This is a genomic window from Paraburkholderia sediminicola, assembly GCF_902859805.1.
Lineage (GTDB): Bacteria > Pseudomonadota > Gammaproteobacteria > Burkholderiales > Burkholderiaceae > Paraburkholderia > Paraburkholderia sediminicola.
In genome coordinates this window covers 341366-399036 of the sequence record NZ_CADIKC010000003.1, presented here as the reverse complement: position 1 = coordinate 399036, position 57671 = coordinate 341366, and the positions used below count along the sequence as shown (strand labels likewise).

Sequence of the window (57671 nt, the reverse complement as noted above, 5' to 3'; positions counted from 1 at the left end):
GCGGCTCGAACCGCCATACGTGGCCGCCGAGGACGCGTACAGAAACTGGATGTTCTGCGCGAGACAGACGTCGAGCACTTCACGGCTATAGCGGAAGTTGTTGTCCATCATGTAGCGGCCGTCGGTTTCCATCGTGTCCGAGCAGGCGCCTTCGTGGAAAATCGCGCGCACTTTGCCGAAATCGCCACGCTTGAAGCGTTCGACGAATTCGGTCTTGTCCAGATAGTCGTCGATCTCGCAGTCGACGAGATTCTTGAACTTGTCCGCGCGTGTGAGGTTATCGACCGCGATGATGCGTTGTTCGCCGCGCTCGTTGAGCGCCTTCACGAGATTGCTGCCGATAAAACCGGCTGCGCCGGTGACGATGAGGGTCATGATGATCCTGCGGTAATGAGTACAGTTGACGCCTCGCGGGTTCCTCTTTTGCGCCGCTGAAACTGGAGCGCAAAGCAGGGGACCCGGCGGGCTGCATCAATGAAAAAGTTCGTCGTAGGTGACGGTGGCGGTACCGAGTTTGCCGACCACGATGCCGGCTGCGCGATTCGCGAGCCCGACCGCCTCGACGAGCGTAAGACCCGCGCCGAGCATGGCGGCGAGCGTGGCGATCACGGTGTCGCCCGCGCCCGACACATCATACACTTCGCGTGCAACGGCCGATGTATGCAGGATGCCGTCGTCGGCAAAGAGCGTCATGCCCTCCTCCGAACGCGTCAATAGCAGCGCCTTGAACTCGAGAGCGGCACGCAGTTTGGTCACACGCGCGATCAGATCCTCTTCGGACTTCCATTGTCCGACCACCTCGCGCAGCTCGGCGCGATTCGGCGTGATCAGCGTGGCGCCGCGATAGCGCTCCCAGTCGTCGCCCTTCGGATCGACCAACACCGGCTTACCCGCCGCGTGCGCCTTGGCGATCATCTGCGTGACGTGCGTGAGACCGCCCTTCGCGTAATCGGACATCAGGATCACGTCGTGCGACGGCAGCAGGTCGTCGAAACGCGCGAGACCCGCGAGCAACACTTCGTGCGCCGGCGAGTTTTCGAAGTCGACGCGCAGCAATTGCTGCTGACGCGACAGCACGCGCAGCTTGATGGTGGTGAGCAAATCCGGATCGCGCTCCAGATGCGGCGCCACTCCGCTTTCGGCGAGTAGTTGCACGATGCGCTCACCGGGCTCGTCGTGCCCGACCACGCACAGCAAACCCGCTTGCGCGCCGAGCGCCACCGCATTGCGCGCCACGTTCGCCGCGCCGCCGAGACGGTCTTCCTGGCGCTGCACATGCACGACCGGCACCGGCGCTTCCGGCGAAATACGGTTCACATCGCCGAACCAGTAGCGATCGAGCATCACGTCGCCGACCACCAGCACGCGCGCCGCACCGAGGCGTTCGCGCGGCACCACGGTCAGTGCGGACGTGGTTGTGGACTGAGCGGCTTCAGGCATTGCTGGAGACATCGGCCGGAAATTCAGAGGGCTGGGCATAAGGTCGTCCGATCGAGTGATAGTCGATGCCGAGTTCGGTCATCGCGTCCGGCTCGTACAGATTGCGGCCGTCGAAAATCAGCGGTGACTTCAGCACCGACTTCAGGTGCACGAAATCCGGGCTCTTGAATTCCTTCCATTCGGTGACGACCACCAGCGCGTCGGCGCCGGTGAGCGTTTCGTCCTGGGTGCTCGTGAACGTGAGACGCGCGAGCTGGTCCGGTACGTCGTGCAGATCGATGGCGAACACGCGGCGCGCTTCGGCCACCGCGACCGGATCGTACGCGCGAACCTGAGCGCCACGCGCCAGCAATTCAGCGATTACGCGACGGCTCGGCGCTTCGCGCATGTCGTCGGTATTCGGCTTGAATGCCAGACCCCACACGGCGAACGTGCGGCCGCTCAGATCTTCACCGAGCTTGCTCGTGATTTTGTGCACCAGCACGTCTTTCTGCTTGTAGTTCACCTCCTCGACGGCTTCGAGGATGCGCAGATTGTGGCCGGTTTCAGCGGCAGTGCGGATCAGCGCCTGCACATCCTTCGGGAAGCACGAGCCGCCGTAGCCAGCGCCGGCATACAGGAAGTGATAGCCGATGCGCGGGTCCGAGCCGATGCCGCGACGCACCGCTTCGATATCCGCGCCGACCCGGTCCGCCAGATTCGACATCTCGTTCATGAACGAGATGCGCGTCGCGAGCATCGCATTGGCAGCGTATTTCGTGAATTCAGCCGAGCGCACATCCATGTACAGCGTGCGCTCGTGATTGCGGTTGAACGGCGCGTACAGACGCTTCATCAGCTCGCGCGCGCGCAGGCCGGCTTCGTCTTCGTCGCTGCCGAGCACAATGCGATCGGGACGCATGAAGTCGTCAACCGCCGCACCTTCCTTCAGAAACTCGGGGTTCGACACCACCGAGAAGCGGTGCTGCTCGCTATTGGCAAGCCCGCGCTTGGCAAGTTCTTCTTCGACCACCGCGCGCACACGTTGCGCAGTGCCGACCGGCACCGTCGATTTGTCGACGATCACCTTGAAGCCGTTCATCGTGCGACCGATATTGCGCGCCGCTTCGAGCACGTATTGCAGATCGGCCGAGCCGTCTTCGTCGGGCGGCGTGCCGACAGCAATGAACTGCACCTCGCCGTGCGCCACGCTCGCTTCGATATCCGTCGAAAACGTGATGCGGCGCGCCGCACGCGTACGGGCGATGATCTCGAGCAAACCCGGCTCGTGGATCGGCACGCCGCCGTTATTGAGGATCTCGATCTTGCGCGGATCGACGTCGAGACAGAAGACGTCATGGCCGATTTCGGCGAGGCACGCGCCGGTGACGAGGCCAACATAGCCCGTGCCGATAATGGTGATTTTCATACGCTTTCCGGTAGAGGGTTCCGGTGAGGGTTTCTCGTAGTGAACAAGGCCGTCATGATCCCGCCGGCCTGATCCGCCTGACGGGCCGCCGTCGTTGCGGCGCGGCTATGCAATTCCATTCGCTATCAGTTCGACGCCGTGATCGGTTCGACGCGACGCGGCGCATAGGTTTCCCAACCGCTGCAACCCGGGCACTGCCAGTAGAACAGCCGCGCCCTGAAACCACAATTCTGGCACGTATACCGTGGCAGATTTTTGGTGCGCTGACGAATCAGCGTACGCATCAGTTCAAGCTCGCTCTTGCGCGGCTCTTCCGCGACGGCTTCCTGCGCTTCCAGGAGACGCGTCATGCCCGCCAGATTCGGCGATTTCTGCATCTGCGAACGTGCCAGCGCGTGTGCGGCGTCCGGCCCGCGCACTGCCGCAATGTGCTGATAGGTCACGTCGAGCAGATCGTTCGACGGATAGCGATCCACCCACGTGATGAGCAGATCGGCGCCATCTTGCGGACGCCCGAGCGCCTCATAGGCCTTCATCAACTTTTCCGCGACGAGCGGCAGATAGGCGGGATTCTGTTCCTCGACGCGCCGCCATTGGACGATCGCGGCCTCTTGCGAGCCGGCCGTCGCGTCAACGTCGCCGAACAGGATCGTGGCGCGTACGTTCGTTGGGTTCGCCTTCAATGCAAAGCCAAGCTGACGGCGCGCCTCATCTGCGTTTTTCTGCTGAAGCGCTTCCTGCGCGAGCTCGCAATGAAACTGCGCGATTTCCTTGTCGAGCGACTCAGCGCCCATTGTTTCCAGATGGCGCGCGATATCGATCGACTTAACCCAGTCTTTCTCGATCTGGTAGATGGTGAGCAGCGCACGCTGCGCACCCAACGCGTAATTGCCGGTTTCGAGCGAGCGGAAGGTTTCCTCGGCGCGATCGAGCAAGCCGGCCTTCAGAAAGTCCTGACCGAGTTCGAACAGTGCGTGATCGCGTTCGGTGACCGGCAGATCGGTGCGGCTCAGCAGGTTCTGATGCACCCGAATCGCACGGTCTGTCTCACCGCGGCGGCGGAACAGGTTACCCAATGCGAAGTGCAATTCGACCGTTTCGGGGTCGAGTTTGACGACTTCGATAAACGCGTCGATCGCCTGGTCGGGTTGCTCATTGAGCAGGAAATTCAAGCCGCGGAAGTACGAACGCGGCAGATTGGCGCTTTCGGACAGCAGCGTCTTGAGGTCGTAGCGCGCGGCCATCCAGCCGAACGCAAAAGCGACGGGTATGACAAGCAGCCACCAGAAGTCTAGATCCATGCGATTAATGCAAATGTGCGGGAAAGCGGAAGCGGGAAGCCGCGCTTCAGAAGCGCGGCAGAAGACAACTTAGATCAGCGGCGGCATGGGCGGTTGTTCGACCACCACCGGGGCTTCGCGCGCCACACGCAACTCACGCTTCAGCCGGCCGTTCTCCATGCGCAGGCGCACCATGCCCGGCATGGACGACACCAGCCCGGCCAGCAGCCCCACCACAAAGAACGCGAGGCCGATCAGAATCAAAGGCGCCGACCACGCGTAACCCGCGAGGAAATTCAGCGTAGCAGTTTGTGTATTGGAGAGTGCGAGCACCAGCAGGAGCACGAACACCAGCACACGGATCAGCCAGACGATAAATTTCATGAATAGGTCTCTTGACGGCAGTTGCGGGGTGACGCCGGCTTGATGACGCGTCGCGCCACGGTGTTGCCCGCGCCGAAGTGACCCGTATTGTAATGGATGCCCTCGCGGCTGGGCAGGAACTGGCTGATAGAGGGCTTACGCGAGGTTTACCTTGCCGCAAGAGCATGCATGGGCAGGTGCGTTCGATTGGGGAATATGCCACGCCTGAGGGACGCAAAAGCGAACAAAAAAGCGGACGAAAAAAAAGCGCCCGAAGGCGCTTTTTCTGGTCTTTTGCCGTCTGGCTTTGGCCGCTGACGCTACCAATGCCATGCTGCGAACCGCACAGCGAAGCATTTACAGGTCGTCGTCATCCGGCTCGTCGGCCTTCAGCGGCTCGCCCGAACGTCGATCTACCCGTTCGCGCAATTCCTTGCCCGGCTTGAAATGCGGTACGTACTTCTCAGGTACCAGCACCTTCTCGCCCGACTTCGGATTACGCCCGACACGGGAGGGACGACGATTAAGGCCGAAGCTGCCGAAGCCGCGAATTTCAATGCGATGACCGTTGGCAAGCGCCTCCGACATCGCATCAAGCATCGTCTTCACCGCGAAATCCGCATCTTTAAGTACAAGCTGCGGAAATCGTGTAGCCAGCTGGGCGACCAATTCCGATTTGGTCATACTGCAGCAGACCTCGCAAGAAAACGCCGGGTCGCCCCCATGTTGTTATGCTCCCCCTCGCGGGGGACCTGGCGCGATGCGCCAGGTTTGGGGGCGTTCCTCAATTACTGGTTCTGACCGTCGAGCTTGGCCTTCAGCAGCGCGCCAAGGTTCGTCGTGCCGGTAGCAGCCGAGCTCGAATCCGACGAAGCCAGGCCGCGGATCGCTTCCTGTTGCTCAGCCGAGTCCTTGGCCTTGATCGACAGGTTGATACCACGCGACTTGCGATCGATGTTGATGATCATCGCGTTGACCTTGTCGCCGTCCTTCAGCACGTTGCGAGCATCTTCCACGCGGTCTTGCGACAGCTCCGAAGCGCGCAGGTAGCCTTCGACTTCCGCCGACAGCTGAACCACTGCACCCTTCGCATCTACCGTCTTGACTACGCCGTCGACGATCGAACCCTTGTCGTTCATTGCAACGAAGTTGCTGAACGGATCGCCTTCGAGCTGCTTGATACCCAGCGAAATGCGTTCCTTCTCGACGTCGATGCCGAGAACGATCGCTTCCACTTCGTCGCCCTTCTTGTACTTGCGAACTGCTTCTTCGCCCGTTTCGCTCCACGACAGGTCCGACAGGTGAACCAGACCGTCGATGCCGCCAGGCAGACCGATGAAGACGCCGAAGTCGGTGATCGACTTGATTGCGCCTTGCAGCTTGTCGCCCTTCTTGAAGTTGCGGCTGAAGTCGTCCCACGGGTTCGGCTTGCATTGCTTCATGCCGAGGCTGATACGGCGGCGGTCTTCGTCGATTTCGAGAACCATGACTTCGACTTCGTCGCCCAGCTGAACAACCTTCGACGGTGCAACGTTCTTGTTCGTCCAGTCCATTTCCGACACGTGAACCAGGCCTTCGATGCCCGATTCGACTTCGACGAATGCGCCGTAGTCGGTGATGTTGGTGACCTTACCGAACAGGCGCGTGCCCGACGGGTAACGGCGGGAAATGCCTTCCCACGGATCGTCGCCCAGTTGCTTGATACCCAGCGAAACGCGGTTCTTCTCTTGATCGAACTTGAGGATCTTCGCGGTGACTTCCTGGCCAACCGACAGAACTTCGCTCGGGTGACGCACACGACGCCATGCGATGTCGGTGATGTGCAGCAGGCCGTCGATACCGCCGAGGTCCACGAACGCGCCGTAATCGGTGATGTTCTTCACCACGCCTTCCACGATCGCGCCTTCCTTCAGCGTTTCGAGCAGCTTTGCGCGCTCTTCGCCTTGGGTCGCTTCGATCACAGCACGGCGCGACAGCACGACGTTGTTACGCTTGCGGTCGAGCTTGATGACGCGGAATTCCAGCGTCTTGCCTTCGTACGGGGTCGTGTCCTTGACCGGACGCGTGTCAACCAGCGAACCCGGCAGGAACGCGCGGATGCCGTTGACCATGACTGTCATGCCGCCCTTGACCTTGCCCGTGATCGTGCCGGTCACGAGTTCGTTGTTGTCGAGAGCCTTTTCCAGCGACAGCCACGAAGCCAGGCGCTTCGCCTTGTCGCGCGACAGGATCGTGTCGCCATAGCCGTTTTCCAGCGCGTCGATCGCGACGGAAACGAAGTCGCCCGCCTGCACTTCTACCTCGCCCGCGTCGTTCAGGAACTCTTCGAGCGGGATGTAGGCTTCGGACTTGAGACCAGCGTTGACGACCACGAAGTTGTGGTCAACACGCACGACTTCGGCGGAGATCACTTCGCCGGCGCGCATGTCTTGCTTGGTCAGCGACTCTTCGAACAGAGCCGCAAAAGATTCGGTATTCGGGTTGGAAGTTTGCAGGTCGGACATAAAAATCAAAATTTGCATGGTGCTCGCGGTGCCCGGCTGGCCGGGACGGTCAGCAACTTCGGCAAGAATGCGAATGCCACGCGGGGTTAAGGGGTTAATACACGCTCCACGACACTCGCGGAGCACCTACTGACAACGCTACTTCTCACTACTTTTCTACTGCGCCCACTGCTCAGATGCCACTCGGACATCAGGCATGCGGGACCCATGCTTCATACCACTGCACCACCTGTTCGACCGCCTGGTCGACCGACAATGCGGAGGTATCAAGCAGCTTTGCATCCGCTGCGGGCTTGAGCGGCGCGGCCGTGCGCTGACTGTCACGCTCGTCGCGCTCACGCAAATCCCGGAGCAAGTCATCTATATTAGCAGAAAATCCTTTTTGGATCAATTGCTTATGCCGGCGGGCCGCACGGGCCTCGACGCTGGCGGTCATGAACACCTTCAGCACGGCGTCCTGGAAGATCACCGTGCCCATGTCGCGGCCGTCGGCGACCAGCCCCGGTTCCTTACGGAAAGCCCGCTGACGGGCCACCAGCGCGGTTCGCACGGGCGCGTGAACGGCAATCGCCGAGGCCCGGCTGCCGACTTCTTCGGCACGAATGTCGGCGGATACGTCGGCGCCGTCGAGTTGCGCCAGCCCCTCGCGAAAGGTGATGTGCAGGTCGTCGATCAGCTTTACCAGCGCCTCGACGTCATCCGCTGCGATGTTGTAGCGCATGCTGGCCAGCGCGGCGAGGCGGTACAGCGCGCCGCTATCCAGCAAGTGGAAGCCGAGATTCGCGGCAACCAGCGCGGCCACGGTGCCTTTGCCCGAGGCGCTGGGGCCGTCGATCGTAATGACGGGCGTTTGGTGAAAGGGACGGATCGGTTTCATCGAAAAAGTCGCACGTCAGTCGATTCAGGAGCGAATCAGGGTTGAGCGAGCGCGGTGAAGCGCTCGAAATAGTCAGGGAACGTCTTGCCGACGCACTTCGGGTCGTTGATCCGGACCGGCACGCCGCCCAGGCTCACGAGCGAGAAGCACATCGCCATGCGGTGATCGTCGTAGGTGTCGATCGCGGCATTCGGAATCAGCTTTTCAGGCGGCGTGACGACGAGGAAATCCTCGCCTTCCTGCACCTTCGCGCCCACCTTGCGCAGTTCGGTGGCCATCGCGGCGATCCGGTCGGTTTCCTTCACACGCCAGCTCGCGATGTTGCGCAGCGTGGTCGTGCCGTCCGCGAACAGCGCGGCGACGGCGATCGTCATCGCGGCGTCCGGAATCAGGTTGAAGTCCATGTCGATCGGATCGAGCTTGCCGTTGTCGTTGCCGACCCCGTGCACTTCGATCCAGTCGTCGCCCATCTGCAGGTTCGCGCCCATCTTGATGAGCGCATCGGCGAAACCGACGTCGCCCTGGATGCTCGCGCGACCCACGCCTTCCACCCGCAACGGGCCACCGCCGAGCGCGCCGGCCGCAAGGAAATACGACGCCGACGACGCGTCGCCTTCCACCATGATCGTGCCCGGCGACTGATAACGCTGCCCCGCCGGCACGATGAACCGGTGCCACTCATGGCGCTCGACCTTGATGCCGAAGCGTTCCATCAGCTTGATCGTGATCTCGATGTACGGCTTCGAGATCAGCTCACCGTCCACCTGCACAGTCGTCACGCCGCTTTCCGTGCGCAACAGCGGCAACGTCATCAGCAGTGAAGTCAGGAACTGGCTCGACACGTCGCCGCGCACGCGGATCGGCGCATCGGCCGTGATTTGCGCCGGACGAATCCGCAGCGGCGGATAACCTTCGTTCTCTTCGTAGTCGATCTTCGCACCGATCTGCCGCAAACCGTCGACCAGGTCGCCGATCGGCCGTTCGTGCATACGCGGCACGCCGTGGATGCGATAGTCGCCGCCATTCACAGCAAGCGCCGCGGTCAGCGGGCGCACCGCCGTGCCCGCATTGCCGAGAAACAGATCGGCCGTGCGCGCCGTGAACGCGCCACGCGTGCCGCTCACGACGCAGGTGTCGCCTTCGCGCTTAAGACGCACGCCGAGCTTTTCGAGCGCGTCGAGCATCACGCGCGTGTCGTCGGAATCGAGCAGGTTCGTGATCGTCGTTTCGCCTTCGGCGAGCGCCGCGAGCAGCAGCACACGATTCGAAATGCTTTTCGAGCCGGGCAAACGAACCGTGCCGGACGCACGAGAAAATGGTCCGAGATCGAGGAATTCCATGATTGAGTCCAGTTCCGGTTATTTCGAGGCGTCGCCGAGAGCGGCTCCCGCACTGCGCTGTTCCTGCCATTCGCTGCGCGCGACGCGCGAGCGCGCGAACACGGCTTCGAGCGCGGCGCCGTCGCCGGCTTCGATCGCCGCGCGCAAGCGCGCGAGCACCGCCGTGTAGGCATCCAGTTCGTCGAGCAGCGCGGTGCGATTCGCCACGCACACATCGCGCCACATTTCCGGACTCGACGCGGCGATACGCGTGAAGTCACGGAAGCCGCCGGCGGCGAATGAAAATTTCAGCGCGGCGTCGGGCGAATTGAGAATCTGCTCGACCAGCGCGAAAGACAACACGTGCGGCAAATGGCTGACCGATGCGAGCACGCGGTCATGCTGCTCGGGCGTCATTTCCCGCACACAGGCGCCGGTTGCACGCCACATCGCAGCAACGCGCTCGACCGCCTCCGGTGCGTTCTCCGGCAGCGGACACAACACGACATTGCGATTCACGTACAGATCGGGCAACGCCGCATCCGGGCCGCTCGCTTCACGGCCGGCAATCGGATGTCCCGGCACGAACTGGCCGATGCGTACGCCGAGTGCCGCGCGCGCGGAAGCCACCACGTCGGACTTGGTGCTGCCGGCATCGGTGACGATCGTGCCTGCGTCGAGAAACGGCGCAATGCGTTCGAGCAGCGGCTGAGTCTGCGCGACAGGTGCGGCAAGCAGCACGAAATCGGCACCGGACAACGCCGCACGCAACGCCGCGTCGTCACCCAACGCCGCGGTTTCATCGACCACACCCAACTCAAGCGCGCGCGCCGTCGACGCGGACGAACGCCCGACACCAACCACGGTTCGCGCGCCTGCCGCCTCGCCGCGTTCACGCAGCGCGCGCGCGAGCGATCCGCCGATCAGGCCGACACCGAAAATCACCAGCTTATTAAAAGAAAACGCGGCCACGTCGGTCACTAAAAAGCGCACCTTCATAAGGTGAAGCGCGCGGGTCAAGGTCAATCGCTTACGCGGGGGCGAGCGTCTTTTCGAGCGCCGCGAGGAACGCTTCGTTTTCTTCCGGCAGGCCGATCGTGATGCGCAGCCATTGCGGCAATCCGTAGTTACCGACCGGACGAACGATCACGCCCTGTTTCAGCAACGCGAGATTGACGCGGTTGCCGGCTGCGTCGTCATTGCCGACGCGCACCAGCACGAAGTTGCCGTCCGACGGCACATACTCGAGGCCGAGTTTGTCGAAGGCTTCGGTCAAAAGACGATAGCCTTGCGCATTCAGAGCCGCGCTCTTTTCCAGAAACGCCTTGTCGTTCAGCGCTGCGATCGCCGCGGCTTGTGCCAGCGTGTTCACGTTGAACGGCTGACGCAGACGGTTCAGCAGATCAGTCAATTCAGGCTGCGCGATCGCGAAGCCGACGCGCAGGCCGGCGAGGCCAAACGCCTTCGAGAACGTGCGCGAGACCAGCAGATTCGGATAACGGCGCACCCACGCGATCGAGTCGTAGCGCTTTTCTTCCGGCAGATATTCCGTGTACGCCTCATCGAGCACGACGACCACGTTGCGCGGCACCTTGTCGAGAAACGCTTCGAGCTTCGCGCCTTCGATGAACGTGCCGGTCGGGTTGTTCGGATTCGCGACGAACATCAGTCGGGTGTCGTCCGTAATCGCGGCGAGCATCGCGTCGAGGTCGTGGCCGTACCTGACGGCCGGAACGACGATCGCATTCGCGCCCACGCCTTGCGTGGCAAGCGCGTAGACGGCGAACGAGTATTGCGCGTAGACGATCGACTGACCCTTCTCGACGAACGCATGCGCAGCAATTTCGAGAATGTCGTTACTGCCGTTGCCGAGCGTGACCCACTCGGCCGGCACGCCGTAGCGCTCGCTCAGCGCGGCCTTCAGTTCGAATGCATTCGCGTCCGGATAGCGACCGAGTTCGCTGGCCGCCTGGGCCATGGCGCGTTGCGCCGATTCCGGCATGCCCAGCGGATTTTCGTTCGACGCGAGCTTCACGATGGTCGCTTCGTCGAGGCCAAACTCGCGGGCTACTTCCGAAATCGGCTTGCCGGCGATGTAAGGCGCGATCGCGCGCACATAGGAAGGACCGAAGGACGTTGTCATGAAAATCTCCGAACGACTAATTAGTAGTAAGTGGACCTGCGACAGGCGCGCCCGGACCGCGTGCGCGCGCCTGGGCCGACATCAACGAGCACGCGGATACGAGCCGAGTATCTTCAGGAACGCGGCCTTCTGACCGAGTTCGGTGAGTGCGGCGGCAACCGCCGGCTCGTCGCGATGGCCTTCGACGTCGATGTAGAAGTAGTACTCCCACGTGCCGACGCGCGCCGGACGGGACTCGAAACGGGTCATGGACACGCTGTGGCGCGCCAACGGCTCCAGCAACTTGAACACGGCGCCGGGCTCGTTCGCCACCGAAACGATCAACGACGTCTGATCGTGCCCGCTGACGCCAGTGCGCTCCTTGCCGATCATCACGAAACGCGTGCGGTTGTGCGGATCATCCTGGATCAGGGCATACGCGACTTGCAGACCGTAGTGGGTCGCCGCGCGATCGCCTGCGATGGCTGCAACCGTCGGATCTTCCGCCGCCATGCGCGCGGCTTCGGCATTGCTCGACACCGCCTGGCGCTCGAGATGCGGCGCGTTGGTTGCGAGCCAGCGCTGGCACTGGGCGAGCGCCTGCGCGTGCGCGCACACTCGCGTCACGCCAGTGAGGCTGCCGTTCAGCGTCAACAGATTGTGGTGAATAGGCAGCGCCAGTTCGCCGCCGATCGTGAGCTGCGTTTGCAACAACAGATCAAGCGTGCGCGACACCGCGCCTTCGGTCGAATTCTCGACCGGCACGACGCCGAATTCGGCGGCGCCAGCTTCGACCGAGCGAAATACTTCGTCGATCGACGGGCACGGCAGACCTTCGATCGACTGACCGAAGTACTCGTGCATCGCCTGTTCGCTATACGTACCAACCGGGCCAAGATACGCGGCCCTGATGCTCTTTTCGAGCGCGCGGCTCGCGGCCATGATCTCGCGCCAGATCGCGCTGATATGCTCGCTGGCCAGCGGGCCGTCGCTCATATCCTGCAGGCGCGCGATCACCTGCTGTTCGCGCTCAGGGCGGAACACCGGTGCGTTGAAATGCTTCTTCACTTCGCCCACTTCGAGCGCCACTGCGGCACGCTGATTGAGAAGCGCGATCAGCTGCGCGTCGAGCGCGTCGATGCGTTCGCGAAGAGGTTTGAGTCGGGTATTGAGTTCGTCGTCCATGCGTGAAAACGGCCCTGCCGGTAGCTGCTGCACAAATGCGTGCTGGAAAGGATGCGCGTGCCTGAATGTCTAAGACGATCAGGCGCTGCGCTGTTCGAATTCCTTCATGTATTCGACAAGCGCTTTGACGCCTTCGAGCGGGACAGCGTTATAAATCGACGCCCGCATGCCGCCGACGGACTTGTGGCCCTTTAGCTGCACCATTCCCCGCGCTTTCGCGCCGGCCAGGAAATCTTCGTTGCGCGACTCGTCGGCGAGGAAAAACGGTACGTTCATCCGCGAGCGCGAGCCACGCTCGACCTTGTTCAGATAAAAGCTGCTCGAATCGATCGTGTCGTACAACAGCTTCGATTTCTCGAGGTTACGCGCTTCCATCGCGGTAAGGCCGCCCTGCTTCTTCAACCACTTGAACACCAGCCCCGCGATGTAGATCGCGTACGTGGGCGGCGTGTTGTACATCGAATTGTTCTCGGCGACGGTTTTCCATTCGAACGCCGACGGGCAGATCGCCTGCGCGCGATCCAGCATGTCTTCGCGGACGATCACGACAGTCACGCCCGCCATGCCGATGTTCTTCTGCGCGCCGCCAAATAGCACGCCGTATTTGGCGATGTCCATTGGGCGCGACAGGATGTGCGACGAAGCGTCCGCCACCAGCGGAATATCGCCGAGGTCGGGAATCTCGAACGTCTCGACGCCGTGAATGGTTTCGTTGGTGCACAGATGCACGTACGCCGGATCGTCCGACAGTTGCCATTCCGAGCGAGCCGGCGCGCGCGTGAAGCCGTCTGCCGTCTGACCGCTGGCTGCCAGATGGACCGTGCCGTACTTTTGCGCTTCTTTCAGCGACTTTTGCGACCACGAACCGGTCACAACGAAATCCGCGCGCGGTTTCGCGCCCATCAGATTCATCGGCACGATCGCGTTTTCGCCCAAACCGCCGCCTTGCAGGAACAGGATGCGGTGGCTGGCGGGCACCGCGAGCAAGTCCCGCAGATCGACGAGCGCTTCCTCGTGGATCGACATGAATTCTTTGCCGCGATGGCTCATTTCCATCACGCTCATGCCACTGCCCTGCCAATCGAGCATCTCGTCGGCTGCCTGACGCAGCACTTCTTCGGGCATGGCAGCGGGGCCGGCGGAGAAATTAAAGACGCGCATCGTGAGATCCTGGAAGCTGGCGCGAAAAACGAACAGATCGCGCAAAAATCGGCGAAGTTGGCAGCCGCGAAGGCAGCCATTGCAAAGTTTGCGACGCGAAACTCGACAGCGCGAGTTGAGCGACACGCGTTTGGAAATACACGCTTAGCAACACGCGTTTGGCAACATTTCCGCGCCCAAAAAAGAAAATGGCCGTCTGCGCGTGTGCGCAAACGGCCATTATCGCATTGTCACCGCCAACCCGCCAAACCCGGCACGCCATATAGCTTACCGAGCGGCGGCTAGCGCGATGTCAGCGCAGCCTTTCGACCTTTTGGCTCAACTCGCTGGCTTATTCAGCCAGCTTATTTACCCAATTTACTTAGCCGGCTTGACCGAAGCGACTTCCTTGTCAGCCTGGTCACGCGTTGCCTTGATCGATTGCGGCATGTACTTTTGCATCAAGCCATTCACGACGTCGCGACCAACCTGGTCCTGGACCTGGATGAACTTGCGGCCGGTCGGGCTCTTGTAGAACGTGGTCAGATCCTTGATTTCCGACGTGCTGTAATACTTCGCGTAAGCGTCGTACTGAGCTTGCATTGCGTCCTGGCGGAAGCTGTCCGTTGCGAACACTTGCCCTGCGCCGTCAACCAGCTTCGGCACTGCGTTCTTTTGCAGCGTCGGGACGGAAGCCTGCTTCTGCTTGTCCGTCATCGTCTTGTTTTCGCTCAGGGCGTCCGACAGGATAGCCGGAACCAGCTGCTTGGCTTGCATCTGGGCGCTGTTGCCGATCGCGCCGACGAGCTTCTGTGCGTCGATTGCGTCCAGCAAGTCCTTGATTGCAGCCTGCTTGGCCGGATCAACCGGTGCAGCGGCAGCAGCCGGAGCCGCCGGGGCCGGGCTCTGAAGCGCTTGAGCCATAGCGAAGGTCGGCACGAGAGCAGCCAGCAACATCAGTTGTTTGAATCGTTTTTGCATCATTACTCCCTAAGAGAAATTAACTTGAACTGCAAGCTGCGCGGGATGCGTATCGGCCCGACACGCCATTGTTCCCTGCGCAGCTTTCAACCAATAACTGAGACTGAAAGCTACCGACGCAAATCAGGCCGCACCACCGTCTTCACCGCCGTTGTCGCCTTCGGCAGGACCTTCGGTGTCGCCTTCCACATCGATATCCGCTTCCGCCTCAGCAACCTGTTGCAGACCTGAAAGCTTGGTCCCTTCGTCAAGGCTGATGAGTGTAACACCTTGGGTTGCGCGCCCCATTTCGCGGATTTCCGATACGCGCGTACGAATCAGCACGCCCGTATTGGTGATCAGCATGATCTGCGCTTCCTGATCCACCAGCGTGGCGGCGACGACCTTGCCGTTACGCTCCGACGTCTGGATCGCGATCATTCCCTTCGTGCCGCGCCCGTGACGCGTGTACTCGATGATCGGCGTGCGCTTGCCGTAGCCGTTTTCGGTTGCTGTCAGCACCGACTGCTGCTCGTCGCCGGCCACCAGCAACGCAATCACGCTCTGACCGTCTTCGAGTTGCATGCCGCGTACGCCACGTGCCTCGCGGCCCATCGGACGCACGTCGTTCTCGTCGAAGCGAACTGCCTTGCCGGAATCCGAGAACAGCATCACATCATGCTGACCGTCTGTGATCGCGGCGCCGATCAGATAGTCGCCGTCATCCAGACCGACCGCAATAATACCCTTGCGCAACACGCGACCAAAGGCTTCTAGCGGCGTCTTTTTTACGGTTCCTAACGCGGTGCCCATAAAGACGAATTTGTCAGCCGAAAATTCCTTGACCGGCAAGACAACCGTAATCTTCTCGCCGTCCTGCAGCGGGAAAATATTGACGATCGGGCGGCCGCGCGAGTTCCGCGAACCTTGCGGCACTTCGTAGACCTTCACGCTGTAGACGCGACCACGATTCGAGAAGCACAGAATGTGATCGTGCGTGTTCGCGATGAACAGCGTGTCGATCCAGTCGTCTTCCTTCATCGCCGTGGCCTGTTTGCCTCGGCCACCCCGCTTCTGCGCACTGTATTCGGACAGCGGCTGCGATTTCACATAGCCCGCGTGCGACATGGTCACGACCATCTCTTGCGGCGTGATCAGGTCTTCGGTGTTCAGCTCGGTTGCGTTCAGCTCGATCTTCGAGCGGCGCGCGTCGCCGAATTCGGCTTTGATCGACGTCAGTTCGTCGACGATGATCGCCGTAATGCGTTCCGGGCGAGCCAGAATGTCCAGCAGGTCGGCGATTTGCGCCATCACTTCGCGATACTCGCCGATGATCTTGTCCTGCTCCAGACCCGTCAGGCGTTGCAGACGCATCTGCAAGATTTCCTGAGCCTGGGTGTCGGACAAGCGGTAGAGGCCGTCGGACTGCATACCAAACGACGGATTCAAACCGTCAGGGCGATAAGCCTCACGACCACCGGCCGACGCGTTTTCCGTCTCGGCGCGCGACAACATTTCGCGCACCAGCGACGAATCCCACGGACGAGCCATCAATTCCTGCTTGGCGATCGGCGGTGTCGGCGCGGCCTTGATGATCGAGATGAACTCGTCAATGTTGGCAAGCGCAACAGCCAGACCTTCGAGCACGTGGCCGCGTTCGCGAGCCTTGCGCAGTTCGTATACAGTGCGCCGCGTCAGCACTTCCCGGCGATGCGACAGGAAGCACGCCAGCATTTCCTTCAGGTTCAGCAGCTTCGGCTGGCCGTCGACCAGCGCGACCATGTTCATGCCGAAGGTGTCCTGAAGCTGGGTCGCCTTGTACAGATTGTTGAGAACCACTTCAGGCACTTCGCCGCGCTTCAGCTCGATCACGACGCGCATGCCGCTCTTGTCGGATTCGTCGCGGATGTCGGAGATGCCTTCGAGCTTCTTCTCGTTGACCAGCTCGGCGATGCGCTCCAGAAGTGAGCGCTTGTTCACCTGATACGGCAGCTCGTCGACGATGATCGACATGCGCTGACCGCGGTCGATTTCCTCGAAGTGCGTGAGCGCGCGCATCACGACGCGGCCGCGGCCGGTGCGGTAACCATCGCGCACCCCTGCCACGCCGTAGATGATGCCGGCGGTTGGGAAGTCAGGCGCCGGGATGATCTCGATCAGTTCGTCGATCGTGGCTTCCGGGTTTTTCAGCAGATGCTGACATGCGTCGACAACCTCATTGAGGTTATGCGGCGGGATATTGGTCGCCATGCCGACCGCAATACCGGACGAGCCATTGATCAGCAGATTGGGAATACGCGCCGGCAGGATGGCCGGTTCGTTTTCGCTGCCGTCGTAGTTCGGTGTGAAATCGACGGTTTCCTTGTCGATATCGGCCAGCAGCTCGTGGCCGATCTTCGCCATGCGGATTTCGGTGTAGCGCATTGCCGCGGCGTTGTCGCCGTCGACCGAACCGAAGTTGCCCTGACCATCCACCAGCATGTAGCGCAGCGAGAAATTCTGCGCCATCCGAACGATGGTGTCGTAAACAGCCGTGTCGCCGTGCGGGTGATATTTACCGATGACGTCGCCGACAATACGAGCCGACTTCTTGTACGCCCGGTTCCAGTCGTTGTTCAGTTCGTGCATCGCGTACAGCACGCGCCGGTGCACCGGCTTCAGGCCATCGCGAACATCGGGAAGCGCACGCCCCACGATCACGCTCATCGCGTAATCGAGATACGAACGGCGCATTTCCTCCTCTAGGGAGATTGGCAGAGTCTCTTTGGCGAATTGATCCATTATCCGTATCTTTTACGTGCCAAGGCGACGGCGTGAAGCTGACCTCACCTCGCCGCGCCTTCGCGTAAGCATTGCAGGCGCAACGCATCACGCGATTCTAACATGCCGCGCATCCGCCCCCGGCTGGGGTACGTATACCTATTAGCAGACGAGCGGGAACGGCGCCTGAACGCCGCATGACGAAGTGGGGGCAGGCTCGATTTGTGCGTAGGGCAATTCGCCGCTCAGCCATGACTGGCGGCCCCTCCAGCGGATTGCTTCTGTTGCGCATGCACCACAATTGGAGGGTGATTTGATCGGGGGCAGATTTTTTTATCGTTGGAAGGGAACGATATGGCAAAATGCCAACGCACAAAGAGTTAGACACTGCTCGAAGTCTACACAGCACGTTTTTTGTTCTACACCGATGTTATACTTCGAGCAATGTATGACTTGTCTTCGTCAACAGGCTCGCAGTAAACCTGCGGTAATCTCAATTTCGAGAGGAGAAATATGAATAAACTTTCAAAGCTCGCGTTCATTGCAGCTACCGCAGTTATGGCTGCATCCGCCATGGCGCAATCGGTGCCGGCGTCGCGACAAGCTACGAACGACAACTGGGTGAATGGTACCGGCGAATACGTGTGGATGAACGGCACGAACGAGCTTTGCTGGCGCGATGCATTCTGGACGCCGGCAACGGCCAACGCTAAGTGCGATGGCGCCCTGGTTGCCCAGGCTCCGACCCCGCCGGCTCCGGTCGCACCTGCACCGGCTATTACGAGCCAAAAGATTACGTATCAAGCTGACGCTCTGTTCGACTTCGACAAGGCTATCCTGAAGCCGGCTGGCAAGGAAAAGCTGGACGATCTGGCATCGAAGATCGGCGCGCTGAACCTGGAAGTCGTCGTCGCAACGGGTTACACGGACCGTATCGGTTCGGACAAGTACAACGACCGTCTGTCGCTGCGCCGTGCTCAAGCTGTCAAGGCATACCTGGTCAGCAAGGGCATCGAATCCAACCGTATCTATACGGAAGGCAAGGGCAAGCGCAACCCGGTCACGACCGGTTGCAACCAGAAGAACCACAAGCAACTCATCGCCTGCCTCGCACCGGATCGTCGCGTGGAAGTCGAAGTTGTCGGTACTTCGAAGCAGTAAGCTCCAAGTTACCGCAGTATCAAAGCCCCGCTTCGGCGGGGCTTTTTTTATGCCGCAGTTGCGGGCGCGCGCTCGCCTTCTCCTCCGAGCGCACGCCTGATCTACCGGAACAGCACGCGCCAGCCACCGCGCGGCATTTTGCCGCCCCGTCGCCCGGCCTATATACTCAGGGTTTATCCTCGAGCGCCCGCTCAACGCTCTCATCGAGGCAGCTTCCGCTATGACCAACGCCGATCCCCACGAACTGCAGAAATTTAGCGACCTCGCGCATCGTTGGTGGGACCCGAATGCCGAATTCAAACCGCTGCATGAACTCAACCCGATTCGCCTGAGCTGGATCGACGCCCACGCGCATCTCGCCGGCAAAACCGTGTTGGATATCGGCTGCGGCGGCGGCATTCTGTCGGAGTCGATGGCGGGATTGGGAGCGCATGTGAAGGGAATCGACCTGTCGAGCCAGGCGCTCGGCGTGGCGGATCTTCACAGCCTTGAAAGTGGTGTAACCGTCAGTTACGAAGAAATCGCCGCCGAAGCACTCGCCGCCCGCGAACCGGGCACTTACGACGTCGTTACCTGCATGGAAATGCTCGAACACGTGCCCCAACCGGCCGCCATTGTCGAAGCATGCAAAACGCTCGTGAAACCGGGCGGCTGGGTGTTTTTCTCCACGCTGAACCGCAATGTGAAGTCGTATCTGTTTGCAGTGATCGGCGCCGAATACATCGCGCGGATGCTGCCTAAAGGTACGCACGACTACGCGCGCTTCATTCGCCCGTCGGAATTGGCAAGCTTTGTACGCGCCTCCGATCTGCGTACGGCCGACATCAAAGGTATCGTTTATAACCCGCTTAGCAAGCATTTCACGCTGTCCGCCGACACGAGCGTGAACTACATGCTCGCCTGCCGTCGCGACGTCTGATCCGCCCCGACCTGCCTGGACTCAATCCAATCAATGAGCGATCCCACGCCCCTGCCCCAACGCGAAGATAACGACGACGCGCTCGGTCTTTGCCAGGCTGTTCTGTTCGACCTCGACGGAACGCTGGCCGACACCGCCCCCGATCTGGCGGCCGCCGTCAACAAGATGCGCCACGATCGCAGCCTCGAGATGGTGCCGCTCGAAAACCTGCGGCCGCTCGCGTCGGCTGGCGCACGCGGGCTGATCGGCGGGGCTTTCGGAATCGGCCCTGAAGATCACGAGTTCGCGTCGATGCGTGAGGAGTTTCTCGCCAACTACGAAGCGGACTTGTGCATCGAGACCACGCTGTTTCCCGGCATCCCCGAATTGCTCGACGATCTCGACGCACGGGGCGTGCGCTGGGGCATCGTGACGAACAAGGTGGCCAGGCTCACCGAGCCGCTGATCGCGCAACTCGGCCTCGAAGAGCGCGCCGGCTGCGTGGTGAGCGGCGACACGACTCCGCATTCGAAGCCGCACCCCGCGCCGCTGTTGCACGCCGCGCGTGAGCTGGATGTGGTGCCGGAGCGCATCGTCTACGTCGGCGACGACCTGCGCGACGTGCAGGCGGGTTTCGCGGCCGGCATGAAGACCATCGCGGCCGCCTACGGTTACTGCGGCAACGACATTCCGCCGACGCAATGGCACGCGCAGCATGTCGTGCACTCGCCCGCGGAATTGCAGAAGCTCCTGCGCGACATCGGCTGAACCACGGCGCGGATGAACGCAAATAGCGAACACCGCAGACACGCCACACGCAATGCATAGCGGCGTCTTGCCGCTATGCATCGACAACCCACCGGCACGGCCAGGCAACAAGCCAATCAGCCAGGACGTGGCCGTCAAACTATTGTAAAATCTCCGTCTGGCTCAGACATTTTGGGCAACGAACCGCGGGGGCGACCTGGTTTCGACAGGGGTTGCGAAGCGGCTAGGGCATACCGAGGACCCGTCACCTCGTTAATCAATGGGAAAAACGTAACTGCAAACGACGAAACGTTCGCACTGGCAGCCTAAGGGCCGCCGTCCTCTGCCTAGTTCACTGACGGGCTAGAGTCGCAAGACCGGTAGCAATACCGACAGAGGTCATATACGTCAGTTAAGTCTTGGCGGCGTCACGACGCCAAGGTCGAAAATCTAGTGAATCGCCGTCACGCAGCGTGTTCGTCCGCGTCGTGGTGGTTAAATCAAATGACAGAACTAAGTATGTAGAACTAGTCGTAGAGTGCTTCTGGACGCGGGTTCGATTCCCGCCGCCTCCACCAGAACATTGTTTCAGGCTGCACCATCAAGACTCACTCAAAACCCGTAAGCGGCCTGCTGCTTGCGGGTTTTTTGTTGGCTACCTATAAAAACAGAAGGCCCGCTCATCGAGCGGGCCTTTTTGCTGGCGGGGATGGCGGGTGTCGAAGAAAGCCGCGTGAGGCCAAGGGAATAAACGCATTCGTCCAATCGTTTATTCCCCACGCGCGACCGCACACCGCGTTCCGCGCGAGACCAACACCAAAATCAGGAGCCGACATCATGCGCAAGACTCTCTTATGCCTCTCCACGCTGACTCTCCTCGCACTGCAACAAACTGCTTTTGCTGAAGCCCCGAAAATCGTCGACGGCCGCTTCGTTACCGCGGACGGTATGACGCTCTATACCTTCGACAAAGACACCACGCCCGGCATGAGCGCCTGTACCGGCGGCTGTATGAGCAACTGGCCGGCGGCCATGGCGAGCGCGTCGGACAAGCCCTCAGGCGACTGGACCGTGATTCCGTCCGCCGATGGCAAACAGCAATGGGCGTATAAAGGCCATCCGCTGTATCGCTACGCGGCCGACAAGCAAGCGGGCGACATGAAGGGGGACGGCTTCAAGGACATGTGGCACACGGCAAAGCCATAAGCGCTCGTCGCTGAACGAGGGGCCAGAACCGAGAGACTCTATAAAATCACTAAAACGAAAAACGCCGGCAACATGCCGGCGTTTTGAACACACTCAAAAAGCGGAACACGAAAGCGCTTATTCGTCTTTAGGACACTGCAAATTACACCCGTTCGGATCGCCGTTGTCGCCACGCTTGCGCATGGCTGATTTTTTGTTGGACTGGTATTTGTCCGAGGGCGCGGACGCCGCAAACGGCATCTGCGGATGCTCGGCAAGACGGAACTGATCTTGCAGGATACCGCCCGGCACACCCGGCGAATTCTGGGCGAAAGCAACCGAAGCGGTGGCGAGAAGCACCCCGGCCGTCGCTGCCGCAGCACATGCGTGAAGAAGAACTTTCATATCGGTTCAGCGCGGCGTAGCGCGCGGTTAAGGCGTAAGCGGAAGGATAGAGATTATCCCAAACAAACGCCCCTCGCAGCGGCGATGGCGCCAATTTGTTTACAGTCGCTTACGACGCATCAGGACCAAGCCCCGCATCGAGATCGAGAAGCTTGCCGCAGTCGCGTGGATCGTAGCCTTCGAGCTGTTCAACGCTATGCCGAAACGCCGCGCCGCGCAGCAAACCGATCACCGTTGCGAGCGGCGCGCGCTCCAGCCGGGCGCGGTCGCAGGCGAAGTAATAGTCTTCATCGACGATCGGAATGAAGTCGAGCCCGAAGTGATGCGCCGCCGGCTCGACGCCGAAACCCACATCCGCCATGCCGCTTGCCACGAATGCCGCGATCGCCGAGTGCGTGAGTTCCGCCGATGCATAACCATTGACCCGATCCGGATCGACCCCGACTTTTCGTAGCGCGAGATCGAGCAGCATGCGCGTACCGGAACCAGGCTGACGATTGACGAAGCGAATGTCGTCGCGCGCAAGATCACTCAGGCCGCCGATTCCCTTTGGATTCCCCTTGCCGAGAAAGAGCCCCTGCTTGCGCTTCGTCAGATGCACGAGCACGTGACGCTGCGGATCGAGCCAACGTCGATAGGTATCCGCACAGGCCGCGCGAAACTCGCCTAGCGGCAAGTGAAAGCCGGCCAGATCACATTCGCCACGAGCGAGCGCGCTGACCGCGTCTGCGCTGTCGCGGTATTTGATATCGACCGGCAAGTCGTTCGCGACCAATGCCGTCACCAGCGCCGCCACGGCGTAACCGTGCGACGCGTAGATCCGGACGTCGTCGGCGGCCGGCGCGAGCCAGCGGTTCAATTCGCTGGCGACTTCGCTCGCGAGCGCCTGCATGTTGCCGTCGAGCCGCTCACCGCACAGACGCTGCGCGCGCAGTACGGCCTGACCGAGTTCGGACAACACCGAGCCGCGCCCACGTTCCTTCGCGATCAACGGGCCACCCAAACGCTCCTCGATGCTGCGCAACAAACCCCACGCGTGACGGTAGGACAAACCCTTAAGCGTCGCCGCCTGCGCGATGCTGCCGGACTCGTCCACCAACGCGAGCAGCGGCACGACGTCCGACAGGCTTGCCTCACGGCCATCCGGGCCCTTCACAACCAGCTGCGCCTGGCACTCGATCCTGATCATATATGCTCAACTCTTTCCTATTGCACGAGGCGTATCACCCGCCTATTGTTCGGCTATCCCATATCGAATATACGAAGCATAAGTGCACGCATTATGAATAACAAGTGCATATATGACTTTGGAGGAGCCCCCACTTGGACGATTCCATCGCCGTCGCGCCGGAGCAGTTGGTGCAGCGTCACGCGCAACCGGGCAGGTCGCTGCTAGCGGTACTGCACGCCATTCAGGACGAACTCGGCTACGTGCCGCCCGACACGGTTGCGCCTCTCGCGCGTGCCATGAACCTGTCGCGCGCGGAAGTGCATGGCGTCATAACCTACTACCACCATTTCCGCACGCAGCCCGCGGCGCCCGTCACGGTGCAACTGTGCCGCGCGGAAGCATGCCGCAGCATGGGCACCGAAGCGCTCGCGCAGCATATCGAGGCGCACACCGGTTGCCGTTTTGATGCGGAGCATCGGCATGGTGAGACGGTCGAACTGGAATCGGTGTACTGCCTCGGCCAATGCGCACTGTCGCCGGCGATGATGGTCAACGGCACGCTGCACGCGAAAGTGACACCGCAAAAATTCGACGCGCTCTTCGCCGCCGCCAGCAAATGCGTGGAGGTCACAGCATGACGCGCATATACGTACCCTGCGATTCGTCGGCACTCGCACTCGGCGCCGATGCACTGGCTCAGGCGATCGAATCGGAAGCCGCACGCCGCGGCATTGCAATCGAACTGGTTCGCAACGGTTCGCGCGGTTTGTTGTGGCTTGAACCGCTCGTCGAAGTGGCGACGGCTGAAGGCCGCATCGGCTATGCGAACGTCGAAGAAAGCGACGTGGCCGCGCTGTTCGACGCCGGCTTCATCGAAGGTGGCGAGCATGCCCGCCGTGTCGGTGTGGTCGACGACATCCCGTATCTGAAGAAGCAGCAACGCCTGACCTTCGCGCGCATCGGTATTACCGATCCGCTTTCCGTCGACGATTACGTCGCCCACGGCGGCCTCGAAGGTCTCAGGCAAGCCCTGCAAACCGACGGCGACGCCGCCTGCGAAGCGCTGATTGAATCCGGCCTGCGCGGCCGCGGCGGCGCAGCCTTCCCCGCCGGCATCAAATGGCGCACGGTGCGCGGTGCCAAAGCGGCGCAGAAGTACATCGTCTGCAATGCGGACGAAGGCGACTCCGGTACCTTCTCCGACCGCCTCGTGATGGAAAGCGACCCGTACGTGCTGATCGAAGGGATGATCATCGCGGGCGTCGTGACGGGTGCGACAGTCGGCTATATCTACGTACGCAGCGAATATCCGCACTCGATCGCGACGCTCGAAGCCGCGATCGCCAAAGCGCGCGCCGCCGGTTGGCTCGGCGACAGCGTGCTCGGCTCGGCGGCGCATCGCTTCGAACTGTTCGTGGCGAAAGGCGCAGGCGCTTATGTCTGCGGTGAGGAAACCGCGCTGCTGGAATCGCTCGAAGGCAAACGCGGCATCGTGCGCGCGAAGCCGCCGGTGCCGGCGCTAGTCGGCCTTTACGGCCAGCCGACGGTGATCAACAACGTGATCACGCTCGCAACGGTGCCGATCATCTTCGCGCGCGGCGCTGCTTTCTACAAAGACTTCGGCATGGGCCGCTCGCGCGGCACGCTGCCCTTCCAGCTCGCCGGCAATGTGAAGCAAGGCGGTCTGGTCGAGCTCGCATTCGGCGTCACGCTGCGCGAATTGCTCTATGACTATGGCGGCGGCACGGCAAGCGGACGCCCGGCGCGCGCCGTGCAGGTCGGCGGCCCGCTCGGCACTTATCTGCCGGAAAGCCAGTGGGACATCCCCATGGACTACGAAGCGTACGCGGCCGTCGGCGCAGTGGTCGGCCACGGCGGCATCGTCGTGCATGACGACACGTCGAATCTCGCCGAACTCGCGCAGTACGCGATGCACTTCTGCGCGCTGGAATCGTGCGGCAAATGCACGCCGTGCCGGATCGGCTCGACGCGCGGCGTCGAAGTGATCGGACGGATCCGCAATGGCGATACGTCCACGCGGCAAGTGCAGTTGTTGCGCGATCTGTGCGACACGATGGTATCCGGTTCGCTCTGCGCGATGGGCGGCATGACGCCGTTCCCGGTGTTGTCCGCGCTCGACCATTTCCCCGAAGACTTCGGTCTCGACAACGTACACGACCTCGCGCCCAAAGCGGCTGCGGCCTGACCCAGGAGCTTCACATGTCCGATGTGCTCAACTCCCCTGCCGGCGCCCCGAAGGAAGTCCCCGTTGGGGGCGGCTGCGGCTCCGGTAATTGCGCGTGCAAATCGCAGGCACAAGCGCAACGTGCGCCCCGTTCGTTCTTTGACGACACCGACTACGGCACACCCGCGCGTCATGCCGACGTCGACGTCACGCTGGAAATCGACGGCCAGGCCGTGACGGTTCCGGCCGGCACGTCCGTGATGCGCGCCGCCGTCGAAGCCGGCGTCAACGTACCCAAGCTCTGCGCGACCGATTCGCTCGAACCGTTCGGCTCGTGCCGTTTGTGCCTCGTCGAGATCGAAGGCAAACGCGGCTATCCCGCTTCGTGCACGACGCCTGTCGAAGCCGGCATGAAGGTCCGCACGCAAACCGATCGTCTGCAATCGCTGCGCCGTAACGTGATGGAGTTGTATATCTCCGATCACCCGCTCGACTGCCTGACCTGCCCCGCCAACGGCGACTGCGAATTGCAGGACATGGCAGGTGTCACCGGCCTGCGCGAAGTGCGCTACGGCTTCGATGGCGCGAACCATCTGAAGGACAAGAAGGACGAATCGAATCCGTACTTCACGTACGATCCGTCGAAGTGCATCGTCTGCAATCGCTGCGTACGCGCGTGCGAAGAAACGCAGGGCACGTTCGCACTGACCATCGCCGGGCGCGGTTTCGAATCGCGCGTCGCCGCGAGCGAAAACAAGCCGTTCATGGAATCGGAATGCGTGTCGTGCGGCGCATGCGTCGCTGCATGCCCCACTGCGACCTTGCAGGAGAAAACCGTCATCATGCTCGGCCAGTCCGAACATTCGGTGGTCACCACGTGCGCGTATTGCGGCGTCGGCTGCTCGTTCAAGGCCGAGATGAAGGGCAACCAGGTCGTGCGGATGGTGCCGCACAAGAACGGCCAGGCCAACGAAGGCCACGCGTGTGTGAAGGGCCGCTTCGCCTGGGGCTACGCGACGCACAAGGACCGCATCACCAAGCCGATGATCCGCGCGAAGATCACGGATCCGTGGCGTGAAGTCAGCTGGGAAGAAGCGCTCACGTACGCGGCGTCGGAATTCCGCCGCATTCAGGCGAAGCACGGCCGCGATTCGATCGGCGGCATTACGTCGTCGCGCTGCACGAACGAAGAAACGTATCTCGTACAGAAACTCGTGCGCGCCGCGTTCGGCAACAACAACGTCGACACCTGCGCGCGCGTCTGCCATTCGCCGACTGGCTATGGCCTGAAGACCACGCTGGGCGAATCGGCTGGCACGCAGACCTTCGCCTCGGTCGACAAGGCCGACGTCATCATGGTGATCGGCGCCAATCCGACCGACGGCCACCCGGTGTTCGGCTCGCGCATGAAGCGCCGTATCCGCGAAGGCGCGAAGCTGATCGTGGTCGATCCGCGCCGCATCGATATCGTCGACACGCCGCACGTCAAGGCTTCACATCATTTGCAATTGCGTCCGGGCACCAACGTCGCCGTGGTCAATGCACTCGCGCATGTGATCGTGACCGAAGGCTTGCTGAACGAAGCCTTCATCGCCGAGCGCTGCGAAACGCGCGCGTTCGAGCAATGGCGTGCGTTCGTCGCCCTGCCAGAGAATGCGCCGGAAGCGACCGAAGAACTCACGGGCGTGCCCGCCGCATCCATCCGCGAAGCCGCCCGCATCTATGCCACCGGCGGCAATGCCGCGATCTATTACGGCCTCGGCGTCACCGAACACGCGCAAGGTTCGACGATGGTGATGGGCATCGCAAATCTGGCGATGGCGACTGGCAACATCGGCCGCGAAGGCGTCGGCGTGAACCCGCTGCGCGGGCAGAACAACGTGCAGGGTTCGTGCGACATGGGCTCGTTCCCGCACGAACTGCCGGGCTATCGCCACATCAGCGATTCGATCACGCGTGCATTGTTCGAGGAAGCATGGAACGTCACGCTGCAGCCCGAACCAGGCCTGCGCATTCCGAACATGTTCGACGCCGCCGTGCACGGCACCTTCAAGGGCCTGTACTGCCAGGGCGAGGACATCGTGCAATCCGATCCGAACACGCATCACGTGTCGGCGGCGCTGTCGTCGATGGAATGCATCGTCGTACAGGACATTTTCCTCAACGAAACCGCTAAGTACGCGCATGTCCTGCTGCCGGGTTCCTCGTTCCTCGAGAAGGACGGCACCTTCACCAACGCGGAACGCCGCATCTCGCGCGTGCGCAAGGTGATGCCGCCGGTGCCGGGTTACGCCGACTGGGAAGTTACGGTGATGCTCGCGCGCGCACTCGGTTATGAAATGGACTACGCGCATCCGTCGCAGATCATGGACGAGATCGCACGTCTCACGCCGACCTTCCATGGCGTGTCGTACAGGAAGCTCGACGAGCTCGGCAGCATCCAGTGGCCATGCAACGAGGACGCGCCCGACGGTACGCCGACCATGCACATCGACACCTTCGTGCGCGGTAAGGGCAAGTTCGTGATCACGAAGTTCATCGCCACGCCGGAAAAGGTCACGCGCAAGTTCCCGCTGCTGCTCACCACAGGCCGCATTCTGTCGCAGTACAACGTCGGCGCGCAGACACGCCGTACCGAGAATTCGCGCTGGCACGACGAAGACCGTCTCGAGATCCATCCGCACGACGCAGAAGAACGCGGCATCAGGAATGACGATTGGGTCGGCATCGAATCGCGCGCGGGACAAACCGTATTGCGCGCGAAGGTGACCGAGCGGATGCAACCGGGCGTCGTCTACACGACGTTCCACTTCCCCGAATCGGGCGCGAACGTGATCACCACCGATAGCTCGGACTGGGCCACCAACTGTCCCGAGTACAAGGTGACGGCGGTGCAGGTGATGCCGGTCGAACAGCCGTCGCAATGGCAGCAGGACTACTCGCGCTTCAACACGGAGCAGCTCGATCTGCTGAAGCAGCGCGAGTTGGCCAACGCAACGTCGGGTAAGTGAGGCAAGCCATGGACAGTCAGAATCTGATCGACATGGCGAACCGGATCGGCGATTTTTTCGATTCGATGCCGGACCGTGAGGAAGCACTCGCCGGCATCGCCGATCATATCCGCCGCTTCTGGGAGCCGCGCATGCGGCGCGCTTTGCTGGCGGCGCTCGATGAGCCGGATGCGAGCGGCGTCGAGATGTCGGGCATCGTCAGGGAAGCGCTCGTCAAGCATCGCGACAGCCTGACGCCGGCTGCTGCGGCTGCGGTTTAAGCGAAGACAGGCGGCGCTACCTCACAGCGCCGCCTGCTCCGGTATCACCCCACCCACGGCGAACCACGCTTCGCAGTGCCGCAGCAAGCCGTGCAGGTCGGACCCCGTGCGTCCACGCGCGCTGATGTAACCGTCCGGCCGCACCAGATAGAACGACGGCCGTGTGCGCCCATACGATTCGGACAGCGCCGGGCCGCCCTCGCCGCTCGTATCCGTCACGCGCCAGATGCGAACCGCACCCGGCAGCAATCTCTCGACCTCCGCAGCCAGCCGCTCCAGTTCCGGGTCCGGCGGCGATGCGTGCTTCGCGGCCGGATCGAGCGGCGTGTCGTCGACGGCCAGCGGCGGGACGAGCAGGAACAACGAGAAAAACGCCGGATCGTGCAGATCGAAAATGCAACCGACACCCGGCGCGCGGCCAAGCGGCCCATCCACTACGTGCACTAGCGCATCCGGCGCGCGCTCGCCGGCACGCGGGCCGCCGTCGAGCAGGCGTTCGAGCGTCAACGGGCTGCGCCGATACTGGACCGACAACTCGCTGATGGTCATACGCGCCGCATCGCGCAGCGGACCGAGCGCGGCCAGCACCGGCATCACGCGCTCGCGCAGCAGCTTCAGCGGTCCATGATCGGCCTCGGCCATATGCGTGATGAAGCCCGTTTGCCGCAGCACGTCGCGCTCGATCGGATGCCGTTCGTTGTGATACGTGTCGAGCAGACGGTCAGGCGCCGCCCCTTTCAGAACGCGCGCGATCTTCCAGCCCAGATTGAACGCTTCCTGAATGCCCGTGTTCATCCCTTGCGCGCCGGCCGGGCTGTGTACGTGGGCCGCGTCCCCGGCAAGGAAGATGCGGCCGACGCGCAGCCGCTCCACCATTCTGCTGTTCAGATGGAAATACGACGACCATGCCAGCTCCGACACGTCGACGCGTTCCCGCACGCGCCGGGCGACCAGCGTCTTGCATTCCGCGAGCGAAGGCGGCGAGACGTGGTTGAGCGGCGGCTCGCCGAGAACCGCGGGCGTGGCCGGCGGCGGGACCGGAGTCGGTTCGACCGGATGGTCCGCAATCAGACGATGACGGCCATGCCCCATCGGGAACAGTGCGACGAGACCCTCGCCCGACGCGAAGATATGGAATTCGTCCTCGGGCCAATCGGTTTCGGCATGCACATCGGCCAGCAGGAACGTCTGCTCGAAGGTGCTGCCCGCAAAGCTCAAGCCGAGCCGGTGGCGGATCGTGCTATGCGCGCCGTCAGCCGCGATCACGTACGACGGGCGCAGCGTCTCGGTATGGCCGTCCGCACGACGCAACGTCACCTGAATGCTGGCGGAACCCTGCACGAACATCATCAGCTCAACGCCGCGTTCGACCGTCACGCCGAGCGTCGCGAGATGCTCCGTCAGCAAACGTTCGGTTACGGATTGATCGAGAAACAGCAGATAGGGATAGCGCGTGCGCAGCGGATCGAAATCGAGTCGCGCGAGACGCATGCCATTGGAAAAAAGATTGGCGATGCGTGCGCGATGACCGAGGTCGAGAAACGGCTCGATCAGGCGGTGCTGTTCAAACAGTTCGAGCGTGCGCGCCTGAATGCCGATGGCCCGTGAATACGGGTTCGGTTGCAGCGCTTTGTCGATCAGACGCACGGGGATGTGGGCACGCGCCAGACTCATTGCCGCGGCGAGCCCGGTCGGACCCGCCCCAACGATCAGCACCGGCGACGCATCGTGTGCGGCAGCGTCCATGCGGGACTCCGGAGGCAACAGATCGTTCTAGTGTACGCCGCCCATAATCCGCTCAACGGTGCGCTGCATCAATCGTGGGGATGATCCATTGCGCATCGATGCTCGGTGGTGCCGAGATCGACTTGCAGCGTGGCGTGCTGCATCGAAAAACGTTCGCGCAGTGTGACGACGATGGCGTCGATCGATTCGTCGCCGGGATGGCCTGCCGGCATCACCAGATGCGCGCTGAGCGCATTGCCGGTGGTCGACAGCGCCCAGACGTGCAGGTCGTGCACGTCGGTGACGCCAGGCTGTCCGCCGAGATAGTCGCGGATATCCTGCAGATTGACGCCGGGCGGCACGGCGTCGAGCGCCATGCGCACCGAATCGCGCAGCAGGCCCCACGTGCCGACCACCACCACCGCGACCACGAAGAGGCTCATCACCGGGTCGAGCCACGTCCAGTTGGTATAGAGAATGACGAGGCCGCTGATCGCGACCGCCGCCGAGATGGCGGCGTCCGCGGCCATATGCAGGAACGCGCCGCGAATGTTCAGATCTTCCTTCTGGCCGCGCATGAAGAGCCACGCCGAGAAGCCGTTGACGACCACGCCGACCGTCGCGACGACGAACACCACGAGTCCTGCGACGGGTGCCGGATTCATCAGGCGTCCGATTGCCTCGGCGACGATCACGCCGCACGCGAACAGCAGCAACGCCGCATTGGCGAGCGACGCCAGGATCGACGAACTGCCGTAGCCGAAGGTGTAGCGCGCTGACGGACGACGCGCGGCGAGCCAGGTTGCGCCCCAGGCGAGCAACAGGCCGAGCACGTCGGAGAGATTGTGGCCGGCGTCGGCGAGCAGCGCGGTGGAATGCGCGATTACACCGTAGACGGCTTGAACCAGCACGATTGCTACGTTCAGCCCAACGGCGAGTGCGAAGGCGCGGCCGTGGCCTGGGGCGGGTGCGTGGGCGTGGCTGTGGCCGGCGTGGCTGCCGTGGCTGCCGTGGTTGTGGGCGCTGTGGTTGTGGCCGGCGTGGCTGCCGTGGTTGTGGTCTGCATGGCTGCCGTGGTTGTGGTCGGCGTGGCTGCTATGGCCGTCGGCGCCGTGGCTGTGGTCCGCGCCGTGGCCGTGGTCCGCGCCGTGATCATGCGCGCCCGGCTCGCGAATACCGTGCGTGCTTGCCTCACGCTCATGCGCCTCGTGCCCGTGCGAGCCGCTCTCACGCGCATCGCCTGCCTCCGGACGACCCGCTCCGTGCCGAAGCTCGCCTCGATCGCGGGCATCACCGCCCTTCTCGTCGCCTTGCGCATCTTCGCCATCGATGCCATCGAATTCCCCCTCGAGCCACACGGGCGCGTGGTCGTCCTCGCGCTCTTCGGCGGCCCGGTGCGGGGTGGTGATTTTCTTCATGACGGGTCCAAAGAAAATTCGCCGGCCGGCTCGGCGACGTGCTCGAGCATGCCGGCCAGCATCGCGCTGATGTGGCGGTCGGCGGCAAGATAGAACACCTGCTTGCCCTGCCGCTCCGCGCGCACGATCCGAGCCGCACGCAGCAGCCGCAAATGGTGACTCACCAGCGACGGCGACAGACCCAGCCCCTCCGCGATCGCACCGACCGCGCGCCGTTCGTCAACGCATGCAAGCACGATGCGCAAACGCGTCGGATCACCAAGCAGACGAAACAGGTCGGCCAGCGGCACGATCGTCTCCACCGGACGGTCTTCGAAACTGACAGGCGAGATAGCGGAAGCCATGGCAAGCGGCATCATTGACATACATATGAACAGGCATTCATATGTTATAGATATCGGGACAACAGGTCAAATTGGAGGCCAGCCCGGCGAGTGTGGGAAAATGCGGCCTCTGCCTCACCCGAATGCCATCCCTCCGTCATGCAACAAGTATTTGACCGCGCTTTCGCGGCGCATCGTGACGGCCGCCTCGACGACGCCGAACGCGGCTACCGCGCGACGCTCGAGGGCAACCCCGTGCACGTCGATGCGTTGCACCTGCTGGGCGTCCTGCGCCACCAGCAGGGCCAGCACGCAGAAGCCGCCGAGCTGGTACGGCGCGCGGTGAACCTGCGCCCGGAAGACGCCGCGCTGCAACTGAATCTCGGCAATGCGCTGAAAGCGCTCGGCCAGATCGACGACGCCATCGAACAGTTCCGCAATGCGCTGACGCTTGCGCCCTCTTTTCCGATGGCGCACTACAACCTCGGCAATGCGTACGCGTCGGTGGGCCGCCACGAAGACGCCGCCGACGCTTTCGAGAAGTCGCTGCGCCTGCAACCGAACGACCCGTCTTCGCATAACAATCTCGGCAATGCATTGCACGCGCTCGGCCGGCATACGGAGGCGATCGCGTCGTTCCAGCGCGCGCTCGAACTTCGCCCCGGGCATGCGGGTGCGCTCAACAACATGGGCATGTCGTTGAACGCGCTTGACCGCGCAGAAGAGGCGATCCCGCGCTTTCAGGCGGCACTGGCCGCCGAACCGCGTTTCGTCGCCGCACACTTCAATCTCGCCAATACGCTCGACGCCACTGGCCGCCACGCAGAAGCGGTCGCCTCTTTCCAGACGGCGCTCGCCTTGCAGCCGAATCTGCCGCCCACCATCTTCGGGCTCGGCAACGCGCTCGCGGCGCTGGGACGCCATGCACAAGCGCTGCCGTATCTCGAGCGCGCGGTCGGCCTCGATCCGCAGTTCGCGCTCGCATGGCTGAGTCTCGGCACCGCACACCAGGCACTGGGCGCGCATGCCGCGGCAGTGCGGGCGTTCGATCAGGCGCTGCGCTTGCGACCCGATCTCGCCTCCGCACACATGAACCGCGCGCTTGCCTGGCTCGCGTTGCGCGATTTCGCACGTGGGCTGCCGGAGTATGAATGGCGGCTGCAAACTACCGCGCAGCCGGTCATTCAGACATTGCCGCGCTGGCACGGCGAGCCGATTGAACAACGTACGCTTCTCGTTCATGCCGAGCAGGGTTTCGGCGATACGCTGCAATTCGTCCGGTTCGTGCCACTGGCCGCGCAGCGTGCCGCACGCGTTGTGCTCGAAGTGCAACCGCAACTGCTGCCACTGCTTGCACCCGCCGCGCAAGCGTGGCGCGTGACGCTGATCGCCCAGGGCACACCGCGCCCAGCAGCGGATCTGCAATGTCCGCTGCTGAGCTTGCCGCTCGCGCTCGGCACAACCTACGACACGATTCCCGAGCGCACGCCCTACCTCAGCGCGCCGCCGCCTTACGGCCGCAAATGGCGCGGCTCGCTCGGCGGTCACGCGAAGCGCAAGATCGGCATCGCGTGGTCAGGACGCATCCAGCAGAATGAAACCCGTTCGATGCCGCTCGCCGCGCTCGCTCCGCTGTTCGCGCTCGAAGGGATCGACTGGATCGTGTTGCAACCTGAACTGAGCGCCGAAGAACACGCGGCGCTCGACGCGCATCCGCGCGCGGCGTCGATTCATCGCTTCGACAAGCGGATCGGCGATTTTGCGGATACCGCAGCGATCATCGAACGGCTCGACGCGGTCGTGTCGATCGATACGTCGATCGCCCACCTCGCCGGCGCACTGAAAAAGCCGCTATGGATCATGCTGCCGTTCGCCGCGGATTGGCGCTGGTTTGTCGGCGAGACGCGCAGTCCGTGGTATCCGGGCGCAACGTTGCTGCGTCAGCCGCAACCCGGCGCGTGGAGCGACGTGGTGGAGACAGTGGCGAACGAATTGCGCCGCGGCTGACCGGGCCGGATTCAGCGAAACCGGTTGCCGACGCAAAGCTCAAGAAAAAACCCCGCGCTCTCACGAGCGCGGGGTTTTTGTTTGTCCGGCTGAACAGTAACGCTTAAGCCGCTCGATACTGGTTGCGCGACTCCGGCGTGCGATACAGCATCAGCGTCGCGATCAGCCCGCAAATCGCCGCCACACCCAGGAACAGGCCAGGCGCGGCCTTGTTGCCGGTGGTGTGAATCAGCAACGTGGAGATGGCCGGCGTGAAGCCACCGATCGTCGTAGCCAGGCTGTAAGCCAGCGAGAAACCTGCGGTCCGCACTTCGACCGGCATCACTTCGGTCAGCGCCACTACCATCGCCCCGTTGTAGCTGCCGTACAGGAACGACAACCACAGCTCGACCGCCAGAAGGCGAGCGAACGACGGGTCGGCGACCAGCCATTGCAGCGCCGGGTACGCAGTGACGATCGTCAGGATCGTGAAGGCGATCAGCACCGGACGGCGGCCGACGCGATCCGACAACGCACCCGCGAGCGGCAGCCAGATCAGGTTCGACAAGCCGATACAGACGGTCACGACAAGCGTATCGATCGACGACAGTTTCAGCACTTCCTTGCCGAAGGTCGGCGTATAGGCCGTGATCATGTAGAACGACACGGTGGTCATGATGACCATGCCCATACCGCCCAGCACGATGCCCCAGTTCGCGGCCATCGTCTTCATGATCTCGCCCATGCTCGGACGATGCTTGCGCGCTTTGAATTCCTCGGTTTCCTGCAACGAACGACGGATCAGGAACAGGAACGGCACGATCAGGCAGCCGATCAGGAACGGCACGCGCCAGCCCCAGGCGGTCATCTGGTCAGCCGGCAGCACCTTGTTGAGCACCACGCCGATCAGCGCGGCGAACACCACGGCAACCTGCTGGCTGCCCGACTGCCACGCGCAATAAAAGCCCTTGTTGCCCTTGGTGGCGATCTCCGACAGATAGACCGACACCCCGCCCAGTTCAACCCCGGCGGAGAAGCCTTGCAGCAACCGGCCGCCCAGCACTAGCACGGGCGCGAGCACGCCGATGGTGGCGTAGCCTGGTATCGACGCGACCGTGAGGGTGCCGAGCGCCATCAGGCCGAGGGTAAGGATCAGGCCTTTGCGCCGGCCGTGATGGTCGATGTAAGCGCCCAGCACGATTGCGCCAAGCGGCCGCATCAGGAAGCCCGCGCCGAATACCGACAGCGACAGCATCAGCGAGGCGAATTCGTTGCCGCTCGGGAAATAGGTCTTGGCAATCGCGGATGCGTAATAGCCGTAGACCATGAAGTCGTACATCTCAAGAAAGTTGCCGCTGACCACACGGAAAACTGTCTTGACTTTGGATTCTTCGGATGAAGACGTGGCGTGTGACGCAGTAGACATGACATTCTCTGATAAGCCTGTCGCCACGCAGACCGGCGGCGCTCAGGCAGTTGAAACGATCCACTGCGTTCGGCAAGCGGATGCCGCGGGCAACTCAATTATTAGAACGCGCCGGGGGCGCTGCATTTTCATGCTGAACACATTTGCGCGGTATCAGGGTAAACGTTGTGAAATACCGGGAACCCGCAACACGTAATGTTACCGTTCCTGGCGCTGTCGCGTATTCCATACAGTTTCATTACAGACAACACCTGCCCACCCTTGCGGTAGACTTTTCGCAGACAGCCCATTCCCGTTGACCACCATCCCGATGCAAACCTCCCACGCACTTTCGTTGCGCCCTGCGACCCTCGCGGATGCGGCGCTGATCGCTTCGATTCATAGCGCCAGCTGGCAGGCGACCTATCGCGGCCTGCTGCCGGACGCGTTCCTCGACGGCGAGGTGACGCGGGAGCGCGCGGCCTATTGGGAAGCGCGCCTGCGCGCGCCGGGGGGCGAGCGTCGCATCGTGCTGATCGCCGAGCTCGCGGACGAGCCGATCGGTTTTGTCTGCGTCGAACGGCAGCCGGAGTCCGCGTGGGGTGTCCTGCTCGACAACCTGCATGCGCTGCCAGGGCACCAGGGCATCGGCGTCGGCAAGCTGTTGATGCGTGCCGCCGAAGATTGGGCGCGCGCGCAAGGCGAAACGCAGTTGTATCTCTACGTGCTCGAAGGCAACACGCCGGCGATCGGCTTTTATGAGCGGCAAGGCTGGCAGTTCGTCGGCGCCGAACCGGATCACATGGGCGGCGTGGATATTACCGCGTTGCGCTACGTGTACCGGCTGGATCGATGAGCCACGTGCGCCTGGTTTGATCGTCGTCCAATGCGAGGCGCAAAAAAACAAAACCCCACGCTCCGAAAAACGCGGGGTTGATCAGCAGTCTGAGCCCGGCCCTTCATGGCCGGTTTTTCTACGCTCTTACGCCTACTTCTGCGTTGGCAATCCGAACTCGGTCTGGCGCTGCAACTGCATCACTTCGCCTTGCACCTGACGCAACTGCGCCTGTGCCTTTTCCTTTTCCGCGTGCAGCGCCGCCGCCTCGCCTTGCGCCTGCCGCTGGTAGTCGTTGACCTTGGCCTGCTGCGTGCGCGCGACGTCGAGATCGGCCTGCAAGCGCTTCGCGCGCTCTTCCGATAACGCGATGATGTCCTCGATGTAAGCCTTCTGCGCCTGCAACTGGGTACGGCGAATCTCGACGTCCGCGAGTTGCGCCGTTTGCTGGACGAATCCTGCATAGACCGCTTCGGCACGGCCTACGTCTTCCGACTTGATTACGCGCCAGAAATGCTTGTTCTGAAAAAGCGCGACGTAATACGTCATTTCCTGCGGATAGAAAAACAGACTTGCGCCGTAGCTGCCGTTGTACGTGGTGCGCAGTTCGCTCAGCTTCGCATCGTGAATCATCTGCATCAGTTCGGCGACATTGCCTTGCGGATCGCTGACGGTAGCCGGCGTGGCGGATGCCGCACTACGCAGCGCAGCCGCAACCGGTTGCGGCGTGAGCGTGTTGATGGCCGGCCGCGTGCCGACCATGGGCGCGGTTTCGTCGCTTTGCGCTGCCAGTACGAAACCACCATGCTGCAACAGCGCACACGAGCCTGCGAGCAACATGGCGCGCCGTACAATTAAGGGGTACTTCATACGTGCATGCTCCATGCAAATCCAAAACAGCCTTGGATTATCGCGCGGATTAGTCGTCAAGCGAAGCATTCAAGCGTCTCGCTGACGGACTTTAAATCGAGATAAATCGATAACGAATGATTTGGCCGGATAGACGTATCCGTCGCGAAATAAAAGATTTCAGATAGGACAAAAACGCGACAACTTGACTCGCGCATGACTCATGCAGACGTTTCCCAATCTGCATGACGTTCGCGCGAATCCAACATCATGCAGAGGGGAAATATGGAGATACGTAGCGTAATAACGCGCCGCCGATGAACGGCGCACAAACCGCCGCTGCCCTGACACCGGAGCGAAGATGAACGGAAAGCCGCAGTAGGACAACAACCTCACGGGACACCGCCGCCAAACATGGCAGCGGCTCGTGACAATCGTGCTTGAAAGACCGGACTCGAAACTCGAAAACACGCCTCGAAGGCGTGCCCTTAAAACCGTGTTTCGCGCGCAACCCGCAGGAAGGTATCGAGCAAGGGCGTGCAATCGAGCAGTTCCGGACCGCCCGCGCGATGAAACTCCGGGTGCCACTGCACGCCCATCACAAACGGCGCGCGCCGATAGCGCACCGCTTCGATGATGCCATCCGACGCCGAGACCGCCTCGATATTCAGATCGCGGCCGATAGTCTTGACCGCCTGATGGTGAATCGAATTGACGATCGCCTCGCGCCGGCCGGGAAACATATTGGCCAGCGTCGATCCGTCCGGAAAATGAATGCTGTGCCGATGCTGATCGTAGTTCTCATTGACGTGGGCGCCGGCAGTCGGCACGTCGGTGGCGATGTCCTGATACAAGGTGCCGCCGAACGCCACGTTGATCAACTGGCAACCGCGGCACACGCCGAGCACCGGCTTGCCCGACTCGATGAACTCATGCAGCAGTTCCAGCTCGTACATGTCGCGCACACGGTCGCCCGGCCACTCGGGACTCGTCGCCTGTTCCGCGTACGATTGCGGCGAGACATCCGCGCCGCCTTGCAGAAGCAGACCGTCAAGATGCTTCGCGTAGTCGCGCAAACGGATATTGCTCGGGTGCAGCATGCCCTGATGGCCGACCGTCGGAATCATGAACACCAGCACGTCGCGCGACATTACCCAGTGCGCAATCGATTCCTCAAGGTATTGCAGCGTCTTGCCCCGCAGTCCCTTTGCGCCCGGTTCCGGGTGGAAGATACGCGCCGACACGCCGATGCGCAGCGTGCGCTGCGTGATCCGTTGGCCCGCGCGATCGAACAGCTGACGCGCGCGCGCCGCGATGATGCGGCCGAACACCGTCCACGCCGAATCGCTTTGCTTGAGATAGCGCGGCGGCGACGGCGGCAACGCATTCGGCGGCGGCGGGTTCGTTGCGGTGAAGTCAGGTGCGGCGCCGAAACCCGGCGGCGGCGAGCCGGCCCGACGGGCGCCAGCGGCTGCTTCTTCCGTCTTTTCCTCGTTTGCGGTGAGGGCGGCTTCGTCAGCCGGTGCGCTCAACTCACCGGCGAGCGGCTCGCTACTCCCGAGCGTGCCGGGACGTGTCGCGGGAGTCTTGTAGGCCTGTCCCGCCTTGCGTGCCGCGCGCTCGTGAACCTCGGCTTCCTGCTGTGCGGTCGATGCAGCCGCTGAGCTGCGTGCTTCAGCCGCGTCGCGTTGGCGCGCCGTTTGCGCATCGGTGGGGGTGACCGTGGATGCGCTGTCAGGGTCGTCGGTCGACGACCTCGCCGCGGCTTCCTCGGCAGCGGGCGATGCAGCCGACGGCGTGACGACGTCCTTGATCGGCGACTGGATGGAATCTTCGTGGGACAGCGGTAACGTGGTCGCCGGCTCAGGCGGCAAGACGTCGGGTTTCGACGCGCCGGGGGCTGCGCCAGACGGTGTTGACGACGTTGGAGGCGTTGGCGCCGCCGGAGGCGACGATGGGCTGCCGGGCTGGCCGGCGTTTTCAGGTTTGTTTTCGCTCATGACAGTCAGACAGGCGCCTTCCACGCGAACGAATGAATATGCCCTGATTATCCGCTAGCGCGGCAAGCCCGGCAAACCCGCACACAATTGCTCACATTGTTGCGGCGTTGTTGCGACATCGTTGCGGCGTTGTTGCGGCGTTGTTGCGGTCCAGGAGGCAGATTGTCTAACTTAAGGATCCGGCTGTTCTTCGAACGTTTCGCGCAGGGCGATCTGCATCGCCGCGTGGATTTTCACGCACCAGCGCCACACCAGCGCCAGCAGTAACGCAGCGCACACCAGCACTACGGTCAGGAGCCCCGTCGGCGGCAGGATGCTGCTGGATAGCGCCGCGACCAGCAAAAACACGCCGACCATCGAGACCACCGGCACCAGGTCGGAGATGGCGTAACGAATCGCACTGGTAAAGCGCCCCGCCGTCGCCGGCTGAACGCTCACCTCGGCGAGCAACAAAGCAAGCGACTTGGTCTTGCGATAAACCGCGACCAGGAAAGGCATCGACAGCACCAGCGCGATGCTCCACAGCACGACGCGCTGCATCGGCTCGGAGCTCATCCAGTGTCCGAGCCAGGTGCTGGTGTATGGCGCGCTATACGACACGATCAGGAAAATCGCCGCGACCAGCGCAAGATTGACGGCGATCTGCAAAATGATCCGCCGCGTCATGCTGAACAGAGTCGGCTCGCCGGTTCCCGTATTCAAACTGCGTAACCACTGCCCGTACATGCCGAACACGTTGACGAGCGTGCGTGGCATCGCCTGCCCGAGACGCTGCGTCAGCGGATCGGCGGCACGAATCAGGTAGGGCGTGAAAAGCGTGGTCAAAGCGGAGACGGCCACCGCGATCGGATATAGAAACGCGCTCGTCACCTTCAAGGTCAGGCCGAGCGACGCGATGATGAACGAGAACTCGCCGATCTGCGAAACCGTCATGCCAACCCGCATCGCCGTGCGCCCATCCTTGCCCGCGAGGAACGTGCCGAGCCCACACGACACGATCTTGCCGATGATCACCGCAACCGTAATCACCGCGATCGGCCAGGCATAGTCGACCAGCACGGCCGGGTTCAGCATTAGACCGATCGTCACGAAGAAGATCGCGGAGAAAGCATCGCGCAGCGGCGCGATCAGGTGCTCGATCCGATGCAGATGGCGCGACTCGGCCATGATCGCGCCGATCAGGAACGCGCCGAGCGCAATGCTGTAATCGAGCTTCACCACTAGCAGACAGAAGCCAAAGCAGAAGCCAAGCACCGACACGAGCAGCATCTCGTCGCTCTTGGCGCGCGCCACGTAGTTCAACGCGCGCGGCACGAGCAGAATGCCCACCACCAACGAGACCGTCATGAAGAGCAGCAGCTTGCCGAGCGTCACGACGGCGACACCCGCGCTCAACTGCCCCGTCTGCGCAATGCCCGAAAGCAGCACCAGCATCGCGATGGCGAGAATATCCTCGACGATCAGAATCCCGAACACCAGTTGCGCGAAGCTCTCGCGCTTCAAGCCCAACTCGGAGAGCGCCTTGACGATGATGGTCGTCGACGAGATCGCCAGAATCGCGCCAAGGAACAGCGAGTCCATCGAACTCCAGCCGAACGCGCTGCCGATCTCATAGCCGATCCACAGCATCAGCACGATTTCGGAGAGCGCCGCGACGATCGCCGTCGCGCCGACCTTGAACAGCTTGCGCAAGCTGAATTCGAGTCCGAGCGAAAACATCAGGAACACCACGCCGAGTTCACCGAGCGTCTGGATGGTCTGCTCGTCGTGAATCAGCTGGAACGGCGGCGTGTACGGCCCGATGATCACGCCCGCGGCGATGTAGCCCAGCACCACCGGCTGCTTCAGGCGATGGAACAGCACGGTGACGACGCCGGCGAGCGCCATCACGACCGCCAGATCCTGAATGAAGCCGATGCCGTGATGCATGGATATGTCCCTTACAAAAAGTAATGTCTCAAAAACGCAGTGTAACGCACTCGTGCGACGCACCAAATCGCGCAAACGTCGAAAGGGCGCGGGATTGGGCGGATCGCCAACCTCGCGGCGGAGCCGTTGACCCGAAACTTTTTTGACACGCTGGACACCTGTGAAATATCACAATAATATTTGCTGCATATTTTCTTTGGAGTCGAGTGATGCAGGTGTCCTTCAATGTTGTAGATCGTTCCGGCGACAGTCGCGCCGATATCGCCGAAGTGAATCGTCTGACGATCGCCGGTTGGGCCGGGCGCGATCAGGCGGCGATCGAGCATCACATCGCCGAACTGGCGGAACTCGGCGTCAAGCGGCCGTCCACCACGCCCTGCTTCTACCGCCTCGGCGCCGAACTGCTGACGCAGGCCGAACTGATCGACGTGGTCGGCGTGAAATCCAGCGGTGAAGCCGAGTGCGTGCTGGTGCGCACAAAGGCAGGGCTGCTTGTCACCATCGGCTCCGACCATACTGACCGCGAAGTCGAGGCCTACGGCGTCACGGTCTCCAAACAGGTTTGCCCGAAACCGGTTGCACGCGACGCATGGCGTTTCGACGATGTCGCCGGTCACTGGGATCAACTCGAACTGCGCGCCTTCGCGGTGACAAAGAACGGCGAGCGGCGCGTCTATCAGCAAGGCAGCGTCGCCTCACTGCTGCCCGCCGCCGATCTGCTGGAACGCGCGCCCGTGGCAGAAGGCGCCGCGATGTTCTGCGGCACGCTGGCGGTCCAAGGCGGCATCGTCGGGATGGCCGACGGCGACGCGCTCGAACTCGAACTGCACGACCCCATCCTGAACCGCACGCTGCGCCACGCCTATCGCGTGCACGCGTTACCTATCGTCGAATGAGGCATTCATGAATCCCCCTTCGCTATCCGCCAACGCCGACGCGTCTTCCGACGCGTGGCTCGAAGCCGCCGCCCTGCGCAAGATCACCTGGCGCATCATGCCGTTCCTGTTTCTCGTCTACGTGTTGTCCTACCTGGACCGCGTCAACATCGGTTATGCGAAGCTGCAGTTCACCGGCGACCTCGGACTTTCGAACGCGGCGTACGGACTCGGTGCGGGGATCTTTTTCTTCGGCTATTTCGTGTTCGAAGTGCCGAGCAATCTGCTGCTGAAGAAGTTCGGCGCACGCGCCACCATCGCCCGCATCACGATGCTGTGGGGGCTGCTGTCGTGCCTGATGATGTTCGTACGCTCGGAAACGATGTTCTACGTGCTGCGCTTTTTTCTCGGCGTCGCCGAGGCCGGACTGGTGCCGGGCGTGGTGCTGTATCTGACCTTCTGGTTTCCGTCCGACCGGCGCGCGCGGATGGTCGCCGTGTTCATGGCGGCGATTCCGGTGGCTGGGATTATCGGCGCACCGTTGTCGGGCTTTCTGATGTCGGCGCTGCATGAAGCGCACGGCTTGCGCGGCTGGCAGTGGATGTTCCTGATCGAAGGCATTCCGTCGATCCTCGCCGGCTTCTGGGCGCTCGCCGTGTTGCGCAACACGCCGGCCGAAGCCGCCTGGCTCACCGACGACGAAAAGCGCGTGATCCTCGCCCGCCTCTCGCGCGAAAATACGGCCGCTGCGGCAGCCGGCGCCGAGCACAGCTTGAAGGTCGCCTTGCGCTCGAGCCGCTTCTGGCTGCTGACGCTGATCTACTTCTGCCTCGTCACCGGCAATGCAGGTTTCTCGTTCTGGCTGCCGCAGATCGTCAAGGATCTCGGCGTGACCAACCTCGTCACCAACGGCTTCGTCACCGCAATTCCGTATCTCGCGGCAGGCATCGGCATGATCCTGATCGGCCGCTCATCGGATATCACGGGTGAACGGCGCTGGCACTACGCCGTGTGCTGCTTCATCGGCGCGGCGGGCCTGCTCGGCAGTGCTTCGGTGACCAATTCGATTCCGCTCGCCGTCACCGGTTTGTCGATCGCCTATATCGGTATTCTGGCGGGCTTCGGCATCTTCTGGTCGATGTCCACCACGTTCCTGCAAGGCACGGCAGCCGTGGCCGGCATCGCCGTGATCAACTCGATTGCGAATCTGGCCGGCTATGTGAGCCCGTACGTGCTCGGCATCGTCAAGGATGCGACGCATAGCGTGACCTTCGGTCTGGTGCTGATCGCCGGGGCGTTGATCGTCGGCGGGCTGGTCACGTTGATGATGCCGCGCGTCAAGGTGCAGCACGCCGCGGCGGTGACGCCGAGGAGCGCCTGACACGCCAGGATTTCCGTGATTGCTGTGACGTGTGAGAACCAGGCACGCGTCATACGCGAACGGCGCCGGAGAGCAACCACCCACCCGGCGCCGTCCGCGCAAAACCTTGCTCTACAATGCGGACGACACCGCCCGCACCTTCTTCACATGACGCTTTTGCAGACTGCCCGCCGTTCCAGTGCCCCCCGCGAAACCGCCTCGGCGAGTCTCGCCGAGCAAGCCTATGCCTTCGTCAAGCGCGAGATCATCACGATGCGTTTGCGACCGAGCGAGGTGCTCAACGAAGCGGAATTGATGGTGCTGACGGGCATCGGCAGAACGCCGGTGCATCAGGCGCTGCACCGGCTGGTGCACGAGGGCATGCTCACCATCATGCCGAGAAAGGGCATCATGGTCCGCCCGGTTTCGCTCGACGACGTGCTGGCGATCATCGACGTACGGCTCGTCAACGAAAGCTACTGCGTCGAGCTGGCCGCGCGCCATGCGCAGCAACACGATTTCGACGCGATGCAGGCCTTGCTGGACCACTCGTCGGTGTGCGTCGCCGCGCACGATATCGAGGGCATGATGGATATCGACCGCGAATTTCATCTGGCAATTTCGGCGGCGTCGCGCAACCCGGTGCTGGCCGACATCCTGCGTGGGCTGCACGAACGCTCGCTGCGCTTCTGGTTCATTTCGCTGTCCGAGCCGCATCATCTCGAAGACGTCCACGAAGAACATCTGGAGCTGTTTCGCCTGCTGCGCGAACGCGATGCTGAAGGCGCCCGCCAATCGGTGCAAAAGCATATCGAAGCATTCCGCGCGACACTATTCAACCGGATTTGACTAACCCCGAACGCGGACCCGGCTGCGCAGTCAGCGGGAACCCGCTACACAGTGATCTCAAGCTAACCGCGCATCTAACCGGATTCTTCCCGACATCATGGCCACCGAATTCACGCCCTTCCCGCCGCTAGCCCAGCTTGCCGCCGACCTCGCCGCCGGCCGCACCACGAGTCGCGCGCTCGTTGAAACCGCGCTCGAACGGATCGCCGATCCGGCCGGCCAGGGCGCGGTCGCTTTCATGCATGTCGACGCCGACAGCGCCCGCGCCGCCGCCGATGCGCACGACCGCCTGCGCGCCGCCGGCACCGTCCTCTCGCCGCTCGCCGGAATTCCGGTGTCGGTCAAAGATCTGTTCGATATCGAAGGCCAGCCGACCCGCGCCGGTTCCGTGGTGCTGGCCGACGCGCCCGCCGCCAAAGCGGACGCGGTAGCGGTCGCGCGCCTGAAACGGGCGGGCGCGGTGATCGTCGGACGTACCAATATGAGTGAGTTCGCGTTTTCCGGACTCGGCCTGAACCCGCACTACGGCCATCCGCTGTCGCCGTATCAGCGCGGCGTGAAGGGTGACGAGCGGATTTCGGGCGGCTCGTCGTCGGGTGCGGCCGCGTCGGTCGCGGACGGTATGGCCGCCGTCGCGCTCGGCACCGATACCGGCGGTTCTATCCGCATTCCGGCTGCGCTGTGCGGCCTGACGGGCTTCAAACCGACCGCTGATCGCATTCCGAAGCAAGGCGGCATACCGCTTTCTTCCACGCTGGATTCGTTCGGTCCGATCGGCGTCTCGGTGGCGTGCTGCGCGCTGGTCGACCGCATGCTGGCCGGGCTCGAACCGCGCATTCCGGCGGCCCGGCCGCTCGAAGGCGTGCGCCTTGGCGTATTGACCAATTTCGTGACCGACGGTGTCGAACCGGCGGTCGCCGCTGCGATCGATACCGCCCTCAAGCATCTGGAAGCGGCCGGCGCGATCGTCACGGAAGTGCGCTTTGCACCGCTCGACCGTTTGCCCGAGATCAACCGCTTCGGCTTCTCGCCGATCGAAGCGTATGCATGGCACCGTCCGCTGCTGGAAAAGCACCGCGATCAATATGATCCGCGCGTGCTGGTGCGCATCCTGAAAGGCCAGCCGGCCAGCGCCGTCGACTATCTGGACCTGCTCGCGGAGCGCCAGGCCATGCTCGACGAAGCCGCGCGCACGCTGTGGCAGCGTTTCGACGCGGTCGTCGCACCGACCGTGCCGGTCGTGCCGCCGCGAGTAGCCGACCTGATCGACGACGACGATGCATTCGGCCGCACCAACGCGCTGATCCTGCGCAATCCGAGCGTGTTCAACTTCCTCGACACCTGCGCGCTGTCGCTGCCTTGCCATCTGCGCGGCGACGCGCCCGTCGGCCTGATGCTGGCGGGCGCACCGCACACGGACGACGCCTTGCTGGCCATCGGCCGCGGCGCCGAGGCGGTACTCAACGCGATCAGGTGATTGGGGCGCTGAACGGGACACGGAGCAGACACAGACCGGGGATTGGGCCTTAAAAGCGTGATAAGCGCCAGGGCGGGGGTTCGCGCTAGAATCGCGGGCACTCGCCCTCTCCGTTTCCAGACAGCCACACGACCCATGAATAACGACAATGCGATGCTGCGCCGCGAGCGCTCCCTGCTGGTTCTGCTTGGCCTGATCTGCGTCGGCCTCGTCGCCGGCGCGCTGTATCTGCAATACGGCTTGCACGAAGACCCGTGCCCGCTGTGCATCATCCAGCGCTATTTCTTCCTCCTGATCGCAATTTTTGCGTTCCTCGGCGCGCGCTTTAACAGCTGGCGTGGCGTGCGGCTGCTGGAAGTGCTGGCGGCTCTGTCGGCTCTCGGCGGCATCGTGACCGCCGCGCGGCACGTGTATGTGCAGGCCAATCCGGGCTTCAGCTGCGGCTTCGACGCGCTGCAGCCGGTGGTCGACAGCTTGCCGCCCGCGCAATGGCTGCCGGGCGTCTTCAAGGTGGCAGGCCTCTGCGAAACGGCCTATCCGCCGATTCTCGGCCTGTCGCTGCCCACCTGGTCGCTGGTGGCTTTCGTCGTGGCCTTCGTGCCGCTGGCGCTGAGCCTGATCAAGAATCGCCGCCGGATCGCCTGAACCGGCTGTTCCGGCCGCTCCGATCGGGATGGCCGGCCTCACATCGGCCTCACATCGGCCTCACATCGGCCTCACATCGGCCTTTGCCCCGCCTCCCAGGGCGGTTCGAAGGCCGGCGTTTTCACATCCGCTCCGGCCCCGTAAATTCGGCCAGCCCCTCTTTCCAGCCGCCCGCGAGTCAGCGCCCAGCCTCCGTCACTCCCCGCGCTGCCACACCCTGCCTGGTTTCCCCTGATCCGCCACGCTTTAAGCAACTTCCCGCCGCGGCGCGAATCGTATTAATTACATGACCGCTTCCGAATAAGCTTCATGCGAGTTGGGAAATCTTTTCGGGACAAGGTAATGCTATCTTCGGAACTGGATGGCGATCTACGTGCGCGAGGCCGGCTTTGGCGCGACCCCATGCGTAACGCGCGCCCGGTCCGCACTGTCTTTCGGATTCGCCATGACAACGCAAACCATCCGCTTTTATCACCAGGGGTCCGTCCGTGAGGTCGCGGGCGTCCCGGCGTCGCGCACCGTGCTTCAGCACCTGCGCGAGGATTTGCATTGCACGGGCACCAAGGAAGGCTGTGCGGAAGGCGACTGCGGCGCCTGCACGGTGGTCATCGGCGAACTGGATTCACACGGCGAGTTCGCGCTGAAAGCGGTCAACGCCTGTATTCAGTTCCTGCCGACGCTGGATGGCAAAGCCCTCTTCACCGTCGAAGACCTGCGCGCCGCCGACGGCGCCCTGCACCCCGTCCAACAGGCCATGGTCGATTGCCGCGGCTCGCAGTGTGGTTTCTGCACCCCCGGCTTCGTGATGTCGATGTGGGCGCTGTATGAAAATCAGCCGGCCGCTGCCGGCCTGCCCACCCGCGATGAGATCAACGCCGCGCTGTCCGGCAATCTGTGCCGCTGCACCGGCTACCGGCCGATTGTCGATGCGTCGCAGAAGATGTTCGACTACCAGCAATACCCACGCGTGACGCTGAACCGCAAGGCTGTCGCCGACACGCTGCGCGAGATCCAACGCCGCGACACCTTCGGATACAGCGCGCCGGATACGCGCGGCGCCGCCTTCGGCTCGCCCACGTTCCACGCACCGGTTTCGCTCGATGCGTTCGCCAAACTGCGCGCCGAGCATCCACAAGCTCGCCTGCTGGCCGGCAGCACCGACGTCGGCCTCTGGGTCACCAAGCAGTTCCGCGATCTCGGCAACATCCTGTACATCGGCAACGTCGCCGAATTGAAGACGATCGAGCGCGACGCGCAGACGCTGACGATCGGCGCCGCCGTCACGCTTGAAGATGCCTATGCGGCGCTCGCCGCCGACTACCCCGAACTGGCCGAACTGTGGACGCGTTTTGCATCGCTGCCGATCCGCAATGCCGGCACGCTCGGCGGCAACGTCGCGAACGGCTCACCGATCGGCGACTCGATGCCTGCGCTGCTCGCGCTCGACGCCGAAGTCGTGCTGCGCCACGGCGCCAAAACCCGCGCGCTGAAGCTCGACGCCTTCTACCTCGGCTATCAGAAAACCGCACTCGCGGCAGGCGAATTCGTCGCGGCGCTGCGCGTGCCGCGACCGGCGCGTGATCTGCGCTTCCGCACGTACAAAGTGTCAAAGCGTTACGATCAGGACATCTCCGCGGTGTGCGCCGCATTCGCGCTGCACATCGGCGAAAACGGCACGATCAGGGACGCCCGCATCGCGTTCGGCGGCATGGCCGCGACGCCCAAACGCGCCGCGCAAACCGAGGCCGTGCTGAATGGCGCAACATGGACCGAAAGCACCGCGCGGCAAGCGATGAACGCACTCGTCGCCGATTACCAGCCGCTCACCGACATGCGCGCCTCGAGCGCCTATCGACTGAAGGTGGCGCGCAATGTCTTGTGGCGCTTCCACCTCGAAACGCGCGATGACGCGCCGCTCGCCCTCTTCGACGTGAATGCGTTCGCGTACGAAGCCGGCGCGCCCGACGCGGCCGTTGCGAAGGAGTCGTCGTGATGAACCGGACCGATGCTTTCGTCGAACATGCTGCGCACCCGGCTGACAAGCACGCCGCCGTTCAGGAGAGCGAGACGGCGATCGGCATCTCCTTGCCGCACGAATCGGCGGCGCTGCATGTGAGCGGCGAGGCCACCTACACCGACGACGTCCCCGAATTGCAAGGCACGCTGCACGCGGCGCTCGGGCTGTCGCGGCATGCGCACGCGCGAATCGTGTCGCTCGATCTGGACGCTGTCAGAAAAGCGCCTGGTGTGATCGCGGTGCTGACCGCCGAAGACATCCCCGGCGAGAACAACTGCGGCCCCGTGCTGCACGACGATCCGATTCTCGCTGTAGACGAAGTGCTGTATCTCGGCCAACCGGTGTTCGCGGTGATCGCCGAAAGTCATGACCTCGCGCGGCGCGCCGCCGCGCTGGCGAAAAGCGATGAGGTCGTGCGATATGAACCGCTCGACGTCGTCCTCACGCCGGCCGAAGCGAAAGCCAACAAGCAATTCGTCCTGCCGCCGCTGCATCTGAGGCGCGGCGAACCCGATGCGAAAATCGCCGCCGCGCCGCATAAGATCCGCGGCACGTTCGAAGTCGGCGGCCAGGAACAGTTTTATCTCGAAGGCCAGATCGCCTACGCCGTGCCGAAGGAAATGGACGGCATGCTCGTCTACAGTTCGACGCAGCATCCGAGCGAAATGCAGCAGGTCGTCGCGCATATGCTCGGCTGGCCGGCACACAACGTCGTGTGCGAATGCCGGCGGATGGGCGGCGGCTTCGGCGGCAAGGAATCGCAATCGGCCGTGTTCGCGTGCGTGGCATCGTTGGCGGCGAAGCTGCTGCGGCGGCCGGTCAAACTGCGCGCCGACCGCGACGACGATTTCATGATCACCGGCAAGCGGCACGACGCGGTCTACGAGTACGAAGCGGGCTTTGACGATAGCGGTCGCATCCTCGGCGCACGCGTCGAAATTGCCTTGAGAGCCGGCTATTCCGCTGACTTGTCCGGTGCGGTCGCGACCCGTGCCGTCTGTCACTTCGACAACGCGTACTACCTGTCCGACGTCGACATCGTCGCGCTGTGCTGCAAGACAAATACGCAATCGAACACCGCATTCCGCGGCTTCGGCGGCCCGCAAGGCGCACTGGTGATGGAGGTGATGCTCGACAGCATCGCGCGTCAATTGCACTGCGACCCGCTCGACGTGCGGCTCGCCAATTACTACGGCATCGGCGAACGCGACACGACGCCGTACGGACAGCGCGTCGACGACAACATCATCGCGCCGCTAACCGATGAGTTGCTTGCAACCAGCGACTACCGCGCGCGCCGCGAAGCGATCGCCGCGTTCAATGCAAAAAGCCCGGTGCTCAAACGCGGCCTCGCGTTCTCGCCGGTGAAGTTCGGCATCTCGTTCAACGTGCCGTTTCTGAATCAGGCCGGCGCGCTGGTGCACGTGTACAAAGACGGGTCGGTACTCGTCAATCACGGCGGCACCGAAATGGGCCAGGGGCTGAATACGAAGGTCGCGCAAGTCGTCGCGAACCAACTCGGCCTGCCGCTTTCGCGCGTGCGCGTGACGGCGACCGATACGTCGAAGATCGCCAACACCTCGGCGACCGCCGCCTCCACCGGCAGCGACCTGAACGGCAAAGCCGCCGAAGCCGCTGCGCGGACCATTCGCGACAGGCTCGCCGCACTCGCGGCGAAGCAACTCGGCGGCAGCGCGGATGCAGTGGAATTTGCCGGCGGTGAAGTATCGGTGAACGGCGGTGCGATGCCATTCGAACAACTGGTCGCCGCGGCGTATCTGGCGCGCGTGCAATTGTGGTCGGACGGGTTCTACACGACACCGAAAGTGCATTGGGACGCGAAAACGCTGACCGGTCACCCGTTTTATTACTTTGCGTACGGTGCGGCCGTATCGGAAGTAGTGATCGACACGCTGACCGGCGAATGGAAACTGGTGCGCGCGGACGTGTTGCACGACGCCGGCCAATCGATCAATCCGGCGATCGATCTCGGCCAGGTGGAAGGCGGCTTCATTCAGGGCATGGGCTGGCTCACTACCGAGGAATTGTGGTGGAACCGCGATGGCCGCCTGATGACGCACGCGCCGTCGACGTACAAGATTCCGGCCGTCAGCGATACGCCCGCGGCGTTCAATGTGCGGCTTTATCAGAATCAGAACGTCGAGCCGACCGTGTTCCATTCGAAAGCAGTAGGCGAGCCGCCACTGCTGCTGCCGTTCTCGGTGTTCCTTGCAATTCGTGACGCGGTTGCGGCCGCGGTGCCAGGTGCGGAAAACGCACCGCAGCTTCGCGCGCCGGCGACGCCCGAAGCGATTCTCGACGCGCTGGACGCATTGCAATCACCCGTGACGACGACAGAACCCGCGACAGGACAACCGGTTGAACAAGCAACGGCAACAGCAGCGACAGCGGTAGCCACAACCACAACCACAACCGCCACCACACCGGTCTAGCAATTTGATGAACCGTTGAACGACGTCAAGCAATTTAAAGCCTGGGGCCGACGCGACACGAACGCGTCCCGCCACACTCAACCGGCCGCACGGACACCCCGCGCGGCCACGTATGGAGAACCGCCGGATGCAAGCCTGGCTACCTGACCTGCAACAACTGCTCGCGCACGGCGACGCCGCCGTGCTGGTGACGGTCGCACGCGTCGAAGGTTCGGCGCCCCGCGAAGCCGGCACCAAGATGATCGTCACGCGCGATTCGGCCAAGCACACGATCGGCGGCGGACACCTCGAATGGAAGGCCATCGAGACCGCGCGCCAGGTGCTGCGCGACGGCATGCGCTCGCCGCATATGCGCCGCCTCGAACGTTTCGCGCTGGGCCCCAGTCTCGGCCAGTGCTGCGGCGGCGCCGTGATTCTCGCCTTCGAGCGCCTCGACATCGGCGACCTCGGCTGGATCACGTCGCTTGCAAAACGCGTGGCCGCGGGTCTTTCAACGGTGCGTAGCGTATCATTCGGCCCCGCACCGGATGCGGTGATGCTGTCCGACCCCGAACCGGGTGTGGATGCCTCCGATTGCCTGCTGTGGGACGGCGCAGGTTTCGACGACAGCGGCGCGCTACTCACCGAAACCATCGCGCCAGGCGACTTCCAGGTCGTGCTGTTCGGCGCCGGTCACGTGGGCGCGGCGCTGGTTCGCGTGCTGGCCACGCTGCCTTGCACCGTGCGCTGGGTCGACGAGCGCGATGCGCAGTTTCCACCCGTGGAAACGCTGCATGCGCCGAACGTGAAGATCGATCCGAACGATGCACCCGACGAAGCCATCGACCAGGCCGCGCCACACACGTACTTCATCGTGATGACGCACAACCATGCGCTCGATCTCGAGTTGGCCGAGCGCATTCTGCGGCGTGGCGATTTCGCGTTCTTCGGCATGATCGGCTCGCACAGCAAGCGCAAGCAGTTCGAACATCGGCTGGCCGCGCGTGGCATCGATCCTTCGCAGATTGCGCGGATGAAGTGCCCGCTCGGCGTTGACGGGATCGTCGACAAGTCGCCGGAGATCATCGCGATCTCCGCGGCGGCTCAGGTGTTGCAGGCAGTGGAGGCGAATGCGGGTGCGCACGCGGCGCAGACGGTCTGATTTGCCGCACAATCGACCTGCCGCCCAAAGCGATTGCATCCTGTCCTGCATCCCGCATCCGGCGCGAACCGACTCCAAACTAAATGCTGACCGACCATGAATACAACAACCGCTACCTCCACGGCACTCATTGAGAAAGCCGCTCGCGCCCCGAAGGCCGAGTTGCACATTCATATTGAAGGCTCGCTCGAACCCGAACTGATCTTCGCACTCGCCGAGCGCAACGGCGTGAAGCTCGCGTACGAGTCGATCGAAGCGCTGCGCGCCGCGTATGCGTTCACCGATCTGCAATCGTTCCTCGACATCTATTACGCCGGCGCGAGCGTGCTGCTGCACGAGCAGGATTTCTACGACATGACGACGGCGTATGTCGAACGCTGCCTCGCCGACAACGTGATTCACAGCGAAATCTTCTTCGATCCGCAGACGCACACGGAACGTGGCGTGCCGATCGCAACCGTTGTCGCCGGCATTGATCGCGCGTTGGCCGATGCGGAAAAGCGCGGCATGTCGAGCAAGCTGATTCTGTGTTTCCTGCGCCACTTGTCAGAAGAAGACGCGCTCGCCACGTTCGAAGAAGCGCTGCCGCTGTTCGAGCAATACAAGCATCGGCTGATCGGCGTGGGGCTCGATTCGTCGGAGCGTGGCCATCCGCCGTCGAAGTTCGAACGCGTCTTCGGTAAGGCACGCGCGCTCGGTTTGAAGCTGGTCGCCCATGCGGGCGAAGAAGGTCCGCCGTCGTATATCTACGAAGCGCTCGATCTGCTGAAAGTGGATCGCGTCGACCACGGCGTGCGCAGCATCGAAGACCCGGCGCTCGTCACGCGTCTGGCCGATACACGCGTCGCGTTGACCGTGTGCCCGCTGTCGAACCTCAAGCTCTGCGTGTTCGACGACATGACCAAGCACACGCTGAAGGACCTGCTCGATCGCGGCGTCGCCGTCACGGTGAATTCCGACGATCCGGCTTATTTCGGCGGTTACGTGAACGCCAACTATTTCGCCACCATCGACGCGTTGAAGCTCAACGATGCCGAGGTCTACACGATCATCCGCAACAGCTTCGAAGCGTCGTTCGTCACGCCCGAGCAACGCAGCGAACTGATCGCGAAGCTCGACGCGCACTGGCACCCAGGCGGCCCGCACTGACGGGCCAATGAATGGCAGCCGGCGGCGGCACGGGTTTGCTTCAGACCCGGAATCAAGCCGCCGTCTGCGCTGTCTAGCTCCTCACAAATACGGAGACGGTTTTTCCATGACTCAATCGGCACAAGCGACCCAATCAGCATTCCGCGCACAACTGCTGACCTTCAACGGCGACCCTGCGCAATCGCCCAACGCGGCGGTCTTCAACGAGGACGGTTTGCTGATCGTCGAAGACGGCCATGTTGTCGCAGCGGGCGCGTATGCAGCGCTTGCGGCGCAACTCGCGCCTGGCACCCATGTGCAGGAAATGCGTGACAAGCTGATCGTGCCGGGTTTCATCGATACGCACATCCACTATCCGCAGACCGACATGATCGCGTCGCCGGCGCCGGGTCTTCTGCCGTGGCTCGACACGTACACGTTCCCGACCGAGCGCCGTTTCACCGATCCGGCGTATGCGCGCGACACGGCGAGCTTCTTCGTCGAAGAACTGCTGGCTTGCGGCACGACCACCGCGCTCGTGTATTGCACGGTCCACAAGGAATCGGCCGACGCTCTCTTCACCGAAAGCGAAGCGCGCAATCTGCGCATGGTGGCCGGCAAGGTGCTGATGGACCGCAACTGCCCCGAGTTTCTGCGCGACACCGCGCAATCGGGCTACGACGACAGCGCCGAGCTGATCGGCCGCTGGCACAACCGTGGCCGCCAGATGTACGCGCTCACGCCGCGTTTCGCGCCGACTTCGACCGAAGCGCAACTCGAAGCGTGCGGCGTGCTGGCGGGCAAGCATCCGGACATCTTCATCCAGAGCCACGTCGCCGAGAACACCGACGAATGTAAATGGGTCGCCGATCTGTTCCCGGGCCACCGCAGCTATCTGGACATCTACGATCACTACGGCCTGCTGCGCCGCCGCGCGGTGTACGGCCATTGCATCTACCTCGACGAGGAAGACCGCAAGCGTATGGCGCAAACCGGCACGGTCGCCTCGCATTGCCCGACCTCGAATCTGTTCCTCGGCAGCGGCCTGTTCGACTTCGACAAGGCCGACGAAGCCGGCATGCCGATCGCGCTGGCAACCGACGTCGGCGGCGGCACCTCGTTCTCGATGCTGCAAACCATGAACGAAGCGCACAAGGTTGCACGTCTGACGGGCCATCATCTGACGGCCACGCGCATGTTCTATCTCGCCACCGCAGGCGCCGCTGAAGCGCTCGATCTGGCCGACAAGGTCGGCACGTTGAAGCCGAAGTCGGAAGCCGACTTCGTCGTGCTCGATCCGCAAGCTACGCCGCTGCTCGCGCGCCGTACCGCACGCACCGAATCGCTCGAAGAACTGCTGTTCGCGTTCGCGCTGCTCGGCGACGACCGCGCGATCTACGAAACGTATGCCGCGGGCAAGCGCGTGCATCGTCGCGACGACGTGCGTCAGCATGCGCCGCACGCGGCAAAGATCGCAGCCTGATCCGATTCGTGAGCAAACGCCTGAATTGATTCAGGCGGTTGAATGAAAAACGGCGCTTCCTCGAGGAAGCGCCGTTTTCATTTGCCCGAGCCGTGCAACCCGATCAACGGTCAACGATCCATGGTCAAACGTGAGTGCACACGTCGTGCAACGCATTCAGACGGCGCACCGGATCGGCGACATACGGATTCGACTCGTCCCACGCGTAACCCGCCAGCACCGCGCTGATCATGCGGCGGATCGACGGCGTCTGGTCCGGATAGAAAATGATGTCCTGCAACTCGCCGGTATACCAGCGCTCGACAAACGCACGGAACGTATCGATCCCCTTGCGCAACGGCACGTCATAAGCGGCCGACCAGTCGACCTGCTCGCCATTGAGTTGCCGGTTCAACGTCTGCACCGCGAGATGCGCGGAACGCAGCGCAATCGTCACGCCGGAAGAGAACACAGGATCGAGAAACTCCCCCGCATTGCCAAGCAACGCGTAGCCCGGTCCATGCAAGCGCTCGACGTTTGCCGCATAGCCGCCGATATGACGCACCGGCATCAGGAACGGTGCATTGCCGATCAACGGCCCGAGCGTCGGCTCCTGCTGGATCAACGCCCGCAGTTTCGCGTCGCGCCCAGCTTCCGGCACATCGAGGAAACTCGCCTCGGCGACACAGCCCACCGACGAACGGCCGCCCGCCAGCGGAATCATCCAGAACCACACATCGCGGCGTTCCGGATGCGTCGCCACGCAGATCTTGTTGCGATCGGTCGCGCCTGCAGGAATGCCATCGCGTACGTGCGTGAAGATTGCGGCGCGTGTCGGCATGCGCGTAGGCGCTTCGAGATTCAGCAAGCGTGGCAGCACGCGGCCGAAGCCGCTCGCGTCGAACACGAAGTGCGCCTCCACCTCATAGGCGTTTTCCGCTTCGTCGATCACCTCGAGCACCGGCTTGTTGCCGTTTTCGCCGGTTTGCATCGCGCGCACCGCATGGCCGAAGCGCACGTCGGCGCCCTGCTGGGCCGCACAGCGAATCAGAATATCGTCGAACACCGCGCGCTCGACCTGGTACGTGGTGCCCCAACCCGGCGAATGCTTGTCGCGGAAATCGAACGCCGACGACTGGCCGCGGTGAATGAAATGCGCGCCGTTCTTGTACTGGAAACCGGCTTCGACCACCGCCTGCAGCATGCCCGCCTCTTCGAGGTAGGCCATGCTTTGCGGCAGCAGGCTTTCGCCGATCGAGAAGCGCGGAAAATGCTGGCGCTCCAGCACCAGCACCGAGCGACCCGCCCGGCGCAGGAGCGCCGCTGCGACGGCGCCTGCCGGGCCCGCACCGATGATCGCTACGTCGACGGTTATGCGCTTTGACGAATGTGTACTCAAGGTTGCCTCAATCGTTTGCTTGCACGGAACAGCGTTACGCTGCATCCTTACTTTTCGTTACAATTACGCTTCACAGCAAGAACAAATTTCGTCGGAGCCCAGCGTGTCGCCATCCGAAACATCCCGTGTGCCTTTCGTGCCGGAAACGGCCTTCGGAATCTGGTTCCTGCGCACCTACACGTGGGAACATCACGTGCTGCGGGTCGCGATCAACGACCTCAAACGCCTGATCGACGCGCCCTTGCCTGCCGCACCGGTGATCGTCGACGTCGGCTGCGGACAAGGTATTTCGTTCCACCTGCTTGCCGACGCGTTCAAGCCGCGCCGCCTTGTCGGCGTCGATTTCCACGAGCCGTCTCTTACGCTTGCTGCCAATGCAGCCCGCGCGTGCCGAGACAAGCTCGCCGATATCGACGTGCTGCACGGCGACTGCGCGCAATTGCCGCTGCCCGATGCCAGCGCCGACATCGTGTTCTGTCATCAAACCTTCCACCATCTCGTCGAGCAGGACCGCGCGCTCGCCGAGTTCCGCCGCGTGCTCAAACCAGGCGGCATCCTGCTGTTCGCCGAATCCACCGACGCGTACATCAAATCGTGGGTGATCCGGCTGCTGTTCCGCCATCCCATGCACGTGCAAAAAAGCGCCGACGGCTACCTCGACATGATCCGCCGCGGCGGTTTCCGCTTCGAGCAGCGCAACGTCTCGCTGCCATATCTCTGGTGGAGCCGCGCGAAAGACTTCGGGCTCCTCGAGCGCCTCGGCCTGTACCACCCGCAACCTGGCAAGCGTCGTGAGACGCTCGTCAATGTCGCGGCAGTCAAGGCAGACTGAATTTCGCCAGTGCGGTGGCATGCCACCGCACTGGCAAGCATCACGGCATGCTGATTTGCGTGCTCATTTGCACGCTTGTTTGCACGCTCAACACCACTTCGGTGATCATTTGCCGCGCAGCGTCACCACATCGCCCTTCAGCGCCACACCAGCAATTACCGCACCCGCGCCACACGTGAACTCGGTCGCGCTCTCACGCACTTCGTTCTTGTAGTTGCTCTTGATGTTGATCACGGCATTGCCGCCTTCCTTGCGCGCGCGATCCTGCAACTCGATCACGGCCGAAAGGAACACGTGCTGGCACGCTTCCAGGTCGCTCTTGCCAAAGGCGTTGGTCTTCTTGTTGGTCGCGAACTCGCCGATCGTTTTGACCACGGCCGGATGCCGCTGGCCCGCGAAATACAACGCGATGTCGTCACTGACCTTGCCCGGTTCGCTCTGCAGCGCCGGTGCGACCGGATAGTTATCGACCGTGTCGCGGGCAAAAGCCGGAGTGGCGAGCGAAGCGAACAACGCGGCAAACAGCAGATTGCGTTTCATCGAGACTCCTGAGTGGTTTTTGTTGCTCTTGTGAGTTCTGAATCCGATTCGACCTAGTTCGCTTCCAGCACGACAAGCTGGCCGTTGACGGCAATGGCGGCCGCGCTCGGGCTCACGCCGCACGTGAAGTCGGTTGACGAGTTGCTCTCGGTGCTATGAAAGCGTGTCGATACGTCGATCACGGCGTTGGCATTGCGCTCGCGAGCTGCCGCGCGCAGCTTCTGCACGGCTTCGGCAAGCGCTTCATGACACGCGTCGTCCGGACTCGCCACCTTGCGCGCGATGCGCACCGAGAAGGACACGTCGCCCAACCTGGCCGTTACCGCCGGGTGGCTCTGCTGGCCGAAATACACCGGCACGCCCCCGCGCGACTGACCGCCGGCCGCCGCGAGCGGCACCGATTTCACGTCTGTGGCACATCCCGCTTGCGTCAGCACCACCACCGCCAACGCACCCAGCACAAAAACTCTTTTCATTTTTATTACCCTCGTTTTTTTAAAATCGCGGCCGGTTCAACCGCCCTGCCACCCTTCAAATATCAGGCTTGCGCAACTGCCGCCGAACCCGAATGAAATCGACATCGCCGAACCGATGCGTGCGTCGCGTGTCGTGCGCACGAGCGGCATGCCGTCGACGCCCGGC

At 62.7% G+C, this 57671-nt stretch carries 49 protein-coding genes and 1 other RNA gene (2 of these 50 running past the window's edge); 22 read left to right on the top strand and 28 right to left on the bottom strand.

The window, feature by feature from the left end; translation table 11 throughout:
- From rfaD to gyrA, 15 genes are all read right to left on the bottom strand, one after another.
- Positions 1–375, bottom strand: partial view of an ADP-glyceromanno-heptose 6-epimerase gene (gene rfaD, locus R8871_RS14115; protein WP_175051011.1) — the 5' portion only. Its footprint begins 618 nt before the window's first position; the window shows 375 of its 993 coding nt (coding positions 1–375); it begins with the start codon at positions 373–375; its stop codon lies off the left edge, out of view.
- Positions 376–471: 96 nt separating this feature from the next.
- On the bottom strand, positions 472–1479 hold the full coding sequence (gene rfaE1 / locus R8871_RS14110; RefSeq protein WP_246287563.1) for a D-glycero-beta-D-manno-heptose-7-phosphate kinase: 1008 nt from the start codon (positions 1477–1479) through the stop codon (positions 472–474).
- The gene (locus tag R8871_RS14105) at positions 1433–2848 is read right to left on the bottom strand and encodes a UDP-glucose dehydrogenase family protein (protein ID WP_175051010.1); all 1416 of its coding nucleotides are present in this window, start codon (positions 2846–2848) and stop codon (positions 1433–1435) included. The genes rfaE1 and R8871_RS14105 overlap by 47 nt, the downstream gene beginning before the upstream one ends.
- A gap of 125 nt (positions 2849–2973) precedes the next feature.
- Positions 2974–4149, bottom strand: coding sequence for a lipopolysaccharide assembly protein LapB (gene lapB, locus R8871_RS14100; protein ID WP_175051009.1), 1176 nt, complete (start codon positions 4147–4149; stop codon positions 2974–2976).
- A gap of 69 nt (positions 4150–4218) precedes the next feature.
- The gene (locus tag R8871_RS14095) at positions 4219–4512 is read right to left on the bottom strand and encodes a LapA family protein (RefSeq protein ID WP_054037219.1); all 294 of its coding nucleotides are present in this window, start codon (positions 4510–4512) and stop codon (positions 4219–4221) included.
- 336 nt (positions 4513–4848) lie between these two features.
- A complete protein-coding gene (locus R8871_RS14090; RefSeq protein WP_028200079.1) occupies positions 4849–5175 on the bottom strand; it encodes an integration host factor subunit beta in 327 nt (108 codons plus the stop codon).
- Positions 5176–5279: 104 nt separating this feature from the next.
- A complete protein-coding gene (gene rpsA / locus R8871_RS14085; RefSeq protein WP_074282568.1) occupies positions 5280–7013 on the bottom strand; it encodes a 30S ribosomal protein S1 in 1734 nt (577 codons plus the stop codon).
- A 172-nt stretch (positions 7014–7185) separates the two neighbouring features.
- On the bottom strand, positions 7186–7872 hold the full coding sequence (gene cmk, locus R8871_RS14080; RefSeq protein WP_175051008.1) for a (d)CMP kinase: 687 nt from the start codon (positions 7870–7872) through the stop codon (positions 7186–7188).
- Positions 7873–7907: 35 nt separating this feature from the next.
- A complete protein-coding gene (aroA, locus tag R8871_RS14075) occupies positions 7908–9212 on the bottom strand; it encodes a 3-phosphoshikimate 1-carboxyvinyltransferase (protein ID WP_175051007.1) in 1305 nt (434 codons plus the stop codon).
- Between the two features lie 18 nt (positions 9213–9230).
- Positions 9231–10172: a prephenate dehydrogenase gene (locus tag R8871_RS14070; protein WP_175051006.1), complete on the bottom strand. Its 942-nt coding sequence runs from the start codon at positions 10170–10172 to the stop codon at positions 9231–9233.
- Positions 10173–10221: 49 nt separating this feature from the next.
- The gene (gene hisC, locus R8871_RS14065) at positions 10222–11334 is read right to left on the bottom strand and encodes a histidinol-phosphate transaminase (protein WP_175051005.1); all 1113 of its coding nucleotides are present in this window, start codon (positions 11332–11334) and stop codon (positions 10222–10224) included.
- Positions 11335–11415: 81 nt separating this feature from the next.
- On the bottom strand, positions 11416–12498 hold the full coding sequence (gene pheA / locus R8871_RS14060) for a prephenate dehydratase (protein WP_175051004.1): 1083 nt from the start codon (positions 12496–12498) through the stop codon (positions 11416–11418).
- A 78-nt stretch (positions 12499–12576) separates the two neighbouring features.
- Positions 12577–13659, bottom strand: a complete 1083-nt coding sequence (serC, locus tag R8871_RS14055; RefSeq protein WP_175051003.1) for a 3-phosphoserine/phosphohydroxythreonine transaminase — start codon at positions 13657–13659, stop codon at positions 12577–12579.
- A gap of 357 nt (positions 13660–14016) precedes the next feature.
- A complete protein-coding gene (locus tag R8871_RS14050) occupies positions 14017–14619 on the bottom strand; it encodes a DUF2059 domain-containing protein (RefSeq protein WP_007180881.1) in 603 nt (200 codons plus the stop codon).
- A gap of 123 nt (positions 14620–14742) precedes the next feature.
- The gene (gene gyrA / locus R8871_RS14045; protein WP_175051002.1) at positions 14743–17379 is read right to left on the bottom strand and encodes a DNA gyrase subunit A; all 2637 of its coding nucleotides are present in this window, start codon (positions 17377–17379) and stop codon (positions 14743–14745) included.
- Between the two features lie 492 nt (positions 17380–17871).
- Between gyrA and ompA the strand changes: the two genes are divergently transcribed.
- The 5 genes from ompA (at position 17872) to R8871_RS14020 (ending at position 21370) form a co-directional block, all read left to right on the top strand.
- On the top strand, positions 17872–18519 hold the full coding sequence (gene ompA / locus R8871_RS14040) for an outer membrane protein OmpA (RefSeq protein WP_028200089.1): 648 nt from the start codon (positions 17872–17874) through the stop codon (positions 18517–18519).
- 220 nt (positions 18520–18739) lie between these two features.
- A complete protein-coding gene (gene ubiG / locus R8871_RS14035) occupies positions 18740–19438 on the top strand; it encodes a bifunctional 2-polyprenyl-6-hydroxyphenol methylase/3-demethylubiquinol 3-O-methyltransferase UbiG (protein ID WP_175051001.1) in 699 nt (232 codons plus the stop codon).
- 33 nt (positions 19439–19471) lie between these two features.
- Positions 19472–20185, top strand: coding sequence for an HAD family hydrolase (locus R8871_RS14030; RefSeq protein WP_175051000.1), 714 nt, complete (start codon positions 19472–19474; stop codon positions 20183–20185).
- Positions 20186–20372: 187 nt separating this feature from the next.
- Positions 20373–20742, top strand: a transfer-messenger RNA (tmRNA) gene (gene ssrA, locus R8871_RS14025).
- A 259-nt stretch (positions 20743–21001) separates the two neighbouring features.
- A complete protein-coding gene (locus R8871_RS14020; RefSeq protein WP_175050999.1) occupies positions 21002–21370 on the top strand; it encodes a COG4315 family predicted lipoprotein in 369 nt (122 codons plus the stop codon).
- 117 nt (positions 21371–21487) lie between these two features.
- Here the strand turns inward: R8871_RS14020 and R8871_RS14015 are convergent, their stop codons facing one another.
- A complete protein-coding gene (locus R8871_RS14015) occupies positions 21488–21754 on the bottom strand; it encodes a hypothetical protein (RefSeq protein ID WP_054037237.1) in 267 nt (88 codons plus the stop codon).
- Positions 21755–21863: 109 nt separating this feature from the next.
- Positions 21864–22943, bottom strand: a complete 1080-nt coding sequence (locus R8871_RS14010; RefSeq protein ID WP_175050998.1) for a substrate-binding domain-containing protein — start codon at positions 22941–22943, stop codon at positions 21864–21866.
- A 134-nt stretch (positions 22944–23077) separates the two neighbouring features.
- On the opposite strand from R8871_RS14010, the gene R8871_RS14005 reads away from it, so the two are divergent.
- From R8871_RS14005 to R8871_RS13990, 4 genes are read left to right on the top strand one after another with little or no spacing between them, the layout of a single operon-like run.
- A complete protein-coding gene (locus R8871_RS14005; protein ID WP_093639199.1) occupies positions 23078–23563 on the top strand; it encodes an NAD(P)H-dependent oxidoreductase subunit E in 486 nt (161 codons plus the stop codon).
- Complete coding sequence (locus tag R8871_RS14000; RefSeq protein ID WP_175050997.1) at positions 23560–25131, top strand: formate dehydrogenase beta subunit; 1572 nt, start codon at positions 23560–23562, stop codon at positions 25129–25131. The genes R8871_RS14005 and R8871_RS14000 overlap by 4 nt, the downstream gene beginning before the upstream one ends.
- Before the next feature lie 14 nt (positions 25132–25145).
- Positions 25146–28121: a formate dehydrogenase subunit alpha gene (gene fdhF / locus R8871_RS13995; protein WP_175050996.1), complete on the top strand. Its 2976-nt coding sequence runs from the start codon at positions 25146–25148 to the stop codon at positions 28119–28121.
- Positions 28122–28129: 8 nt separating this feature from the next.
- Complete coding sequence (locus R8871_RS13990; protein WP_054037242.1) at positions 28130–28381, top strand: formate dehydrogenase subunit delta; 252 nt, start codon at positions 28130–28132, stop codon at positions 28379–28381.
- 21 nt (positions 28382–28402) lie between these two features.
- On the opposite strand, the gene R8871_RS13985 is transcribed toward R8871_RS13990, so the two are convergent.
- From R8871_RS13985 to R8871_RS13975, 3 genes are all read right to left on the bottom strand, one after another.
- Positions 28403–30127 (bottom strand): FAD-dependent monooxygenase, encoded by a 1725-nt coding sequence (locus tag R8871_RS13985; protein ID WP_175050995.1) that lies wholly within the window; start codon positions 30125–30127, stop codon positions 28403–28405.
- A 68-nt stretch (positions 30128–30195) separates the two neighbouring features.
- On the bottom strand, positions 30196–31524 hold the full coding sequence (locus R8871_RS13980) for a cation diffusion facilitator family transporter (protein WP_246287561.1): 1329 nt from the start codon (positions 31522–31524) through the stop codon (positions 30196–30198).
- Entirely contained in the window at positions 31521–31868 is a 348-nt protein-coding gene (locus R8871_RS13975; RefSeq protein ID WP_246287560.1) for an ArsR/SmtB family transcription factor, read from the bottom strand. Before R8871_RS13975 ends, R8871_RS13980 begins: the two co-directional genes overlap by 4 nt.
- A 138-nt stretch (positions 31869–32006) precedes the next feature.
- On the opposite strand from R8871_RS13975, the gene R8871_RS13970 reads away from it, so the two are divergent.
- Complete coding sequence (locus R8871_RS13970; protein ID WP_175050993.1) at positions 32007–33854, top strand: tetratricopeptide repeat protein; 1848 nt, start codon at positions 32007–32009, stop codon at positions 33852–33854.
- 103 nt (positions 33855–33957) lie between these two features.
- Here R8871_RS13970 and tcuC read toward each other — a convergent pair whose 3' ends face one another.
- Entirely contained in the window at positions 33958–35259 is a 1302-nt protein-coding gene (gene tcuC, locus R8871_RS13965; RefSeq protein WP_175050992.1) for an MFS transporter, read from the bottom strand.
- 310 nt (positions 35260–35569) lie between these two features.
- On the opposite strand from tcuC, the gene R8871_RS13960 reads away from it, so the two are divergent.
- Positions 35570–36094: a GNAT family N-acetyltransferase gene (locus tag R8871_RS13960; protein WP_175050991.1), complete on the top strand. Its 525-nt coding sequence runs from the start codon at positions 35570–35572 to the stop codon at positions 36092–36094.
- Between the two features lie 132 nt (positions 36095–36226).
- On the opposite strand, the gene R8871_RS13955 is transcribed toward R8871_RS13960, so the two are convergent.
- The 3 genes from R8871_RS13955 to R8871_RS13945 form a co-directional block, all read right to left on the bottom strand.
- Positions 36227–36943 (bottom strand): DUF2968 domain-containing protein, encoded by a 717-nt coding sequence (locus R8871_RS13955; RefSeq protein ID WP_175050990.1) that lies wholly within the window; start codon positions 36941–36943, stop codon positions 36227–36229.
- A gap of 467 nt (positions 36944–37410) precedes the next feature.
- Positions 37411–38922 carry a gamma-glutamyl-gamma-aminobutyrate hydrolase family protein gene (locus R8871_RS13950; protein WP_175050989.1) on the bottom strand — a complete coding sequence of 504 codons (1512 nt, stop codon included), beginning with the start codon at positions 38920–38922 and terminating at the stop codon, positions 37411–37413.
- Between the two features lie 171 nt (positions 38923–39093).
- On the bottom strand, positions 39094–40851 hold the full coding sequence (locus R8871_RS13945) for a cation:proton antiporter (RefSeq protein WP_175050988.1): 1758 nt from the start codon (positions 40849–40851) through the stop codon (positions 39094–39096).
- 209 nt (positions 40852–41060) lie between these two features.
- Here R8871_RS13945 and R8871_RS13940 point away from each other — a divergent pair, with 209 nt between their 5' ends.
- From R8871_RS13940 to guaD, 10 genes are all read left to right on the top strand, one after another.
- Entirely contained in the window at positions 41061–41747 is a 687-nt protein-coding gene (locus tag R8871_RS13940; RefSeq protein WP_175050987.1) for a DUF2848 domain-containing protein, read from the top strand.
- A gap of 7 nt (positions 41748–41754) precedes the next feature.
- Entirely contained in the window at positions 41755–43107 is a 1353-nt protein-coding gene (locus R8871_RS13935) for an MFS transporter (protein ID WP_175050986.1), read from the top strand.
- Positions 43108–43254: 147 nt separating this feature from the next.
- Positions 43255–43935: a GntR family transcriptional regulator gene (locus R8871_RS13930; RefSeq protein ID WP_175050985.1), complete on the top strand. Its 681-nt coding sequence runs from the start codon at positions 43255–43257 to the stop codon at positions 43933–43935.
- A 97-nt stretch (positions 43936–44032) separates the two neighbouring features.
- Entirely contained in the window at positions 44033–45412 is a 1380-nt protein-coding gene (locus R8871_RS13925; protein ID WP_175050984.1) for an amidase, read from the top strand.
- Between the two features lie 135 nt (positions 45413–45547).
- Positions 45548–46057: a disulfide bond formation protein B gene (locus R8871_RS13920; protein WP_093639150.1), complete on the top strand. Its 510-nt coding sequence runs from the start codon at positions 45548–45550 to the stop codon at positions 46055–46057.
- Positions 46058–46502: 445 nt separating this feature from the next.
- Positions 46503–48050: a xanthine dehydrogenase small subunit gene (gene xdhA, locus R8871_RS13915; RefSeq protein WP_175050983.1), complete on the top strand. Its 1548-nt coding sequence runs from the start codon at positions 46503–46505 to the stop codon at positions 48048–48050.
- Positions 48050–50527 (top strand): xanthine dehydrogenase molybdopterin binding subunit, encoded by a 2478-nt coding sequence (gene xdhB / locus R8871_RS13910; protein ID WP_246287559.1) that lies wholly within the window; start codon positions 48050–48052, stop codon positions 50525–50527. Before xdhA ends, xdhB begins: the two co-directional genes overlap by 1 nt.
- Positions 50528–50654: 127 nt before the next feature.
- Positions 50655–51668: a xanthine dehydrogenase accessory protein XdhC gene (xdhC, locus tag R8871_RS13905; RefSeq protein ID WP_175050982.1), complete on the top strand. Its 1014-nt coding sequence runs from the start codon at positions 50655–50657 to the stop codon at positions 51666–51668.
- A 96-nt stretch (positions 51669–51764) separates the two neighbouring features.
- Positions 51765–52817: an adenosine deaminase gene (locus R8871_RS13900; protein WP_175050981.1), complete on the top strand. Its 1053-nt coding sequence runs from the start codon at positions 51765–51767 to the stop codon at positions 52815–52817.
- A gap of 106 nt (positions 52818–52923) precedes the next feature.
- Complete coding sequence (gene guaD / locus R8871_RS13895) at positions 52924–54279, top strand: guanine deaminase (protein WP_175050980.1); 1356 nt, start codon at positions 52924–52926, stop codon at positions 54277–54279.
- Between the two features lie 124 nt (positions 54280–54403).
- Here guaD and R8871_RS13890 read toward each other — a convergent pair whose 3' ends face one another.
- The gene (locus R8871_RS13890; RefSeq protein WP_175050979.1) at positions 54404–55657 is read right to left on the bottom strand and encodes an NAD(P)/FAD-dependent oxidoreductase; all 1254 of its coding nucleotides are present in this window, start codon (positions 55655–55657) and stop codon (positions 54404–54406) included.
- Positions 55658–55760: 103 nt separating this feature from the next.
- Between R8871_RS13890 and R8871_RS13885 the strand changes: the two genes are divergently transcribed.
- Positions 55761–56489, top strand: a complete 729-nt coding sequence (locus tag R8871_RS13885) for a class I SAM-dependent methyltransferase (RefSeq protein WP_175050978.1) — start codon at positions 55761–55763, stop codon at positions 56487–56489.
- Between the two features lie 105 nt (positions 56490–56594).
- Here R8871_RS13885 and R8871_RS13880 read toward each other — a convergent pair whose 3' ends face one another.
- The 3 genes in view from R8871_RS13880 to R8871_RS13870 are tightly spaced (at most 53 nt apart) and all read right to left on the bottom strand, a layout consistent with a single transcriptional unit that may run on beyond the window.
- Positions 56595–57029, bottom strand: a complete 435-nt coding sequence (locus R8871_RS13880) for an excinuclease ABC subunit A (RefSeq protein WP_175050977.1) — start codon at positions 57027–57029, stop codon at positions 56595–56597.
- Positions 57030–57082: 53 nt separating this feature from the next.
- On the bottom strand, positions 57083–57505 hold the full coding sequence (locus R8871_RS13875; RefSeq protein WP_175050976.1) for a signal peptidase: 423 nt from the start codon (positions 57503–57505) through the stop codon (positions 57083–57085).
- A gap of 36 nt (positions 57506–57541) precedes the next feature.
- A protein-coding gene (locus R8871_RS13870) for a beta-ketoacyl-[acyl-carrier-protein] synthase family protein (RefSeq protein WP_175050975.1) crosses the window boundary here: on the bottom strand, positions 57542–57671 show its 3' portion. 1100 nt of this gene lie beyond the right edge of the window; the window shows 130 of its 1230 coding nt (coding positions 1101–1230); its start codon lies beyond the right edge, outside the window — the gene reads right to left on this strand; it ends in the stop codon at positions 57542–57544.

Bases quoted from the DNA above. Each gene is read 5' to 3' on its own strand.
- R8871_RS14015 (WP_054037237.1), bottom strand. From the start codon at position 21,754: ATGAAAGTTCTTCTTCACGCATGTGCTGCGGCAGCGACGGCCGGGGTG.
- fdhF (WP_175050996.1), top strand. From the start codon at position 25,146: ATGTCCGATGTGCTCAACTCCCCTGCCGGCGCCCCGAAGGAAGTCCCC.
- guaD (WP_175050980.1), top strand. From the start codon at position 52,924: ATGACTCAATCGGCACAAGCGACCCAATCAGCATTCCGCGCACAACTG.
- R8871_RS13925 (WP_175050984.1), top strand. From the start codon at position 44,033: ATGGCCACCGAATTCACGCCCTTCCCGCCGCTAGCCCAGCTTGCCGCC.
- R8871_RS13940 (WP_175050987.1), top strand. From the start codon at position 41,061: ATGCAGGTGTCCTTCAATGTTGTAGATCGTTCCGGCGACAGTCGCGCC.
- rpsA (WP_074282568.1), bottom strand. From the start codon at position 7,013: ATGCAAATTTTGATTTTTATGTCCGACCTGCAAACTTCCAACCCGAAT.
- xdhA (WP_175050983.1), top strand. From the start codon at position 46,503: ATGACAACGCAAACCATCCGCTTTTATCACCAGGGGTCCGTCCGTGAG.
- tcuC (WP_175050992.1), bottom strand. From the start codon at position 35,259: ATGTCTACTGCGTCACACGCCACGTCTTCATCCGAAGAATCCAAAGTC.
- aroA (WP_175051007.1), bottom strand. From the start codon at position 9,212: ATGGAATTCCTCGATCTCGGACCATTTTCTCGTGCGTCCGGCACGGTT.
- R8871_RS13985 (WP_175050995.1), bottom strand. From the start codon at position 30,127: ATGGACGCTGCCGCACACGATGCGTCGCCGGTGCTGATCGTTGGGGCG.
- R8871_RS14105 (WP_175051010.1), bottom strand. From the start codon at position 2,848: ATGAAAATCACCATTATCGGCACGGGCTATGTTGGCCTCGTCACCGGC.
- serC (WP_175051003.1), bottom strand. From the start codon at position 13,659: ATGCGCGTCTTTAATTTCTCCGCCGGCCCCGCTGCCATGCCCGAAGAA.
- R8871_RS13990 (WP_054037242.1), top strand. From the start codon at position 28,130: ATGGACAGTCAGAATCTGATCGACATGGCGAACCGGATCGGCGATTTT.
- R8871_RS13945 (WP_175050988.1), bottom strand. From the start codon at position 40,851: ATGCATCACGGCATCGGCTTCATTCAGGATCTGGCGGTCGTGATGGCG.
- R8871_RS13930 (WP_175050985.1), top strand. From the start codon at position 43,255: ATGACGCTTTTGCAGACTGCCCGCCGTTCCAGTGCCCCCCGCGAAACC.
- R8871_RS13975 (WP_246287560.1), bottom strand. From the start codon at position 31,868: ATGGCTTCCGCTATCTCGCCTGTCAGTTTCGAAGACCGTCCGGTGGAG.
- ubiG (WP_175051001.1), top strand. From the start codon at position 18,740: ATGACCAACGCCGATCCCCACGAACTGCAGAAATTTAGCGACCTCGCG.
- R8871_RS13960 (WP_175050991.1), top strand. From the start codon at position 35,570: ATGCAAACCTCCCACGCACTTTCGTTGCGCCCTGCGACCCTCGCGGAT.
- R8871_RS14000 (WP_175050997.1), top strand. From the start codon at position 23,560: ATGACGCGCATATACGTACCCTGCGATTCGTCGGCACTCGCACTCGGC.
- R8871_RS14010 (WP_175050998.1), bottom strand. From the start codon at position 22,943: ATGATCAGGATCGAGTGCCAGGCGCAGCTGGTTGTGAAGGGCCCGGAT.
- R8871_RS13980 (WP_246287561.1), bottom strand. From the start codon at position 31,524: ATGAAGAAAATCACCACCCCGCACCGGGCCGCCGAAGAGCGCGAGGAC.
- R8871_RS13950 (WP_175050989.1), bottom strand. From the start codon at position 38,922: ATGAGCGAAAACAAACCTGAAAACGCCGGCCAGCCCGGCAGCCCATCG.
- R8871_RS14030 (WP_175051000.1), top strand. From the start codon at position 19,472: ATGAGCGATCCCACGCCCCTGCCCCAACGCGAAGATAACGACGACGCG.
- R8871_RS13875 (WP_175050976.1), bottom strand. From the start codon at position 57,505: ATGAAAAGAGTTTTTGTGCTGGGTGCGTTGGCGGTGGTGGTGCTGACG.
- R8871_RS13920 (WP_093639150.1), top strand. From the start codon at position 45,548: ATGAATAACGACAATGCGATGCTGCGCCGCGAGCGCTCCCTGCTGGTT.
- R8871_RS13880 (WP_175050977.1), bottom strand. From the start codon at position 57,029: ATGAAACGCAATCTGCTGTTTGCCGCGTTGTTCGCTTCGCTCGCCACT.
- ompA (WP_028200089.1), top strand. From the start codon at position 17,872: ATGAATAAACTTTCAAAGCTCGCGTTCATTGCAGCTACCGCAGTTATG.
- R8871_RS13970 (WP_175050993.1), top strand. From the start codon at position 32,007: ATGCAACAAGTATTTGACCGCGCTTTCGCGGCGCATCGTGACGGCCGC.
- R8871_RS13955 (WP_175050990.1), bottom strand. From the start codon at position 36,943: ATGAAGTACCCCTTAATTGTACGGCGCGCCATGTTGCTCGCAGGCTCG.
- R8871_RS14050 (WP_007180881.1), bottom strand. From the start codon at position 14,619: ATGCAAAAACGATTCAAACAACTGATGTTGCTGGCTGCTCTCGTGCCG.
- R8871_RS13935 (WP_175050986.1), top strand. From the start codon at position 41,755: ATGAATCCCCCTTCGCTATCCGCCAACGCCGACGCGTCTTCCGACGCG.
- cmk (WP_175051008.1), bottom strand. From the start codon at position 7,872: ATGAAACCGATCCGTCCCTTTCACCAAACGCCCGTCATTACGATCGAC.
- pheA (WP_175051004.1), bottom strand. From the start codon at position 12,498: ATGGACGACGAACTCAATACCCGACTCAAACCTCTTCGCGAACGCATC.
- R8871_RS13900 (WP_175050981.1), top strand. From the start codon at position 51,765: ATGAATACAACAACCGCTACCTCCACGGCACTCATTGAGAAAGCCGCT.
- hisC (WP_175051005.1), bottom strand. From the start codon at position 11,334: ATGACAACGTCCTTCGGTCCTTCCTATGTGCGCGCGATCGCGCCTTAC.
- rfaE1 (WP_246287563.1), bottom strand. From the start codon at position 1,479: ATGCCCAGCCCTCTGAATTTCCGGCCGATGTCTCCAGCAATGCCTGAA.
- R8871_RS14090 (WP_028200079.1), bottom strand. From the start codon at position 5,175: ATGACCAAATCGGAATTGGTCGCCCAGCTGGCTACACGATTTCCGCAG.
- R8871_RS14095 (WP_054037219.1), bottom strand. From the start codon at position 4,512: ATGAAATTTATCGTCTGGCTGATCCGTGTGCTGGTGTTCGTGCTCCTG.
- R8871_RS14020 (WP_175050999.1), top strand. From the start codon at position 21,002: ATGCGCAAGACTCTCTTATGCCTCTCCACGCTGACTCTCCTCGCACTG.
- xdhC (WP_175050982.1), top strand. From the start codon at position 50,655: ATGCAAGCCTGGCTACCTGACCTGCAACAACTGCTCGCGCACGGCGAC.
- gyrA (WP_175051002.1), bottom strand. From the start codon at position 17,379: ATGGATCAATTCGCCAAAGAGACTCTGCCAATCTCCCTAGAGGAGGAA.
- lapB (WP_175051009.1), bottom strand. From the start codon at position 4,149: ATGGATCTAGACTTCTGGTGGCTGCTTGTCATACCCGTCGCTTTTGCG.
- xdhB (WP_246287559.1), top strand. From the start codon at position 48,050: ATGAACCGGACCGATGCTTTCGTCGAACATGCTGCGCACCCGGCTGAC.